Source organism: Paraburkholderia sp. IW21 (assembly GCF_041321145.1).
GTDB lineage: Bacteria > Pseudomonadota > Gammaproteobacteria > Burkholderiales > Burkholderiaceae > Paraburkholderia.
Map to the genome: position 1 here is coordinate 171,983 of NZ_JBGGWA010000010.1, position 57,671 is coordinate 229,653.

Sequence of the window (57,671 nt, forward strand, 5' to 3'; positions counted from 1 at the left end):
GCTATCAGCGGCTCACCGCTGTCACGATTGCTGTCGCGACGCTTTGCATGGCGCACGCAGCCGTCTCGCAAACGGCCGCACCGAACAAGGAGGCCACCGTGATCACGAAGCAGGAGAACGCGGAGGTCTACAAGCAACTGCCGTTCGACGACAAGCAGGACTTTGAAGACGCACAGCGCGGTTTCATCGCGACCATTCCGAACGGCGTTATCAAGACCGACGACGGCGGCATCAGCTGGAGTTTGAACAAGTACAAGTTCCTGGAAGGCCAGGCGCCGGATACGGTGAACCCGAGCCTGTGGCGCAACGCCCAGCTCAACATGTTCAACGGCCTGTTCAAGGTCACCGATCACGTCTACCAGGTGCGCGGCCTCGATCTGGCGAACATGACGATCGTCGAGGGCGAGAACGGCATCATCATCATCGACGTGCTGGTCACCAGAGAGGCGGCACGCGCCGCGCTCGACCTGTACTACCAGCATCGTCCGAAGAAGCCGGTGCTGGCCGTGATCTATACGCACAGCCACGCCGACCACTACGGCGGCGTAAAGGGTGTGGTCGACGAAGCAGACGTGAAGAGCGGCAAGGTGAAGATCATCGCGCCGGAAGGTTTCCTCGCCGAAGCCGTCAGCGAAAACGTGTTCGCCGGTAATGCGATGGGGCGTCGCACGCTTTATCAATACGGCGCCTTCCTGCCGCCCAGCCCGCGCGGCCAGATCGACGCCGGCCTCGGCAAGACCACCTCGTTCGGCACGCTCGGCCTGATCGCGCCGACCGATACGATCAGCAAGACGGGCGAGACGCGCACCATCGGCGGAGTGCAGTTCGAATTCCAGATGGCGCCGGGCACGGAAGCGCCGTCCGAAATGCTGATCTACATGCCGCAGTTCAAGGTGCTCGATACCGCCGAAGACACGACGCATACGTTGCACAACCTCTACACGTTGCGTGGCGCGCAGGTGCGCGATGCGTCGAACTGGTGGAAGGTGCTGAACGAAGCAATCGTTCGTTACGGCGACAGGACCGACGTCGTGATCTCGCAGCATCAGTGGCCGACGTGGGGGCAGGAGCGGGCGGTCAGCTATATCGCCGGGACTCGCGACATGTTCAAGTACCTCCACGATCAGTCGCTGCGCCTCGCGAACGAGGGCTACACGATGACGGAGATCGGCGAGCAGATTCAGGTGCCGGATTCCATCGGCAAGAAGTGGTACAACCGCGGCTATTACGGCTCGGTGAATCACGATTCGAAGGCGGTGTACCAGCGCTATCTCGGCTGGTACGACTCGAATCCGGCGAACCTGCATCCGTTGCCGCCGGAACAGGAGTCGAAGGAATTCGTGCGTTACATGGGCGGCGCGGATGCCGTGATGGCGAAGGCGAAGCAGGACTTCGACAAGGGCAACTACCGCTGGGTCGCCACCGCGATGAACAAGGTGGTGTTCGCCGATCCGCAGAACAAGGCAGCGCGCAATCTCGAAGCGGACGCGCTGGAACAGCTCGGCTACCAGACCGAAAACCCGACGTGGCGTAACGAATATCTGATGGGCGCCTATGAACTGCGCAACGGCGTGCCGAAGGTGCCGGGCGTGAACACCGTTACGCCGGATGCGGTGGCGGCGATGAACCCGTCGTTGCTGCTGGACTACATGGGCATTCGCCTGAACGGTCCGAAGGCGAGCGGCAAGCATACGACCATCAACTGGGAGCTCGGCAACGGCGAGAAGTACGCAATCGAGTTGCGCAATTCGGTGCTGATCTACACGCCGAACGCGACGCTGCCGAATGCTGACGCCACGCTGACCATGAGCAAGGACGCGTTTGCATCGCTGCTGATGGGCGGCCAGACGCTCGACAAGGAAACGCAGTCGGGTCGGGCCAAGGTGGCCGGTGATTCGCAGAAGGTGACTGAACTGTTCAGCATGCTGGACAGCTTCAATCCGATGTTCAACATCGTGACGCCGTAACAGTCTGCCTTGCAGAAGGTGTGGGCGGCTCGGCTTGCAGCGAGCCGCCCGTGCCGATGTTCTCGACTCGCCGATGTTTATGCTGAAGGAAACGTGTGCCATGAAGACCACGATGAAGCGATCCTTGCTGCTGCTCGCCGGCGTCTGCACGTCGCTGGCGGTGACGCTCGCCACGCCTGCGCAGGCGCTCGCCGCCGCCGCGGTGCAGCCCGCATTGCATCCCCTTCCGACCGCGTGGCCGCGCGATTTTGACAGCGCGGAGCAGCGCATCGAGCTGTATCAGCCGCAGGTGGAAGTGTGGCAGGGCAACCGGATCGAAGGCCGCGCGGCCTTCGCGGTCGGCGCGAAGAGCGCCACGCCGAACTACGGTGTCGCGCATTTCACGGCGCGCGCCGAAATCGACAAGGCCAGCTCGACGGTGCAACTGCTCGATATCGTTTTCGACCAGGTCGACATGCCGGCGACACCCGGTGCCGCCGCCGGCGTGAAAACGGCCTTGCAGGCGCGGGTACCTGAAGACGGCCTCACCACCTCGCTCGAGCAGTTGCAGGCCAGTTACGCCAGCACCCACGAAGGCGGCGAACCGGGCCTCGCGGTGCAGAACAACGTACCCAACATCATCTTTGCCGAACGGCCCACGTTGCTCGTGCTGGTGGACGGCGACGCGAACTGGCGCGCGTTCGGCGATACGCATTATCAACGCCTGATCAACACGCGCGCGATGCTGCTTAGAGACACGACCGGCACGTTGCATCTGAACGCCGCGGGCTACTGGTACGACGCGCCCGCGCTCGATGGTCCATGGCATCTGAATGCAGCGCCGCCGCGTGAGCTGGTCGCCGCGGCGAAAAACGCGCAGACGAATCTGAAGTCCGACCCGATGTTGCCCGCCGACGGCAAGAAGCCTGCACAGGCGCCGGACGTGGTGGTTGCCGCGCAGCCGGCGGAGCTGGTGGTGACGAACGGCAAGCCGGCGTTGCAACCGGTGAAGGGCGTGAATCTGCTCTCCGTCACCAACGCCGACCACGCCCTGTTTGTCGAACCGCGCGACAACCGTTACTACCTGCTGCTGTCGGGCCGCTGGTTCAGCGCGGCCGGTTTGAAAGGCCCGTGGGCCTTTGTCGACGGTAAGAACCTGCCCGCCGATTTCGCGAAGATCGCCGCCGACGATCCGCATGCGAACGCGCTCGTCTCCGTGCCCGGCACGCCGCAGGCCAAAGAGGCGGCAATTGCCGCAACCATCCCGCAGACCGCGGCCGTGTCGCGCAAGACCACCACGCTGAAGGTCGTTTATGACGGCGCGCCGAAGTTCGTCGGCATCGCGGGCACATCGCTCTCGTATGCGGTGAACACGGCGACGCCGGTGATCGAGACCGCGCCTTCGCAATTCTTCGCCGTCGCCAACGGGATCTGGTTCACCGCGAGCGCGGCGAGTGGGCCGTGGCACGTCGCCGATACCGTGCCGGCCGCGATCTATACGATTCCGGCGGCGTCGCCCGTGCATTACGTGACATACGTCCACGTCTATTCGGCGACGCCGGATACGGTGGTGGTCGGTTATACGCCGGGCTACATGGGCGTGGTCGTCAATGCGGACGGCACAGTTGTGTATGGCACCGGCTATGTGTACGCGCCGTATGTCGGCGACGTCTATTACGGCTATCCGGCCACCTATGGCTACGGCGCGGGCTTCGCGCTCGGCACTACGGTGGGCTTCGCCTTCGGCTTTGCGATCGGCGCCACGTGGGGCGCACCGTCGCCGTACTGGGGACCGTATTGGGGCGGCGGTCCGTGGAGCTGGCAATACGCGAACGTCAACCAGGCGAATATCTACGGCCGCTGGGGGCAGGGCACCGTCACTCATGCGAGCGGCTGGAACGGTTGGACCGGCAATAGCTGGGCCGGCTCGGCCGCATCGGGTTTCAATCCGTACACCGGCGGCCATTTCCAGGCGAGCCGCGGCGCGGTCGAGAATGCGTACAACGGCAACTTCGCGGCCGGCCGGCAAGGCTCGTTCAGTAATCCGTCGACGGGACGCAGCGGCGCGGCGCGCGGCGGCGTGGTAGGCAACGAAGCCACCGGCGATTACGCGGCAGGCAGACAGCGCGCCGGCTACAACGCGCAGACGGGCCGCTACGGCGCGGCCGGCGCCGGCGTGACCGGCAATGCGTATTCAGGCGACCACGAGGCGGGCACGCGCGGTGTGGTGGGCAACAAGGACACCGGGCGCGCCGTCGCGTGGAATAACGGCAACGTGTATGCGGGCAGCGACGGCAACGTCTACCGGCATCAGCAAGGCGGCGGCTGGGAGCAACACGGCGCCGACGGCTGGCAGCCGGTTCAGCCGAGCGCGAGTCAGACGCAACGGCTCGACTCGCTCAAGCAGGGACATGATCTTGGGAATGCGCGGGCAAGCGGGCAGTTTCAGGCGCAGCGGCACTTCGGCGGCGGGGGCGGGCGGTTCAGGCGGTGAGGCGCACGCCGGCTGGTCGGAGGCAGATCACCTACTCGCTGTCACGCGAGGAACTCGTTGCTCATCACCGGCGGCAGGGTGAGCTTCCCGTTGAATCACTCAGTAACGGTATTCGACGTTTAGCCGTGTGCCGACAGGCCGTACATTTTGTGCAGCGCGCGCGTGTGGCGGCCGCTTTCCAGTAGCGCGGACAGCCGCGCGAGGCGCGGCGCCGCCAGTTCACGCACCGCCGCCTCGTCCGCGAGGATCTTACGGGTCAGGTCGTGCTTGCGTAGGCGCTGCGAGTCATCGAGCGGGACGCTCGCGTCGACTGGCCGCAGGGTATCGGCCAGTGTCGAATACTGCGCCTGCAATTCGACTACGGTATCCCAATTGTCTTCGCGCGCTGCGCTTAGCATCCGTTCCACTACCTGGAGGATGCTGGCATAGCGCATAAGCAACTGATCGGCGGTGATGATCGGTTCCATATCGAATCAGGCGGTGGTGGTCAGTTGTGTCAGGCCGGTCGAGCTCCTGATCTGCGGCTTGATGCCATTCCAGCCGTCCTCGATGTTCGCGAGCAGGCCATCGACTTCATCGAGCAGCGCCGGGTCGTTCTTCAAATTAGCCTCGAGCAGGCGGCGCGTCATATAGTCGTACAGGGCATTCAGGCGCTGCGCGAGATCACCGCCCTGCTCGAGGTTGAGTCCCTGCTGCAGGCCCCCGCCGACGATCATGATGGCTTGCGAAATCAACTTGCCTTTCTCGGGGATGTTGCCGTTCTGCATGTGCACGCGGCCCATGCGGATCGCGCGGCGCGCGCCTTGGAACAGCAGCGCGACCAGTTCATACGGGCTTGCGCCGTGCACGCTGGTCTCGATGCCAACGCGTGCATAACTGTCTGCTCCAAACTTACCTGGCGAATACATGAATACTGTCCTCTTCTTGCGGGTGGGCCGGCATACGGCTTGCCTTGCGACGTGGTTCCGTTAACGGCCGGATGAGGTAGGCGGATTGAAGGTCAATTGCAGGAAGCTTGCGGTCGATTGCATCTGGACCACCATCGCGTTCAGTGCCGAGAATTGGGCCTGGTACTGCTGCTGCACTTGCGTGATGTACTTCTGCAAATTCGTTTGCTGCGTCTGCAACGATGAAATTTGCGTATTGAGCGTGTTCGTCGCATTCGTGATCGAACCGCTGGTCGAATTGGTCGCGCTCGTAACGACTGCGTTCAACAGCGAAGCAAAACCCTGCGAGTAGTTGACGGCGCCGAGTGCGCCCGTGCTGTTGCCGCTCACCAGAATCTGCAGGCCGGCCGCCGGGCCGGTGTTGCCGACGGCCAGCACCTGACCATTGCCGGTTGCCGCATAGCCGCCGATCGTGCCTTGTACATCGAGGCCGCTAGTGGACGTCGACGAGCTGCCGAAGAGCTGCGCCACACCCACGCCGGCGATCGAGACCGATGACTGCGAGCCGTAGCTCGTCGATGCCAGTTTCAGCACGCCGTTGTTCTGGGTCACGTTGACCGACACGCCGGTCTGCTGCAGCGTGGTGTTGGTGTTGAGGGTGGTCTGCAGTGCCGTTGCAAGCTGCGAAGGCGTATAGATGCCGGCCGCAAGCGTGACGTTCGTCATCGCGCCGTCCACCGTCACGGCCAGCGGCAGACCGCCGGACGCGATCGTGGTCGAGTTGTTGCTGACGCTGCCGCCGAAGAGCTGGGTCGCGCCGGTGCTGCCGCCGTCGGAAATCGAAATCGTCTGAACGCCGCCGCCCGCCGGCGTGACGCTCAGCACGCCATTGTGTTGGGTCACTGTGGCGGCGGCACCGATCGCGCTTTGCAGCATGGTGGCGGCACCGGCGGCTGTGTAGGTGCCCGCGGTCAGGCTTACGGTGGTCGGCGCCCCGCCTATCGTCAGCGAGAGCGTGGTCCCCGGCGCGATGGTGGTCGAGCTGCCGAGTGCGACGCTGCCGGTCGCGGTGTCGAATGTCGGTGCGGACGAGCCAGTGAAGGCCCCTTGGGTCGCGGCCTGCGTGATGTTGACCGCGTACGAGCCGGGCTGCGTGTTGGCGCCGCCAATCAGGTACGTGACGTTGCTGTTGGTTGCGGAGCCGGCGGTGCCGAACAGCGCGGCAAACTGGTTGGGGTTGCTTTGCAGCGCGCGGGACAGGGTCGAATTGTCGACCGACAGTGTGCCGTCGTTGTTGAGCGCGATGCCGACAGCGGACAGCGACGAATAGCCGGTGCCGGTGCCGGGCAGCGCGTTGGCGACCACGTGCTGCAACTGGTTCTCGATCTGCGTCGTGGTGGCGTCGCCGATCAGCGGGCCATTGGTGCCGCCGGGATTGTAGGCGGTGAGCGAACTGATCGTGCTCTGCAGTGTGTTGTAGGCCGAGACGAAATTGCCGATGTCGCTCTGGATCGCACTCGAATTATTTGCGACTGTGACGGTCGATGTGCCCGTCTGCTGGAGGTTCAATGTCATGCCGGACAAGGCGGTTGCGACTGTATTGGTCGAACTGGTGAGCGCCAGGCCGTTGACTGTCAGGTTGGCGTTCTGCGCTGCCACGGTCTGGGTCATTGTGCCAGCCGTACCCGGCGAGTAGGTCAGCAGCGAACTGATGCCGGCGTCGCCTTGCACCGAGATCTGCATGCTTTCGTTGGCGCCGGTTGTGTTCGACGTCAGCACGAGCCGGTACGGCGTGCTGCTGCCGTCGTTGATGATCGAGGCGGTGACGCCGAGGTTGGCGCTGTTGATTGCGTCGCGCAGACCCGCCAGCGTATCGTTGCTGCTGTTGACTGTGATGCTGCCGGTGCTTTGCGCCAGATTTGGTGTGAAGGTCGAACCGCTTTGTGTGCCGAACGTGAACGTGACGGTGGACGTGCCGTTGCCGCTCGCCAGTTGTGTGTTCAGGCTGGCCTGCCCGGCTGTCGCGAGCGACTGCGCCTGCGCCAGTTGTGTCGTGGCGACGGTGTACGTGCCCGCCTGGGCGCCGACAACCGCGCTCGCGGTGAGCGCCGACGTATTGCTGGAGGTCGCGCTGAACGTCTGGAACTCGGTTGGCTGATTCAGTTTCGTCAGCGATTGCTGAAACGTCGCGAGTGCCGAGCTGAGCTGGCCGTAAGCGGAAATCTCCGTCTGGACGCCGCTTACCTGTTTTTGCAACTGCGTGAGCGGAATGCTCTCTATCTGCATTAACCCCGTGAGCACCTGGCTGATCGGCAATGTGGTTCCAAGGCCAAGGCCGACCGACGAGATGACCGACGAGGCCGACGGCGTCGATGCGCTGCTGCTCGTACTGGTCGTGGTGCCGGTGGCGGGCGTCGCCGTGCTGCTGGTCGGAGTAATCGATGTAGCCATGCTGAGCCTTTTCCTTCTCGAGCGGTGCCATGTGCGGGCTTTGCGCTGAACGTGGCGGTGCATCTGCGTCTGCGCGGCCGCGGGGCATCCGCCAGTGGTGCGTCGGTTTTGGAGGCGGCGCGCCTGGTGTGCCGCCTCCAAAACCGGCCGGCGCCTGAGCGCCGGCCAAATACTACCTGCTTACTGCGTCATTGCCTTACTGGAGCAGCTTCAGGACCTGCTGCGGCAGCTGGTTCGCCTGCGCGACCATTGCCTGGGCGGCCTGCGACAGCACCTGGGCACGCGACAGCGCCGACGTCTCGCTGGCGTAGTTCGTGTCCTGAATCGACGACTGGGCGGATTGTGCGTTCTGGGTCAACGAACTCAGGTTCGAAATCGTCGAGGAGAAGCGGTTTTGAACTGCACCGAGTTCGCCCTGCATCGTGTTGACCTGATTCAACGCGGCATCCACGGCCTGGATGGCGTGTTGCGCGTCGGATACCGACAGCACGTCGATGCCGGCGAGCGAGCCGCTCTGGTTCACCGAGTAAGAGCTGGCAGCCTGAGTCGCAAGCGTTTCGCCGAGCTGCGTGGCCGCCTGGGTGCCGCCAATGGTGAAGGCCGAACCATCGCTGGTCGCGACCGTCAGCGTGCCACCAGCCGAAAGCGACGCCGTGAGGTTTGCATTGCCCGACGCGGCTTTGACGGCAGCTGTGAATGACGCGACAGTCGTGTACGTGCCTGCTCCGACCGAGGTGCCGTTGATCGTAAGTTGGCCGGCCGTCAGCGTGAGCGGCGACGTGAAATTGCCGGCAGCATTGGCCAGCGCGGCGTCGTTACCGGCGCCGACAACCGTTTGCGTCGCGGCAGGCGTCAATCCCGCTGCAAGCGTGCCGCCGACCTTGATCGCGATCGGTGAGTTGGCGTTAATCGCGAACGCGCCAGATGCGCCGGAGGCGGTGATGCCGAGCGCCTGGAGCTGCGTATTATTGTTGATCGCGCTTTCGAGGCCCGCGACCGTGGAGATGCCGCTGCCCGTCACGTTGATGCCGTTGATCGTGAATTGGCCGGCCGCCAGCGTGGCGGGGGCGCCGAGGGCCGCCGCCACGTTGGCATCGGTCAACGTCGTCCCGACCACATTGGTCGCGGTGGTTTGACCCAGGATGTTGTTGGCCTGAGTACCGCTGACCGTGATCGGTGTCGACGTGCCCGACAGCACCAGCTTGCCCGTGCTGCCGCTTGCGGTGATGCCGCTCGCAGCCAGCGACGAATTGCTGTTGATCGCTGCGGCAATCTGGGAGACCGTCAGGTTCGAACCCGAGGTGGCGGTGACGTTGACGCCGTTGATCGCAAAAGCGCCGGCGCCGAGGGTGGCACCCGGCGTCGCGAAGGTACCGCCGGACAGCGTCTGCGCGCCGGCAGAAAGTTGCGCGCCGCTGTTGGCTGCGTTCTGTGCCTGGATCGATGCAGCCGCGCCGCCGCTCAACGAGATCCCGCTGGCCGACTGCAGATGCACAGTGCCTTGCAGTTCGCCCGACGTGCTGGAGGCGCCAGCATACGAGGTTGCGCTCAGGCTACCGTAGGTGCCGTTGCCGACGGTGTACGCAGTGTTGTCGAGGCCGCCGGTCACGTTGGCGCCGCCGCTTTGCGACACGGTGATGTTGCTGCCATCGGCAGCGGCCAGGTTTACCGAGCCGTCGTTGTTCAGCGCGGCGGATACGCCGGTCTGGCTGGAGTACTGGTTGATCGCATTGACCAGGTTGGTCGTCGAGATCGAGCCGCCGTTGGCGCTCAAGGTCTGACCGGTGGCGCCGAAAATGTTGACGTTGTTGATCGTCAGGTTATAGGTTTCGGACGCCGTGGTGGATGCATTGCTCACCGTCGACAGGCTGAACTGCTGGGAGTTGCTTGCGCTGGCGCTCAGGCCCGAGATGTCGGCGTTGTTGATCGCCGCTGCCGCTGCGTAGGCGCTATCTGCGCTTTGGCCAGCGCCCGTACCCGCCACTGCGTTCGAGATCGTGATGGGTGCTGCGCCGCCGACTGCGAGGCTCAACGGCTGGTTTGCCAGGCCAGAAGTGCCGGCCAAGGTGAGTGACGTCGCGTAGGTCTGGCCGATCTGGCTGGTTTTCGCGCCAGCGCTCAGGTTCACGGCGATGGTTTGGCCTGCGTTTGCACCGATCTGGAAATTTTGCGTGCCGAACGAACCGTCAAGCAGCGTCTGGCCGTTGAACTGCGTCGTCGAAGCGATCGTGTTGATCTGTGCCAGGCCTTGCTGCACTTCCTGATTCAGCGCCGCGCGGTTTGCTGCCGAATTTGTCGCATTCGACGCTTGCACCGCGAGCTGACGAATCGTTTGCAGGTTGTTGGTGATTTGCGTGAGTGCGCTTTCGCCGGTTTGCGCGAGCGAAATGCCGTTATTCGCATTCTGCGTCGCAACGGTCTGGCCGTTGATCTGCGCTTGCAGTGTGGTCGCAATCGCGAGGCCAGCAGGGTTATCTGCGGCGCTGTTGATCGAGAGCCCCGACGACAGTTGGGTGATTGCGTTAGTCACCGCGGCCTGGTTGTTCTGCAAATAGTTCTGCGCAATCTGGGACGCAATGTTGGTATTGATAACCGTAGTCATTCAATTACTCCTATATTCAATGGTTTGCACATTCCGGCAAGTCCGCCGTAACGTACGGCCGTGCACTGCGATGTCCATTTGCCGTCGTTAAGTGGGTTATCGGATAGGTTCCGGAAATCTTTAGCCGGTGTACTCCGCGCGTGCCGCCACAGTTCACCTTGACGAGCGCGCCCGAGTCTTGTGCGACGCCGGTCCATTGTCCGTTTCGCCAGCCAGCGGAACGGCCTGACCGCACCCCTTCGGGCCGCACGCGGGCGATTCGACGCAGCCATGCTGCAAGTGGCGATTCCTCAAGTTAGCGGTAACTTAAGCCGCTGTTCCGACCTTTGTCTGTCGTCGACCTGATTAAGAATGACGGCATTCACTTGTCAACACCCTTGGTTACGCCTATGACGGACCCGCTTTGTCGAATGCGCGCCGGTCTGCATACCGGTCTGGAAGCCGACGCCTACGCCGAGGCGCATGCGAGCGCGCCCGCATTGCTGCGGCTCGCCGCAATCCTCGATATCCAATGCCGCCATGCGGACGCCGCCACGCTTTTAAAAGCTGCAGAGATTGCTGTGCCGGCATTGCCCGGCCTGCAGGCTCGCCTTGCGCTTTCGCTTTCGGCCGCAGGCGAACATATCGCGGCGCGTGAGCGGTTCGAAGCCGTTCTGGGGGGCGATGTGTCCGCGGATACATCAGGCGTGGACAATCCCCCGATAACGTCGCGACTCCAGCTCGCCTATTCGCGCACGCTCCTCGCGCTCGATGCACCGGAAGAAGCGTTGGCGCAAGCGGACAATGCGGTCGCGGGCAATGCCGACGACGCATGCGCCCACGCTGCGCGCGGCGACGCATGCGCCCACGCTGCGCGCGGCGACGCATTGGCGGCGTTGGGCCGGTTGCCGGACGCGCTTACCGCCTATCAGCGCGCGGCCGTGCTCGAACCGTCATTGGCTTGGGCACACTATGGTATCGGCAAGACATTCATGGAGCTCGGCCGAGCCTTGGCCGCGTTGCATGAGCTGTCGCGCGCCCTGGAGCTTTCGGAACGCGCGCAGCAGGACACCGACGCAGCGGCGCAGACTCGCACGTCGCCGTCGCCGCTCAGCTATCCGTGTTTGCCGGTCCACGCTTTACCCACATCCGCTATCTGCGAGTCGATCGGACTGGCGCTGGGCAAAGGCGGTCAACCTGCGGAAGCACTACCCTGGTTCGAACGTGCGCTGGAACTCGAGCCGAACCGCGCGACGACGCTACGTCATATGGGTAACGCGCTGGCGATGATGCGTGCCGACGACGCGGCGCTGGCGTGCCTTCAGGCGGCCCGTCGCGTGCGTCCCGACTTCGATGAGGCCTGGCTCGACGAGGCGGGCCTGCTGCTGCGTCGAGGCGACTATGCGGAAGGCTGGCGCGCATATGGCAAGCGCGAAGGACAGCGGATGCTCGAAACTCTGCCGTCGTGCTGGTCCGGCGAAGAGTCGCTCGCCGACAAGACGATTCTGCTGATTGCCGAACAGGGCCTCGGCGACACGATCCAGTTCGCGCGTTATGCGCCGCAGGTGGCGGCTCTCGCGCAGCGCGTGATCCTTGAGGTTCAAGCGCCGCTGCGGCCGTTGTTCGACGAAGTGAGCCGGGACTGGGGCGTCGAGATCGTTGCGCGCGGCGATGCGCGACCCGATGGCGACCACCAATGCCTGCTGCTCAGTCTGCCGCGCCTACTCCGGACGACGCCTGACACCACCCGTGACCCGAGCGGGTATCTTCGTGCACCCGCAAAGCGGCAAGCGCTCTGGCGCGAGCGGCTCGGGGCCCGCAGCGCGACGGGACGATTGCGGGTAGGTCTCGCCAACGCCGGCAATCCGCAGTTCAAGAACGACGCACTGCGCTCGATTCCGCTCGTTGCTTTCGAAGCCTGCTTTGACTTACCCGGCGTTGACTGGGTGATCCCGCAGCCAGAGCTCCGCGACGCGGATCGCGCGGTGTTGGAGCGGCATGCCAACGTCATCTCGTTTGGTGCCCAATTGGAAGACTTTGCCGATACGGCGGCATTGCTCGAACAACTCGACCTGGTGATCTCGGTCGACACTTCGATCGCCCATCTGGCCGGAGCACTCGCACGCCCGGTGTGGATTCTGCTGCCGCACTTTCCGGATTGGCGCTGGATGCACGATCGCGCCGACACGCCCTGGTACCCGAGTGCGCGCCTTTTTCGCCAGACGGTAATGCATGACTGGGGCGGGGTGATCACGCGAGTGCGCGAGGAGCTTTCGTTACGAGTCGCGCGGTTCACGTGAATAGGCGGCTATTTCGTCCTCTGTTCCTTCTTTGTGTTCCGTCCGGTTCCAGTAATCTGCGTTGGGGGCTCGATCTGAAGTCTCCGCGCAGTCACCCTGCATCACTTTATCGAAGCGTCCTATCCATGAATCCTGTTCAGACACGGCTCACGGCGGAGCCGGGGCACCCACCGGCTTATCAGCCGTTGGGTCTGGCCACTTTGCTCAGAGAAGCGACAGCGGGAAACGATCTCACGCCGCTAGGGGAACGCTTGCTCGCGCATAGCCAGCGTTATGGGGATCCGTACGCCCTGCTCGATTTGTCCCTGGTGCTGCAGCTCAAATATCAGAAAGCGTCCGCACTCGCCGTTCAGACACTGGCCATTCAAATGCGCAGGCACTACCGGCTAACGAGTGCGCATTCGGCCGAGGCGCCGGTAAAGGTGCTCGTGCTCAAATCCCCTGGCGATCTCATGGCGAATACGCCGTTTGAATGCCTGGTTGAGAACGCCGACCTTCAGGTCGACGTGTTGTACGTTGATGGAGATTTGCCTCAGGACGCGAGTTTGCCGGAACACGATGTCATTCTCGTCGCCGCCTGCGCGTTGGATGAAAACGCTGACCCGCTCGCTCGAATCGCAGCGCTGACCGGTCGCGCCGATTGTCGGGTGCTCAACCGGCCCGAGCGCATCTCGCACACGACGCGTGACGCCGCCTATGCGCTCTTGGGCAAGGTTCCCGGGATTTGCATGGCCCACACCGTGCGGCTGTCCCGCGAGCGGATTCTCGAAGCCGCGTCGGGCGCGTTCGATCTGTCGGATGTGCTCGACGGACAGTACCCTTTCATTGTGAGGCCGGTGGGCTCGCACGCCGGACAAGGGCTGGTGAAAGTGTCTGACGGGCTTGACCTTGCACGTTATGTGAACGGCACGGACATCCAGGAATATTACGTCGCGCCCTTTATCGACTACAGCAGCGCGGACGGCTTGTTCCGTAAGTACCGGATCGTGATGATCGAGGGCGCGCCTTTCGTGTGCCATATGGGGATTTCGCGCGAATGGATGGTCCACTACCCGTACGCCGAGATGATTGCGCACCCTGAGCGCCGGGAAGAGGAAGCGCGCCTCATGGCGAACTTCGATTCCGACTTTGCAGTGCGTCACCGCGAAGCGCTTCGCATGATTGCGGAAACGACTGATCTGGACTACGTAGGATTCGACTGCGCCGAAACGAGCGATGGCCGCCTGCTCATCTTCGAGATTGCCACCGCGATGGTCGTGCATGACATGGACGATCCAGACACGTTTCCTTATAAGGCGTCGCAAATGCGTCGAGTCTTCAATGCATTTCAGCAGATGCTGCGCCGCGCGGCTGCGGGCTCATGTTAATTCAACCGAAGGCTTGTCCACGAACCATGAAATCCAACACATTGAATTTTTCCGGTGGTCCCGGTGCGCTTCCGGAAACCGTGCTGGAGCAAACCCGTGAGGCCGTGGCGAGTCTGCCGGAGACGGGCATCTCTGTGCTCGGCATGAGCCATCGATCAGACTGGTTTCGATCGATATTGAATGAAGCAGAACAGAACCTGCGCAGCCTGCTCGGCATTTCCGATGACTACGCGGTCACATTTTTGCAGGGTGGCAGCAGTCTGCAGTTCGCGATGATTCCCATGAATTTCGCCTCCCAGGCCAGTGCGCCGCCGGAATACGTGACGTCCGGCTACTGGAGCGGCCGGGCGACCTCGGAAGCGGCCAAAGTGACCGCGCGAAAGGTCGCGTGGGATGGTCACGCGACGGGCTATCGGCAATTGCCCGACCTTCAGGCGCTGGATGTGTCGAGATCGGCCGCTTATCTGCACTACGTGTCGAACGAGACCGTGGAGGGCTTGCAATTTCCTGTTTGTGAAGACCAGATGCCGGTGCCGCTTATTGCGGATATGTCGTCCGATTTTCTGTCGAAGCCGTTCCGGCCAGATTTGTTCTCGATGATGTATGCCCATGCGCAGAAGAACCTGGGTCCTGCAGGGGTGACGGTGGCGGTCATCAAACGCTCTCTTCTCGAACGGATTCCGGACGGCTTGCCGGCCATTCTCGACTTTCGCACGCATGTGTCACATGGCTCGAACTACAACACGCCGCCGGTATTCGCGATCTATGTCATGACCTTGATTACCCGTTGGCTGCGCTTCGAGATCGGCGGTTTGCATTCGATGCAAAGAATCAACGAAAGCAAGGCGAAGCGGTTATACGAAACACTGGACGCTTTGGGCGATGCGGTGACGATCCACGCGGATCGTCCGTGGCGCTCGCAGATGAACGTGGCGTTTACGTTTGGCGATGCGCGACTCGACAATGCATTTATCGAGACCGCGCGGGAACAAAGGATCATCGGGCTGGAGGGCCATCGTTCGATTGGGGGGGTGCGGGCGTCGCTATACAACGCCGTTACGGAGGAGGCGGTCGATCTCCTGACGAATGTCCTGACGGAATTCAGTCTGCAACGCGTGTGAGCGCCAACAAAGGGGGCTGACAGTCGTGTCGCCCCCAGGCTCAGCGTACTCCGCAATTCCGGATTTCAATCGTGTACGACCTGATTAGGACGCTCGACGAGTTCGTGGCTTGACGGGAATCATGGCAGGCACGCCGCCCGGTTGCTGCGGGAACGAGCACCGCGCAGCGAAGGGCGCGCGAGCCCGGCCGGCTGCACAACTAGACGGTGCGGCGGCCGGCCGCCTGGCTTTCGCGTTGGGCTCTTCGCCGCAAAGTCGTCGGATCGTCCCGGGGTCGCGCTGCAAGGGCTAGCGAGACGGCGTATTCTCTGTTTCTCTCTGGAAAAAACCGTGGAGGAATTGTGCAAAAACGCCGGATTGGTCACTCGGAATTGCAGGTTGCGCCGCTGATGTTTGGCGGCAATGTATTTGGCTGGACCGCCGATGAGGCGACCTCGTTTGCGATCCTCGATGCGTTCGTCGACGCCGGTCTCGACTTTATCGATACCGCCGATGTTTATTCCGCGTGGGTGCCGGGCAACCAGGGTGGCGAGTCGGAAACCATCATCGGCAAGTGGTTCAAGAAGAGGGGCAAGCGCGACAAGATCGTGCTCGCCACCAAGGTCTCCAAGCATCCGCAGCGCAAGGGCTTGTCGGCCGCCAACATTCAGGCGGCGGTCGAAGATTCGCTGCGGCGCCTGCAAACTGATTACATCGACGTCTATTTTTCCCACGACGACGACGCCGAGACGCCACTCGCGGAAACGCTCGGCGCCTACCAGAAGCTGATCGCGGCCGGCAAGGTGCGGGTGATCGGGGCGTCGAACTACAGCGGCGCGCGCGTCGAGCAAGCGCTCGCGGTATCCCGCCAGCACGGCCTGCCCGAATATCAGTTGCTGCAACCGGAATACAACCTGTACGATCGCGCCGCCTACGAGCGCGATATCGAGCCCGTGGCGCTCGCCAATCAGCTCGGCGTGGTGGTGTATTACAGTCTTGCAAGCGGATTTCTGTCCGGCAAATACCGCTCGCAAGCAGATCTGGCCAACAAGGCGCGCGGCAGCCGGGTCGAGAAGTATCTAAACGAACGCGGTTTGCGGATTCTGGGCGCGCTCGACCGGGTCGCCGAGCGGCACGGCAGTACGCCGACCACCGTTGCACTGGCGTGGTTGATCGCCCGCCCGAGTGTAACGGCCCCAATTGCCAGCGCGACCTCGGTTGATCAACTCAAAAGCCTTGCCGCCGCCGTGCACTTGATGCTGACCGGCGCCGATATCCGCGAGCTGAACGAGGCGAGCGCCTGACCGCGTAACTGGCCTGGTGTAACCGCTAAACCCCTGGTAGGATGGAGAGTTTCCTGATATCATCAGGAGTGAATTGAGATCTTTGCCTGTTTCGTCAATGTTTTTTCATTGATGAAAGGTTGGCGAAATGGCAACAGACGCGGCTTTTGCATTACGTCTGTCCGCGTTCCGCGGTGAACTCCCCACCTCTCTTTTCCGGCCTCCGTGGCCGCTTTGCCTCGCGTTTCATTCGTGGTTTGGCCGGGGTTCTCCCCGCGTTTGCCTGTTACTGGCTACGAATCGAAACGACCGGAGGGCCGGCGCGTGAGCGGTCTCCCGCCACGCAATTAACCCGTATCAAGTGATTGAGTTAGGAATTACATGACGACGATTCTTCTGAAGGAAAACGAGCCGTTCGAAGTGGCGATTCGCCGCTTTCGTCGCGCAATCGAAAAGAATGGCCTGATCGCTGAACTGCGTGAGCGTCAATCGTACGAAAAGCCGACTACGGCACGTAAGCGCAAGAAGGCCGCTGCTGTGAAGCGCCTGCACAAGCGCCTGCGCAGCCAGATGCTGCCGAAAAAGCTGCACTAAGCACGCTTTTACGCACGCCGAACGGCGGTGTGAGCTTCGAAAGAAGCCACATCGCCGTTTTGCTTTTGAAGCGCCGGTTTGCCTTGGGGGTGTTGCTTTGACGGTTGCCGGTTTGCTTTTGGCGTCAGACGTGGCGTGCCATGCCGGGACATGGACGTGGACGTGGACGTGGACGTGGACGTGGCTAGCGGGCTTTCGGATAAGCAACCCAGCATGCTCCGCGCGTCAGCCAGCCTTGCGGTTGCGTCCCTTCTTGCCGAGCGCCACGCATCGCGCGCGGCACATGCAGTTCGCCTCATGGTCGTTCACCATGCCGACCGCCTGCATGAACGCATAGCAGATCGTCGAGCCGACGAACTTGCAGCCGTAACGCTTCAGCCCTTTGCTGAGCGCGTCCGAGACCTCGGTGGATGCAGGCGCCTGTTTATACGATGCCCAATCGTTCTGGATCGGCGTCTGATCGACAAACGACCAGACGAAGTTGGCCAGCGAGCCGTGTTCGGCCTGAATCTGCAGCACGGCGCGCGCGTTGGTGATGGCCGCCTCGATTTTGCCGCGGTGGCGCACGATACTTTCGTCCAACACCAGCGCATCGACATGTTTGGGCGTAAAGCGCGCCACCTTGTTGATGTCGAAATCGGCAAACGCGCGGCGATAGCCGGCCCGTTTGTTGAGAATCGTCGACCACGACAAACCGGCCTGCGCGCCTTCCAGCACAAGCAACTCGAACAAATGCTGATCGTCGCGCGAGGGCACACCCCATTCGGTGTCGTGGTAGTGTGCGAGCGCTTCGCTCGATACCCAGTTGCATCGCTGTGTCACTGTCGCGCTCCCGTATTGTCATGTCGCCCGTCAGCATAGCGGAAGCCGTGCGCGCCGCAAGCTGGCCATTCAGCCGATTGCCGGATTGAAACTGACCTGCCACGCTATGCGTTATTCACAACCGGAACTCACTCGATTCGATGAATAAAGACCTCTTTCTGATCGGCATTGACGGCGGCGGCAGCGGCACACGTGTCGTACTCGGCGACGCGCAGGGCCGCGAACTGGCGCACGCGGCGAGCGGGCCGTCGGGTTTAGGCCTTGGCATCGAACGCGCGTGGCAGGCTATCGGGGCCGGCTGCGGCGAGGCATTTGCACGCGCGGGCGTGGCGCTGGACTGGTCGCGCTGCGTACTCGGCTGCGGGTTGGCAGGGGTCAATAATCGCGACTGGCTGGCCGCGTTTCGCGCGCAGGCCCCCGCGGTCGCCGGGCTTGCCGTGGAAAGCGACGCCTACACCACTTTGCTCGGTGCGCACGGCGGCGCGCATGGCGTGGTCGTCGCACTCGGCACCGGCAGCGTCGCGGCCGCGCTCGGCGGCGACGGCGAATGCCGCATGGCCAGCGGCTATGGTTATCCGTCCGGCGACGAAGCGAGCGGCGCGTGGCTCGGGTTGCGAGCCATCGTGCACGCCCAGCAGGCGCTCGACGGGCGCGTGCCCAACGACGATCTGGCGCAAGCGTTGCTCGCCCACGCCGGTGCGCGTGACCGCGACGGCCTCGTGATCTGGCTGTGCGAGGCCAATCAGACCGCTTACGCGAGGCTTGCGCCGATCGTTATCGCACATCGCGCGCATCCATTCGCGGCGCGTTTGCTCGGCGAGGCCGGCGAGGAAGTGGGCAAGATGATTGCCGCGCTCGACCCCTCGGCGACCCTGCCGGTCGCGCTGTGTGGCGGCCTCGGTGCGCCCCTGCGCGAGTATGTGCCGCAGATCTATCAGGCTCGCTTGCGCGAGCCGTTGGCCGACTCGGCGCACGGCGGCCTGCGGTTGGCGCAGCGCGAAGCGGTTCGCATCGCCGGCTGAGAATCGGCGGCGAGCCGGGCGCGATCTCGCGGATGCGGCGCGCAACGGTAAAATGCGATCTTTGACGCTGCCCGGCTGCTCACACTATGTACAAAGTCATTGCCACGGATCTCGACGGCACGCTGCTCAACGCCGATCACCAGGTGGACCCGTTCACCATCGCCACCGTGCGCAGACTGGAAAGCGACGGGCTGCACTTCGTGATCGCGACGGGCCGCCATTACTGCGACGTCGCAGGCATTCGGAATGTGCTGGGCATCAACCCGTATCTGATCACGTCGAATGGCGCACGCATCCACGCGCCTGACAACACGGTGATCCACGCCGATGATCTGCCTCCGGCCATCGTGCAGCGCCTGGTGCAGCCGGAAATCGCCGGCGCGCATGGTCGCGTGATCGTCAACCTGTTCGCCGACCAGGCGTGGTTGATCGACCGTGATGCGCCAGACCTGCTGAAATTCCATCAGGATTCCGGCTTCACCTATGAGGTGACCGATCTGCCGAAACATGACGGCGTCGACATCGCGAAGGTTCTCTACATAGGCGAGCCCGCCGATCTTGCGCACGTGGCGGCAAACCTGGCGCGTGAATTTGGCGACGCGCTGTACGTCACGTATTCGTTGCCGGACTGTCTGGAAGTGATGACCTCGAACGTATCGAAGGGGCGTGCTTTGCAGATCGTGCTCGAGCGTCTCCGTCTCGACGCTTCACAATGCGTGGCGTTCGGCGACAACATGAACGACATCGACCTGCTGGAGACAGCCGGGCATCCGTTCATGATGAACAACGCCAATCCCGATCTCATCACGCGTCTGCCGAACGTGCCGCGTATCGGCAACAACTTCGAAGCGGGCGTTGCGCACCATTTGCGCAAGCTCTTCTCGCTCGACGACGAATTGATGTCCTGAAAGCGGACGGCCCGCATCCACTTTCGCGGATGCGGACCGGTTGTTGCGTCAGTTGCGCCATTTTTGTTCGCGGACGACTGACAGACAATTGATGCTGCGCTCAAGACCGCTTCACGGCTCACTCCTTTCGCCAACCTTGATCATTCGGCTAGACCCTGCGTAGCGGGCTGTGATCAGCCGTGCCATCCGCCGCGGCGGTCGCCGTGATCGCCGTGATCATCGTGGGCTCTGTGGCGGTCGTTGTGATCCCAGCCGCGGTTATCCCCGCGCTCGCCACGGTAGTAGTCGCCGCGGTCGTTACGACGATCCCAGCCGCCATTGCCGTAATACACCGGCTGCGGCGCTGCGTAGACGGGTGCAGGCTGGACATAAACCGGTGTGCCGAGCGACAGGCCGATATTCAGATCCGTATGCGCTTGCGCGACGCCGCATGCGCCCGCCGCGAGTCCTGCAGCAACCAGCAAGTGAGTGACGATGCGTTTCATGTTGTTCTCCTGTGAGGCGACGGATGTTTGTCGCACAGGTTCAATCTACGCATTCCGGTCGCCGCATAGTGCGACGAGATGTTACGGACTGAAAGTATCGTCGCAGGGTTTGAAAGGCGGTAAGGGCGGCATTCGACCCCATTGCGCGATTTGCGCCTTTCGGCTGAAGCCCCGTCCTATAACGCTTTGCGGCTCCTCAAAGGCCGCCCGTGCAAAGTCTTCGCCGCCTGTTGTCAAAATAAGGCGCCCGCGCCCGTAATGGCGGCTTACATCTGTATTACCCAATTACTCAGCGGAGCCAGCGGAAGCGCTCGCTGCCGCCGCGGACGGCGCGCCCGGCAGCGCCGCGCAGGGACAATCGGCGGCGCGTCCATTCAGTCCCTGGCTGTCATGCCTGAAACTGGCGCGTGCCGTGCCGTTTTGCCAGTCGAGGCGAACGATATAAATACTGTCGAAGTCGTCGCTTTGCCACTTGGGGACATCAGCGGCATTGCCCCCATGCGCGCTCATCATCTGACGCAATAGCTTCACGATCAGCTTGTGTTCCCACGCAACGACAATCAGCTTGTTCCGATTGGCCGGATTGACGAGCGCCGTGCCGAGCTGGTCGATCTGCGCGAAGCCGTACGGCGTTTGCACCGGCATCTGGAATTGGATAGCGGTCGGCTCGATGGTTGCAAGCGGCCGAATATAGTAATAAGGGTGGCCGTTGTCGTCCTTTTGCTGGCCGGGATCGGGTGCGTAGATCGCATCCGGTTTGCCGAACTTCGCTGCGATTACCGCCGGCAATGCCAGCGCGCGGTTGAGCCCCTGGCAATTGAGCTGGCCGTAGCCCTCGGCGGGCTTCTCGCCGTGGCGCACGAACACGAGCGTCTCAGTATTGCCGTCGGCCGCATGCGCGGCGGGTAACGCCAGTACGCCACTGCACAGGCCGCAAAGGGAGAGTGCGACGCCATGCAGGAATCCGCGGAAACGGGTCATCGGTAGTACCTGTGCGAGCTTGGGAAGTCGCCCGATTCTAGCAGCGGGTCGTTCGTGGGCAACTGAGGCGCGGTGTCGTTCGCACTAAAACAAAGCGGGCGCCGCAGCGCCCGCTTTGAATGCCTGGATGACTCCACTCGCCGATCAGTCGAGCGCCAGTTCCTGCGAATTACCGCGGCGGCTTTCGGCGATGGCCGGATACAGCACCCCTGCAATCACCGCGCCGATGATCGGCGCAACCCAGAACATCCACAGCTGATCCACCGCTGCGCCGCCGACGAACAACGCCGGACCAGTCGAACGCGCCGGGTTGACCGACGTATTGGTGACCGGAATCGAGATCAGGTGAATCAGCGTGAGGCACAGGCCGATGGCGATCGGCGCGAAACCGGCCGGCGCGCGCTTGTCAGTCGCGCCGAGGATGACGAACAGGAAGAAGCCGGTCATCACCACTTCGCAAATGAAGGCGGCGGCGAGCGAATAATGGCCCGGCGAGCGTTCGCCATAGCCGTTGCTGGCGAAGCCGCTGGCGACGAGGTCGAAACCCGGCTTGCCCGACGCGATCAGCGACAGCACCAGTGCACCGAGCACCGCGCCGATCACTTGTGCGACGATGTACGGCAGCAGGTCACGAGCCGGAAAGCGGCCGGCCACGGTCAGGCCGACGCTCACCGCCGGATTCAGGTGACAGCCGGAAATGTGGCCGATCGCATAGGCCATTGTCAGGACGGTCAGGCCGAACGCGAGCGAGACGCCCACGAAGCCGATGCCCAGACCATGGACCGGGCCTGCGAAGTTAGCGGCGAGGACTGCGCTGCCGCAGCCCCCGAGCACGAGCCAGAAAGTGCCGAACAGCTCGGCAGCGAGACGCTTTGATAACTGCATGATTGGTAATCCTAAAAATGTTTGCCGCTCTAAGTGGCATGAATGACTGAACGCAATGCGTGACTTGAGCGCGTAATTCTAGGCAAAAGCAGCCAATTCAGGTGTCAAGAATTGTCAATGTGTAGTCGGATTCACTGATTATTTCGCGATAATGAGCCGGTTTTACAATTCATCGACGCTTAATAATTATCAGATGATATCTTCCTGAATTGGTATTAGTGTCCATTGCGGATTTTTATAATTACAGCTAGTCTGCGAGCGAATGAGTTCTAAAAAGGGAGAACCGAAATGTCTCAATATGCAGACCTCAAGGCGCAGATCGCCAAATTGCAGGCACAAGCAGAAGAAGCCCGGCGCACCGAAGTCGACAATGTGGTCGCTGACATCCGCCAAAAGATCGCTGAATATGGTCTAACCGCACAAGACCTCGGCTTTGCGGTCGCCGCCAAGCGCGGCCGGCCGCCCAAGAAGGCGCCCCTGCCGGCCAAGTACCAGGATCCGAAATCGGGCAATACGTGGAGCGGGCGCGGCAAACCGCCAAAGTGGATTGTCGGCAAGAATCGCGAACGCTTCCTGCTTGGCGCGGCGTGAATGCATTGCGCGTTCGGACGAAAGCCAATTGAAGGTTTTCCGCGAACTCATTTGTTTATTGGCTTCCGGGCTAATTCATTTCATGATGGAAGCGCATCCACGTCTGTATTAAAAAAGCCGCCCTGAAGGGGCGGCTTTTTCGTGGCAAAAGCGTGCTAACTCTGGCTAACCGTTCGCGCAAACGATTCACAAGGTAAATTTTCTCCCGATTCGCGTGCGAATCGGAAAAGCGGCGCAGCGGCAAAGGCAGCACTTAAGCGGCTGAGTGTATAAAGACATCAGCCGCATAAGCCGCCGCTCAACCTACCGCGACCTGGCGCAACACCGGACGGCGCGTCGCTTCGATCAGTGCCGAATACCCGTCAACGTAATTCCGCGCCATTGTTTTCGAGCTGAAACGGCGTTCGAACTGCGCGCGAATCTCAGCACGGGACAACTCGTCCAGACGCTGCAGCGCGGCCACCGCACCTTGAACGTCCTCGACGATATAGCCGGTCACCCCATGATCGATCACCTCCGGCACCGAGCCGCGGTTGAACGCGATGACGGGTGTGCCGCAAGCCATCGATTCGATCATCACGAGGCCAAACGGCTCCGACCAGTCGATCGGGAACAGCAGTGCCTTGGCACCCGACAGAAACTCGGGCTTCTGCGCCTCGTTGATCTCACCGACGAACTCCACGTGCGCCATCGACAGCAGCGGTTCGATTTCCTTCTTGAAGTATTCCTGGTCGGCTTTGTCCACCTTGGCGGCGATCTTCAGCGGCAAACCGCTTTGTGCAGCGATCTTGATAGCTGTATCGACGCGCTTCTCGGGACAGATACGGCCGAGGAACGCCAGGTATTCCGGCTTCTTGTGCGCCTGCGGCGTCAGCAGCTGTTCCGGCAGGCCGTGATAAATCGTGCTTAGCCAGTTCGCCTGCGGCAGCGGCGCGCGTTGCGAATCCGAAATCGACACCACCGGCACGTGCGAAAAGGCGTCGAACACCGGTTGCAGTTCCGGCAGATCGAGACGGCCGTGCAGCGTCGTCACGAACGGCGTGTCCATGGTGGTGAAAAGGGGAAACGGCATGTAGTCGAGGTGGAAGTGCAGCACGTCGAACTCGTGCGCGACCTTGCGCACCTTTTCCATCATCAGGACATGGGGAGCCAACGCGTCGCGGATCGTCGGATCGAGGCGCAGCGCACGCGGCCAGCAGGCGTCGAGGTTCGCCGAGGTGACCGAGTCGCCGCTCGCAAACAGCGTGACGTCGTGACCGAGGTCAACCAGCGCTTCGGTCAGATACGACACGACACGTTCGGTGCCACCGTAAAGTTTCGGCGGGACGGCTTCATATAGCGGCGCAATTTGTGCGATTCGCATGCGTTTCTCCTGTTCTAAACGGCTTCGCACAACGGCGCTCGAGTAGAGCGAGGAGCGAATGCCTGACGGACGGTTGGGCGCGGTTAGCCGCCGCCCGGGGGGTGATCCGAACCTGCATCGGGTAATCCCTTAGCCTCATTATCGGGATCCGCCGCGCTAATTCGAGTTATCTTTCAAACGCTTAATGTTGTTACAGCGCGAAACATGCTGCGTTACAGGTCGGGATGAGGGCTGTCCCGATCGCTGAGAAGCAAACCGGCTTGGCATGTCAACGCGCCAAGATGTAGCAAGAGACGGTCCCGGCGGCTGGAAAGCGGCCCCTACAAGGGGCGCGTTACGTAGAAGTGAAAACGTCTTATAATTCTTTCTCACCGCTATACGGTGCGGTTCGGGAGCCATTCAGGGCTCACCCTTGGTTCGCATCGCTACCGAAGAATAGCCAGCGCGTTACAAGTCCGAGGCTGCGCGCCGCTTCGCATCCATCAGCCTTCTTTCTGACCCCATCTGTGTAGGAAAAATTCCTACAAAAATGACGGCTTAATCCGTCAGACAAATTGGGTGTCTGTCCGATTTTCGTCTGCTTCCCCTTTAGACACAATGTTCGCAAGACCAGAAGCGAGCCGATTCGTGCGGTTTAAGTGCGCGCGTTCGAGCAAACGTTTCCGTAACGGCCTGACCAGCCAGATACACCCCGGGGGAATCATGAGCGCGACAAGCGAAATGCTCACTGAGATCAGAGAAGTCAACCTGTCTTATCTCCTGCTCGCGCAGCGTCTGCTGCGGGAAGACAAGCCGATGGGCATGTTTCGCATGGGGATTTCGGCGCAATTGGCGGATGTGCTCGCCAGTTTGTCGCTGGCGCAGACCGTCAAGCTGGCGGCGTCCAATCAGGTGTTGTGCCGTTTCCGTTTCGATGACCATGCCGTGCTGTCCGCTCTTGCGGACAAAGGCAAATTCAGCGCCGTAGCCGAGGCGCATTCCGCGATTCTGATGGCCAGCCAGCCAGTCGAGCAACTCGGCTGAGGGCGGCTTGTAACTCAAATAAGGCGATCAGGACGACGGAAACGCAAAGGGTCGGCCTATAAAAGTGTTGTGCTCGCCCACGGACATGTTGCCGTTTTCGACCGACTGGTGACGGTTCATGACCTGGCAGCCAAACTTTCACTCATCGCTGTTCTACACCCTCTACCGTTTCATGGCCGCCCGGGGCCGCGAAAGCCTCGCTGCGCTCGAGCTTTGAGCCGCCGGGGCGGCATCAGCCCACGCCTCGCCATCCGGTCCACACGCCTGCAACCGCCATTCGGCGGCCCTTCCAGCTCAACCGGCCGGTGCCGGGCCGCGCCGAACCGGTTGGACACGCCTCTGGTTTACACCGGAGCGACAAGCCGCTTTTCCGTCAAAGTTTTCTGCTCCGTTGCCGTAAACCAGATTAACGACGGTCACCGTCGCTTCTTTGTGAGGGCTCGGCAGTGCTGATTTTCGTGGGAACACTCGTGACGCTCTTGTCCGTTTTCGGCGGTTATGCGCTCGAAGGCGGCCATCTCGGCGCGCTGCTGCAGCCCGTTGAAGTGCTGATGATCGTCGGCGCGGGCGTCGGCGCGTTCATTCTCGGCAACGGGATGAAGACGATCAAGGCGACGCTGCGCGTTATCCCGACCCTGTTCAAGGGCACAAAGTACAACAAGGACGTCTACATGGAGCTGATGGCGCTCCTCTATGTCCTGCTGGCCAAGGCGCGAAAGGAAGGCACGTTGACGCTGGAAGCCGACATCGACGATCCGGCGAAGAGTCCGATCTTCACCCAGTATCCGAAGATCCTCGCCGACAGGCACATCATCGAGTTCCTGACCGACTACCTGCGTCTGATGGTGGGCGGCAACATGAATGCGTTCGAGATCGAAAGCCTGATGGACGAGGAAATCGAGACGCATCACCAGGAAGGCGAAGGGCCCGCGCACGCCTTGAACAAGGTCGGCGACGCGATGCCGGCGTTCGGGATCGTGGCCGCGGTGATGGGCGTGGTGCACACCATGGCTTCGGCCGACAAGCCGCCCGCGGTGCTCGGCGAGATGATCGCCCAGGCGCTGGTCGGCACTTTCCTCGGGATTCTGCTTTCGTACGGGTTGGTCGGGCCGCTCGCGAGCGTCGCCGAACAGCGTGTGACCGAATCGACCAAGATGTTCCAGTGCATCAAGGTGACGATTCTCGCCAGCTTGAACGGTTACGCACCGGCCATCGCCGTCGAATTCGGCCGCAAAGTGCTCTTCTCGACCGAACGCCCGTCGTTCGCCGAGCTGGAAGAGCACGTGCGCCGCGTCAAAGCCAAGTAACGGGCGCCGGGAACCGGATCGATGAGCAAGGATAAAGACCGCGCCATTGTCGTCAAGCGTGCCGCGCCGAGAAAGGCCGGCCACCACGGCGGCGCATGGAAGCTCGCGTATGCGGACTTCATGACCGCGATGATGGCGTTCTTCCTGCTGATGTGGCTGCTGAGTTCGGCCTCCACGGTGCAGTTGAAGGGCGTTGCGGACTATTTCAACCAGCCGTTGAAGCTCACGCTGTGGGGCGGCGATCGCAGCGCCGTGGATTCGAGCATTCTGAAGGGCGGCGGCCGCGATATTTCAACGGACACACCGGGCGTGATGCACTCAACCGACGGTACGAACAGCCGCGCCGAGCACACCGCCGCGCATCACGACGAAGATTCGGAGGCGCAGTCGCAGGGCGAGCTGGAACGCCGCGAACAGGTCCGTTTGCACGATCTGCAGGTCAAGCTGATGGCCGCGATCGAAGCGAATCCGGTGCTGCGCCAGTTCAAGCAGCAGATCCGCATCGATTCGACGTTGACCGGCTTGCGCATCGAAATCGTCGACTCGCAGAAGCGGCCGATGTTCGCGACCGCGCGAGACGTCGTTGAACCGTACATGCGCGACATCCTGCGCGAAATCGGTCACACGCTGAACGATGTGCCGAACCGCATCATCGTCCAGGGTCACACCGACGCCGTGCAGTACGCGGGCGGCGACAAGGGCTACAGCAACTGGGAACTGTCCGCGGACCGCGCCAATGCATCGCGCCGCGAACTGGTAGCCGGCGGCATGGACGAGGCGAAGGTGATGCGCGTACTCGGTCTCGCGTCGACGCAGAACCTGAACAAGGCGGACCCGATGGATCCGGAAAACCGCCGCATCAGCATCATCGTGCTGAACAGGAAGTCGGAGGAGGCGCTGAACCATGACGACTCCACCACGACCACCTTGTCGGACGACGCAGCCGGCTCCAAGCCGCTGCTGCCACGACTTGCGCAACCGGTGACGGTTGCACCGAAGGTGCCGGCGGTAGCGCCGGCGGCCCAGTAACAGACAGCGGATCGGCTGGCCGGTCCATGCGCCCAGGTGGCGCGGACGGCCCGGCGATCCATAGCGTAAGTGCAGCGAGGTTTTCATGATCAGGCATATCCTGGCAATCGACGATTCGGCATCGATGCGGCAGATTCTCGCCGCGACCCTGACGACGGCCGGCTATGAAGTGACGCTCGCGGCGGACGGCGAGGAAGGGCTCGAGAACGCGCTCGCCATGTCGTTCGACCTCGTGCTGACGGATCAGCATATGCCGGGCAAAACCGGCCTCGATCTGATTTCAGCGCTGCGCGGCAACCCGGCCTATCAGGCGACGCCCATCCTCGTCCTCACGACGGAATCGGGCGAGCCTTTCAAGGCGGCGGCGCGGGCCGCGGGGGCGACGGGCTGGATCGAAAAGCCGCTCGACCCCGACATGCTGACCGAACTGGTGGCGGCGTTAGCCGAACCGGATCAGGCATGAGCGCCCGATCAGCACCACCTTTACACAAGTTATAGAAGCGCTCGACGCGGCGGCACGGCAGCCCAAGCCTAGACAGGAACTTTCGCGGTGACCCAGGCATGACACTCGACATCACTCAGTTCTATCAGACGTTCTTCGACGAAGCGGACGAACTGCTCGCGCAGATGGAGCAGTTGCTGCTCAATCTGGATATCGCACACCCGGACCCCGAAGACCTCGCGGCGATTTTCCGCGCGGCGCATTCGATCAAGGGCGGCGCGGCGACGTTCGGCTTTACCGCGCTGACGGAAACGACCCACATTCTCGAATCGCTGCTCGACCGCGCGCGCAATAACGAACTCGTGCTGCGCAAGGACATGATCGACACCTTCCTTGAAACGAAGGACGTGTTGTCGGGCCAGCTCGCCGACTACCGTGCGAGCGCCGAGCCGGATGCGGCCGTCGCCCGCGCGATCTGCGCGAAGCTCGAACAGCTCCATCATGAAAGCAGCTCCGGCGAAACGCAGGCGGCAGCGGCCGCCGAGCCGGCCATGGCGAGTCAAACAGCAGAACAGGCAGTAGACGAGGGACCCCCGCCCGCGCACGTCGTCGAACAGGCGGTGCAGGTGGCGGGCGAGGAATGGAATGGCGGCGAACCGGCACAGACCGGGCAAGCCGCGGGCGCCGGTGAGGAAGCCGGCCCCCATCTGAAAATTACGCTACGGGGCGTAGGTGAGAAGGACCAGGCACTGCTGGCCGAAGAGCTCGGCAACCTGGGCAGTATCGTCGGGCAGGTCAAGAGCGGCGGCGATCTGACGCTGTGGCTCCAGACCGATGTGACCACCGACGACATCATCGCCGTGTGCTGTTTCGTGATCGACGAAAGTCAGATCTCGATCGGCCGCGGCACCGCACCGGCGGACGAGACGCAGCAAGGCGAACCTGGAACGCCCGACGCCGCCGACTCGACCCCGGCGCAAGCAGCACGGACGGCACAGGCAATACAGGCGGAGCAGGCAGCATCGTCGGCACCGGCGGCCAACACCGCTGCACCCGCTCAAGCCGCCGCCACACAAGAACTGTTCGATGCGCCGGCGTCGCAAGCGGCTAACCCGGCGCCCGCCGCGGCTGCAGGCGCGGCAGCGAGCGCGTCGGAGGCAAGCGCGACGGCACCCGTCGAACAGGACCGCAAGGCGGCGCGTTCGGCCGCCGCAGCAGGCGGCGCGGAAGGTAGCTCGATTCGCGTCGGCGTCGAGAAGGTCGATCAGTTGATCAACCTGGTCGGCGAACTGGTGATCACGCAGGCCATGCTGGCGGAGACCACCAGCACGTTCGATCCGGCCTTGCACGACCGCCTCTTCAACGGCATGGCGCAGCTCGAGCGCAATGCGCGCGATCTGCAGGAAGCGGTGATGTCGATCCGCATGATGCCGATGGATTACGTGTTCAGCCGCTTCCCGCGTCTGGTGCGCGATCTGGCGGCGAAACTCGGCAAGGAAGTGGAGCTCGTCACCTTCGGTCAGGCGACCGAACTCGACAAGAGCCTCATCGAACGCATCATCGATCCGCTGACTCACCTCGTGCGCAACAGCCTCGACCACGGTATCGAAACCATGGAAACGCGGCGCGCGGCGGGCAAGGATTCGACCGGTCAGCTGGTGCTGTCGGCCGCGCATCACGGCGGCAACATCGTCATCGAAGTGAGCGACGACGGCGCCGGTTTGCGCCGCGACAAGATTCTCGCGAAGGCGGCCAAGCAGGGCATGCAGGTCAGCGAGTCGATGTCCGACGAAGAAGTCTGGAACCTGATCTTCCTGCCGGGTTTCTCGACGGCGGAACAGGTCACGGACGTCTCCGGCCGTGGCGTCGGCATGGACGTGGTGAAACGGAACATCCAGTCGATGGGTGGTCACGTGGAAATCACCTCGCATGCGGGCAAGGGCAGCACCACGCGAATTGTCCTGCCGCTCACCCTGGCGATTCTCGACGGCATGTCGGTCAAGGTCGGCCACGAGATTTTCATTTTGCCGCTGAACTTCGTGATGGAGTCGTTGCAACCGCGTGCCGAGGATATCTATACGGTGACCAACGGCGAACGCGTGGTGCGCGTGCGTGGTGAATATCTGCCGCTCGTCGCATTGCACGAAGTGTTCAACGTCGACGGCGCGAAGCAGGAGCCGACGCAGGGTATCGTCACCATCATGCAAACCGAGGGGCGTCGCTTCGCGATGCTGATCGACGAACTGGTGGGGCAACAGCAGGTGGTCGTGAAGAACCTCGAAACGAATTACCGCAAGGTGCACGGCATTTCAGCCGCGACCATTCTCGGCGACGGAAGTGTCGCGCTGATCGTGGACGTGGCGGCGCTGAATCGCGAAACGCGCCACGCACACGGCGCGATGAGCCTCGCATGACAGTCCTGACGCACGCAGTTTTTGCAACACTCACTCAATTCATTTCATCCCAACCGTTTGGGGGCTAACGTGGCAGAAGTCCAATCCATCAATTCGAACGTCGCGAACGCGAGCGGTACGAATGCCCGTCGCGGCGCGCAGCTGGCCGACGCCGGCGGTCAGGAATTTCTCGTCTTCACGCTCGGCGCCGAAGAGTACGGCATCGACATTCTCAAGGTGCAGGAAATCCGCGGCTACGACAACGTCACGCGGATCGCCAATGCGCCTGAGTTCATCAAAGGCGTGATCAATCTGCGCGGCATCATCGTGCCGATCGTCGACATGCGCATCAAGTTCCATCTGGGCCGCGTCGAGTACGACCATCAGACCGTCGTGATCATTCTGAACGTCGCGCATCGCGTGGTCGGGATGGTGGTGGACGGCGTGTCCGACGTGCTGACGCTCGCCGCCGATCAGATCATGCCGGCGCCGGAATTCGGCGCGACGCTGACCACCGAGTACCTCACGGGTCTTGGCACCGTCGACGGCCGCATGCTGATCCTGATGGACATCGAAAAGCTGATGACCAGCCGCGAAATGGCATTGATCGAAAAACTCAGCGCGTAAGCCGCTAGTACGAAAGAACGTTTGAGAAAGGGAGCATCGAAATGCTGAGCAGGTGGTCGATTCGCACGTCGCTCACGATGGTGGGGATCATGCTGGTGGCGCTGACCGTAGTGGTCGGCGCGCTCGGGTTAACCGCGCTGAAGAGCGCGAGCCAGTCGCTCGAGCGCATTGCACGCGGCGATCTGGTGGCGATTCATGCGCTCGACGATGCCTCGTCGTATCTCTTGCGCTCGCGGGTGTCGCTGGACCGCTTCAATGCGTTGAGCGCGGCGGGCGACACCGAGCTGGCGAAGAAGGTCCTCGATCGTGCGCAAGAGTTATACGGCAAGGGCAACCAAAGCTGGCAGGCCTACCTCGACGCGCCCAAGAACGGCGTCGAGCAGCCGCAACTGGACGAACTGGCGGCGCGTCGCGCGACCCTGATGCGCGACGGCCTGGAGCCGGAGCTCGCCGCGTTGCGCGCGAACGACCTCGCGGCGTATCACGCGATCGCCGATACCAGGATCAGCCCGTGGTTCGTTGCCTACGAGAACGCCGCGGCTGTCGTCATCAAGGCGCTGGAGCAACAGGCGGCGGCACAGCAAGCAAGCGCGCAATCGGACATCTCGCTGATGACGACGCTGATCATTGCCGTCACCGCGCTGGCCTTGCTGATGGTGGTGGGCTTTCGCTTCGCGCTGCGCGGCCTGATCGTGCGCCCGCTCAACGACGCGACCGCCTGCTTCGAACGGATCGCTTCGGGCGACCTGTCCGAACCGATCGAAGTGTTCAGCCGCAACGAAATCGGCCGACTCTTCGCCGGCATCAAACGGATGCAGGAAAGCCTGGCGACAATGGTGAAGGCGGTTCACAGCAGCACCGAATCGATCGACACCGGCGCGCGTGAAATCGCGATGGGCAACACCGATCTCTCGCAACGGACCGAGCAACAGGCCGCTTCGCTGCAGGAAACCGCGTCGAGCATGGAGCAACTGACCGGCACCGTGCGGCAGAACGCCGAGAACGCGCGTCAGGCGAGCCAGTTGGCCGTCAATGCGTCGGATATCGCGACGCGCGGCGGCGACGTGGTGAGCCAGGTCGTCACGACGATGCAGGGCATCGCGACCAGTTCGAACAAGGTCGTCGACATCATCGGCGTGATCGAGGGCATTGCGTTCCAGACCAATATTCTCGCGCTGAACGCGGCGGTCGAAGCTGCCCGGGCAGGCGAACAGGGCCGAGGCTTCGCGGTGGTCGCAGGCGAAGTGCGCAGCCTCGCGCAGCGCAGCGCCAGCGCCGCGAAGGAAATCAAGGAACTGATCGGCGACTCGGTCGACAAGGTGCAAAGCGGCTCGGCGCTGGTCGGCCGCGCGGGCACGACGATGGACGAGATCGTGCAGGCCGTGCGCCGCGTGACCGACATCATGGGCGAGATCAGCGCGGCTTCCGAAGAGCAGTCGGGCGGTATCGAACAGGTGAATCGCGCGGTCGTGCAGATGGACGAAGTCACGCAGCAGAACGCCGCGCTGGTTGAACAGGCCGCGGCAGCCGCGGCGTCGCTCGAAGAGCAGACGCGTCAGTTGCAAGCGGTGGTGAACGGTTGGAAAGTGGCCGGCGGCCAGACGCGCAGCAACGCGGCCGCGGCTCATCCGCAAGCTGCGGCACGCCTGAACGGCGGCAAACAAGGCAGCCTGAACGGCAGCCAGCGCGCGCAGCCCGCAAAGGTAGCCCCGCAAGCGCCCGCTCACACCGCGGCGCGTCCGGCAGCAAGCACGGCAACACATGAAACACATGCCACACCGGCTTCGGCCAGCCAAGATGCAGACGCCGCACGCGTCGAACCGGCGCTCAAACCGAAGACGGCCCGCGCCGCATCCGAATCCGCCGCACGCCCCGCCGCCGCAAGCGCGGCGGCGGCAGCCCCGGACTCGGACTGGGAAACGTTCTAGGAAGTGGCACACAGACATGCGGTCATTCGGCATCTCGCTCCATGACGGGCGAATCATCGAAACACGCTTACAAAGCGTGTCGCGGGCCGACTGCGTGTTGGCCGAACTCGCGGGCAGGCGCGACCCCGCGAACACAAACCCTTCCGCCAAAGGACACCCCTTCGGCGGCAAGCGGAATGGCTCGTATTGCAGGCAGGAACTCTCATGATGGCAACGCGCGCACAGCAACGGCCGGAACCGGCACGTCCCGAACCGGCACGTCCCGAACCGGCACGTCCCGAACGGGCACGTCCCGAACGGGCACGTCCCGAACGGGCGGAGCCGGCTAGATCCGGCGACCAGGGACGGGATTTCGAATTCACCTCGGCGGATTTCGCTCGCATTCGGGAACTGATTCATCGCAACGCGGGCATTTCGCTGTCGGATCACAAGCGCGACATGGCATACAGCCGTCTCGCACGCCGGTTGCGCGCGCGCAGCCTCGACACTTTCAAACAGTATCTCGATCTGCTCGAAGCGGAAAACGATCCGGCCGAGTGGGAAGCGTTCACCAACGCGTTGACCACCAATCTGACCGCGTTTTTCCGCGAAGCGCATCACTTTCCCATCCTCGCCGAATTCGTGCCGCGCCGCGCGCAGCCGGTTTCGGTATGGTGCTCGGCGGCCTCGACCGGTGAGGAACCCTATTCGATCGCGATGACGCTGATCGAAGCGCTCGGCGACAGCGGCGCGCGCCAGGCGAGCGTGCTCGCCACCGACATCGACACACAAGTGCTGGCGAAAGCCGAAGCCGGCATGTACCAGTTCGATCAGGTCAAGCACCTGTCGCCCGAGCGGCTCAAGCGCTTCTTCCTGAAAGGGACCGGCGCGCATGCCGGGATGGTGAAGGTGCGCCCGGAAGTGCGGGCGATTGTGCGCTTCGAACAACTGAACCTGACCGACCGCGATTACCAGTTGCGCTCGCAGTTCGACGCAATCTTCTGCCGCAATGTGATGATCTATTTCGACAAGCCGACGCAAGCGCAGGTGCTCGCGCGCTTCGAGCCGGTGATGAAATCGGGTGGCCTGCTGTTTGCCGGCCATTCGGAAAACTTCACGTATGTGACGCAGGCGTTCAAGCTGCGCGGCCAGACCGTCTACGAACTGACGCGCGACGCGGGTCCCGCCCGCGCGCCGGCGCGCGCCGCGAGCCATGCCGGCAGTGCCACGAATAGCGGGGTGCCAGCATGAGCAGCGCCCTGCCCATCGCCACCAATCTGTATTTCGACAACCACTTCAAACGCCCCGGCGTGAAGCTGTTGCCGAACGAGTTTTATACGACCCACGAAGACATGGTGCTCGTCACCGTGCTCGGCTCGTGCGTTGCGGCCTGCATCCAGGATCGCACGGCGGGCATCGGCGGCATGAATCACTTCATGCTCCCGGACGACGGCGCGGATGTCGCTCAAGCCGCATCGGATTCGATGCGCTACGGCGCGTACGCGATGGAAGTGCTGATCAACGAACTCATCAAGGCCGGTGGCAGGCGCGAGCGCTTCGAAGCCAAGGTATTCGGCGGCGGCGCCGTGCTGGCGGGCATGACGACGATGAACATCGGCGACCGCAATTCGGAATTCGTGCGCCGATATCTGGCGCTCGAAAAGATCCGCATCGTCGCTGAGGATTTGCAGGGCAACCATCCGCGTAAGGTCGCCTTCATGCCGCGCACCGGGCAGGTGATGGTGAAGAAATTGCGCTTGCAGCAGGAAGCGGGCGTGGCCGAACGCGAACAGGCGCTCGTGCGGCAAAGTGCCGAGGCGCGAGCCGAGCGGCTCGCGGCGGCGCGCAAACGGGTCGAGTTGTTCTCGACGCCGGCTGCCGCCAGGCCGAAGGTCGAACTGTTCGGCTCGAATGCAGGCGGCGCGGCAGGCGCGGCGAAGCCGCGCATCGAACTGTTCGGCGCGAGTCCGCGCCCCAATGATTCAAACAACGCCAGAACCACAGAGGAGGCGTGAGCGCTGTGCAAAAGATCAAAGTACTGTGCGTCGACGATTCGGCGCTGATTCGCAGCCTGATGACGGAAATCATCAATGGCCAGCCCGATATGACTGTCGTGGCGACCGCACCCGACCCGCTGGTCGCACGCGATCTCATCAAGCAGCACAACCCCGACGTGTTGACGCTCGACGTCGAAATGCCACGCATGGACGGCCTCGACTTCCTTGAGAAGCTGATGCGTCTGCGGCCAATGCCGGTCGTGATGGTGTCGTCGCTGACCGAGCGCGGCAACGAAATCACGCTGCGCGCGCTCGAACTGGGCGCGGTCGACTTCGTCACCAAGCCGAAGGTCGGCATTCGCGACGGCATGCTCGACTACTCGGAAAAGCTCGCCGACAAGATTCGCGCCGCTGCCCGCGCGCGGGTGCGTCAGGCCGCGTCGGCACAGCACACGGCGGCACAGGCCGCGCACGCGCCGGCCGCTGCCGCGCCGCTCTTCAACAACCCGCTGCTCAGTACCGAGAAGCTGATCATCGTCGGCGCCTCGACGGGCGGCACCGAAGCGATCCGCGAAGTGCTGGTGCCGCTGCCGCCGGATGCGCCCGCAGTGCTGATCGCGCAGCACATGCCGCCGGGGTTCACAAAATCTTTTGCGCAACGCCTTAATGGTTTGTGCCGGATTACCGTTAAAGAGGCAGAGCATGGCGAACGCGTGCTGCCGGGACATGCGTATATCGCGCCCGGGCACGCTCACCTGTTGCTGGCCCGCAGCGGCGCGAACTATATCGCCCATCTGTCGGACGAGCCGCCGGTGAACCGGCATCGTCCCTCGGTGGACGTGCTGTTCCGTTCGGCCGCGCAGCATGCGGGTAAAAATGCGGTCGGCGTGATTCTGACCGGCATGGGGCGCGACGGCGCCGCCGGACTGTTGGAGATGAAAAAAGCGGGGGCGTATACCCTCGCGCAGGACGAAGCGAGCTGCATCGTGTTCGGCATGCCGCGCGAAGCGATTGCGCTCGGCGCCGCGGACGAGATAGCGTCGCTGCCGGAAATGAGCCGGCGCGTGATGGCGCGTCTGTCATCGATGGGCGATCGCGTGCAGCGGGTATGATGCGCGCCGTGTGGATTGAACTGGCGCTCATGCGCCGCATCATGGATCAAGCAAAGGGAATGAAATGGATAAGGGAATGAAGATTCTGGTTGTTGACGACTTTCCGACGATGCGCCGGATCGTTCGCAACCTGCTCAAGGAACTCGGCTACTCGAACGTCGACGAGGCGGAAGACGGTCAAGCCGGCCTCGCGCGTTTGCGCAGCGGCACCTACGAGTTCGTGATTTCCGACTGGAACATGCCGAATCTCGACGGTCTGGCCATGCTCAAGGCAATCCGCGCCGACGCCACCCTCACGCATCTGCCGGTGCTGATGGTGACGGCCGAGTCGAAGAAGGAAAACATCATCGCGGCGGCTCAGGCCGGTGCGAGCGGTTATGTCGTCAAGCCGTTCACGGCTGCGACGCTCGACGAGAAGCTCAACAAGATTCTCGAGAAGATGGCCAAAGCCGGGAGCTGATGTGAATTTGCCGATTAACGCGCACAGTGCCGAAACGGTCATCGAGAGCGGCGACTTCGCGTCCGACCGTATCCTCGCCCGCATTGGACACCTGACGCGCACGCTGCGCGACTCGATGCGTGAGCTGGGGATCGACAAGCATGTCGAGCGCGCGGCGGAAGCCGTACCCGATGCTCGCGACCGTCTGAAGTACATCGCGACCATGACCGAGCAGGCCGCCGAGCGCGTGCTGTCCTCGATCGACATCGCCAAGCCGATCCAGACGCAGTTGCAGCAGGATGCGGGCGAGCTCGATGCGCGCTGGGAAAAGTGGTACGAGGCGCCGATCGAGCGCGAGGAAGTGCGCGCGTTGATGAACGACACGCGGACCTTTTTGCGCGGCGTGCCCGAGGCGACCAGCGCGACCAACGCGCAGCTGATGGAGATCATGCTGGCGCAGGACTTCCAGGATCTGACCGGGCAGGTCATCAAGAAGATCACGGATGTCGTATACCTGATCGAGCAGCAGTTGCTCGGCGTGCTGGTCGAGAACATCGCGCTCGAGCGGCGCGAGCAGTTCGCGGCGAACGCGGCAGCGCTGGCGGCCGAACCTGCGTCGACCGGCAGCCCCGAACATCTGTTGAATGGCCCGCAGATCAATCCGGAAGGCAAAGCGGACGTGATGCAGGACCAGTCGCAAGTCGACGATCTGCTGGCGAGTCTCGGTTTCTGACGTATCTGGCAGCCGCAACGGCGCCAGGCGGAATCGGTCTGTGCAGCAAGCCACGCTCTCGCGTGCGCTTGCTGCGTGCCGACATAAACCACAGGCATACTACGAGCTCAAGCAGCGGCACGGCGTTCCGGTGAGAAACGCTCACCGGTCGGTGGCACCGTGAGGCATGCCTCCAGAGTGCAACCGCAGCCATGCCGTATGATCTGCATACATGCCGCCGGTTCGCACGCGTTGCGAACCGAGCAGCAGCAGCTCGGGAGGAGCCTCGTTATGTTGAGTCGTGTATGCCGCGCCAGGTTTGTCATGGCGCTTGCCTTGCCCTGTTCGTTGTTTGCCGTGCAGTCCGCGTATGCGGGACTGGGCGGCGCCCCAATGACTCCACCCACGGATGCATCGGTTTCTTCTCGCACCATGCAGCCCGGCGCCCACCCGGCAACGGCTGCTCAGGGCGTGATGCGGTCTGCGTCCAGCGCCGCATCCTCCACTTCGGCTTCCGCGTCCTACACCGTGCGTGAAACCACGCTCGGCAACGGCACGGTGGTGCGCGAATACCTGGCCGCCGACGGTTCGGTATTCGGCATCGCGTGGCGTGGTCCGCAAATGCCGGATCTGAACGATCTGCTCGGCAGCTATTTCCCGCAGTACACCGCCGGCGTGACGGCGGCGCGCGCGGCGCGCGGAGGCGGTCATGGCCCCGTCGCGGTCGATCAGAGCGGCCTCGTGGTCCATTCCGGCGGCCACATGGGGGCGTTCAACGGTCAGGCCTGGTTGCCGCCGGCGCTGCCCGCCGGCGTCAGCGGTTCAGACATCCAGTAAGGGCGAGGACGAACGATGCGAACCATGCAGAGTGGTGTGAAGCTCAAGGGCTGGGTGAAGGGCGTTGTGGTCGTGGCGTTGGTGTCGCTGGTGGCGGCATGCGGCGGCGGTGGCGGCGACAGTTCCAGTAACAATTCGTCGGCGGCGCCAAACAGCGGCTCGCTGCCGGCCAGTCCGACCCAGCAGCCCATCGCGGCGACCGCGGCGAACACCGTGCCGATCACGGTCGGCCGGGGCGTGAAGGGCGTGATCAATATTCCGACGGTGAGCGTGAAGGTATGCGCGCCGGGCTCGACTACCAATTGTCAGATCATTGACAACATCCAGGTCGATACCGGTTCGTTCGGGCTGCGCGTGGTCGGCTCGGTGCTGAACCCCGCGTTGCTTGGCGCGTTGCCTAACGTGACAAGTGGCACGCAACTCGCCGAGTGCGCGACCTTCGCCGACGGCTACACGTGGGGCACGGTGCGCACCGCGACGGTGGCGATCGGCGGGGAAACGACGACGGCCGGCATCCCGGTGCAGATCATCGGCGATTTGGCGGCGACTTCGGTGCCGAAAGGCTGTGGCAGTGGCGTGGCGGAAAACACCGCCAACGATCTCGGGGCCAATGGGATTCTCGGCATCGGCACGGCGCCCAACGATTGCGGCGCAACCTGCGTGACCACCGTCCACAACAACTATTTCGCGTGCTCTGGCGGCACCTCCTGCGGCCCTACTGCGGTGCCGCTCAACCAGCAGGTCGCCAATCCGGTCGCCAGTTTCCCGGTCGACAAAAACGGCGTGATCGTGCAGATGCCGCCGTTGCCGGATACCGGCGCGCCATCGGCCACCGGCACGCTGGTGTTCGGCATCGGCACGCAGTCGAACAATGCGCTCCCGACGACTGTGCAGACCTTCACCACCGATACCTACGGCGATCTGAACAACAGCGTCTACAACGGCACGACGGTGCAGGCGTTCCTGGATTCGGGTTCGAACGCCTACTTCTTCGGCGACAGCTCGCTGACGCAGTGCGGCAGTAATTACGCGAACTTCTATTGCCCGTCGTCGGCGCAAACCCGGTCGATCAATCTGGTCGGCCTGAACAAGGCGAGTACGACCGCCAGCATCGGCATCTTGAGCGCGGCCACGCTGTTCGGCAACAGCAGCAACTATGCGTTCAACGATCTGGCCGGGCAGATCGGCGGCAATAGCAGCTTCGATCTCGGTTTGCCGTTCTTCTATGGCCGTCACATTTACTACGGTCTTGATCAGACGGCGAACGGCGGCCAAGCGCCTTACGTCGCCTTTTGAACCGCATGGCGAAAGCGTAAGAATCGGTCGGACACCCGCACGAAGCCTCGCGGGTGTCCGGTTGGCCGTAGCCGGCATCCCTGGCAAACCACGCGTGGCCAACTGGCTCTCAGTCAGCCGCCCGTAGTCCGCGCCACATCGCCTCGGGCGGGGGAGCCGCCAGCCCTGCCGGCGAGCCCCACCGGGCCGCCGGCTCGCTGTTCCATCCCTCGAAATACCCCCCTTTCTCCGCCCTTATCCGCCGATCGTCGCTGCTATCGAGCGGGAATAATCGCTTTCACTGGAAAGAGGCGCCGTGCCTCGCCCGCTTGGAGAGCGTTTGTGGCAGAGGACAGCGACCTCGAAAAAACCGAATCAGCCACCCCCCGGCGCTTGGAAAAGGCGCGCGAGGAAGGGCAGATCGTGCGATCGCGGGAGCTGTCGACGTTTGCGCTGCTGGCAGCGGGATTCTTCGGCGTGTGGGGCATGTCCGGCAGTATCGGCGAGCATTTGCAGCGCATGCTGCGCTCGGCCTTCACGTTCGATCACGCCGGGGCGTTCGAAACCCACCGCATGCTGATCGGCGCGGGCGCCGCGAGCCGCGAGGGCCTGTACGCGCTGCTGCCCATTCTCGCCTTCACCGGCGCTGCCGCCTTGCTCGCGCCGATGGCGCTGGGCGGCTGGCAGTTGTCCGCGAAAGGCCTTGAACCCAAGTTCAGCCGGCTCAATCCGATCGAAGGGCTCGGCAAGATGTTCTCGATCAACGGGCCGATCCAGCTCGGCATGTCGATCGCGAAGACGCTCGTGGTGGGCGGCATCGGCGGCTCGGCGATCTGGAATCGCCGAGAGGAGATTCTCGCGCTGGCGACCCAGCCGGTGCAGCTTGCGCTTGCTAACGCCGTGCATCTGATCGCGGTGTGCTGCGGCATGACGGTGGCGGGCATGTTCGCCGTGGCGGCGCTCGATGTGCCGTACCAACTCTGGCAGTTCCACAAGAAACTGCGCATGACGAAGGAAGAAGTGAAGCGCGAACACCGCGAAAGCGAAGGCGATCCGCACGTCAAAGGCCGGATTCGCCAGCAGCAACGCGCCATTGCCCGCCGCCGCATGATGACCCACGTGCCGAAGGCCGATGTGGTGGTGACCAACCCGACGCACTTCGCGGTCGCGCTGCAATACACCGACGGTGAGATGCGCGCGCCGAAGGTCGTCGCCAAGGGGGTGAACCTGGTGGCCGCGCGGATTCGCGAAATCGCTGCGGAAAACAACGTGCCGCTGCTGGAAGCGCCGCCGCTCGCACGGGCGCTGTATCACAACGTCGAACTGAACCGTGAAATTCCGGGCCCGCTCTATGGCGCGGTCGCCGAAGTGCTCGCGTGGGTGTATCAGTTGCGGCGCTTTAACACCGAAGGCGGCGTCGCGCCGGTTGCACCGACCGAGTTCGACGTGCCCGCGGAACTCGACAAGGGCGGCGTATCGGACGACGAAGCCGAGCAGGAAGCCGCCGACACGCTCAACCCCGCTAACGACAACGCTTCAGGAGCCTCCGCATGAACGCTCGCGCCGGATTCCTGTCCCGACGGCCGGATGCCTTGAGCAGCACCAATTTGCGCGCCCTCGCCGGGCCGGTGCTGATCTGCATGATCCTCGGCATGATGATTTTGCCGTTGCCGCCGTTTTTGCTGGATCTGCTGTTCACCTTCAACATCGCGCTTTCCGTGATGGTGCTGCTCGTCAGCATGTACACGATGAAGCCGCTCGACTTCGCCGCTTTCCCAAGCGTGCTGCTGTTCTCGACCTTGCTGCGCCTGTCGCTGAACGTGGCGTCCACGCGCGTCGTGCTGCTCGAAGGCCACACCGGCCCGGACGCGGCCGGCCAGGTGATCGAGTCGTTTGGCCACTTCCTCGTGGGCGGCAATTTCGCGGTCGGTATCGTCGTCTTTATCATCTTGATGGTCATCAACTTCATGGTGATCACCAAGGGCGCGGGGCGCATCGCGGAAGTGTCCGCGCGCTTCACGCTCGATGCGATGCCGGGCAAGCAGATGGCGATCGACGCCGATCTGAACGCCGGCCTCATCAACGAAGAACAGGCCCGCAAGCGGCGTCTGGAAGTCTCGCAGGAAGCCGAGTTCTACGGCTCGATGGACGGCGCGAGCAAGTTCGTGCGCGGCGATGCGATCGCCGGTTTGCTGATCATGGTGATCAACATCATCGGCGGCCTGATCGTCGGGATGGTTCAACACAACATGGACTTCGCGTCCGCAGGCAAGAACTACACCCTGCTGACGATCGGTGACGGCCTCGTCGCGCAGATTCCGTCGCTGGTGATTTCGACGGCCGCCGGTGTGATCGTCTCGCGCGTCGCCACCAACGAAGACATCGGCACGCAGTTGACCGGCCAGCTCTTCACGAACCCGCGCGTGCTGGCGATCACCGGCTGCATTCTCGTGCTGATGGGCATGATTCCGGGCATGCCGCACTTCGCGTTTCTGCTTCTCGGCGGCGGCCTGATTCAACTCGGCCGCACGATGAAAAAGCGCAGCGAGGAACGCGAGAGCAGCGCGACGCTGGTCGATGTCGCACCGGCCGCAACGGCCCCGGCGGAAAACACCGAAGCCAGCTGGGACGACGTGACGATGATCGACACGCTCGGCCTCGAAGTCGGCTACCGGCTGATTCCGCTCGTCGACCAGAACTCGGACGGCGAACTGCTTAAGCGGATCAAGAGCATTCGCAAGAAGTTCGCGCAGGAAATCGGCTTCCTGCCACCGGTGATCCATATCCGCGACAACCTCGAATTACGGCCGAACGGCTACCGGATCGCGCTCAAGGGCGTCGAAGTGGGCGTCGGCGAAGCGTATCCGGGGCAGTGGCTGGCGATCAATCCAGGCCAGGTGTCCGCCGCGCTGCCGGGCACGCCGACGCAAGACCCGGCGTTCGGCCTGCCGGCGATCTGGATCGATACGAATCTGCGCGAACAGGCGCAGGTGTATGGCTATACGGTGGTCGATTCAAGCACCGTGGTGGCCACGCACCTGAATCATCTGGTGGTCACGCATGCGTCCGAACTGCTCGGCCGCCGCGAAGTGCAGGCGCTGCTGGAGCGGATGCAGAAGGACACGCCGTCGCTGGTCGACGATCTGGTGCCGAAGTCGCTGCCGCTCACCACGTTGCAAAAGGTGCTGCAAAACCTGCTGGAAGAGGGCGTGCCGATCCGCGACCTGCGCACGATCCTCGAAGCGCTGTCCGAACACACGCCGAAGATCACCGACGCGCACGATCTCACCGCCGCCGTGCGCCTTTCGCTGGGCCGCGCAATCACGCAGCAGTGGTTCCCGGGCGTGGGCGACATGCAGGTGATGGGCCTCGATTCGAATCTGGAACGGGTGTTGTCGCAGGCACTTTCTACGGGCGCTAATCCGGGCCTCGAACCTGGCCTCGCGCACACGCTGCTCACTGAGACGCAAAAGGCGATGACACGTCAGCAGAATCTCGGGCTGTCTCCCGTGCTGCTGGTGCAGCACGCGCTGCGGCCGATGCTCGCGCGTTTCCTGCGCCGCAGCCTGCCGCAGTTGAAGGTGTTGTCTTATGCGGAAGTGCCGGATACGCGCAATATCAAGGTGGTGAACCTGATCGGCGCGCACGGTTAAACCAGATCGCTCACCGCAGCCGATCCAGGTCGATGCATATCCCGGCGCTACTCCAGCGCCGGTTTTCATTTCGGCGCCTGACTTTTCATGCTGCACGCGAACTCTGCGGTACATGCCCGTCCCGCGAAAGCCCGTCGGGGGAGCGCCTGGAGTCCGTTTAAAACCGCCGTGGGCGTGAGTTGCGGCATGTTTCCATCGCCCGAATTGCCCGTCTTTACCCGTGCTTATCCACCGATCGTCACTCGACGGGTTTCGCAATAATGGTCTCAATGGGAAGCGGTATGGTGCCGGTCCGTTAGTGCGTTAGTCCGTATACCTCATCGGGGGTCCAGCTTGAACATTCGTAAATTTGTCGGTGCTACCAGTCGCGATGCTCTGCGTCTCGTGCGCGAAGCCTTGGGCCCGGATGCCGTCGTTTTGTCCAATCGCACGATGGAAGACGGCAGCGTCGAGATCGTCGCACTGGCCGACAGCGACCTCGCCGCCATCACGCCGAAGACGCCGCGCGGCAGCGCAGGCGCGGCGCTGGCCGCACCGATGAATGCAACTGCCGGACAACCCGCGCTCACCGCACCGCGCGCCAATCCGATGATGCAAGCGAATCCCTACGCGAGCGGCATGCCGGACGTGTTCTCGTCGGTGTTCGGCGCAAGCCCGGAAGCGGGTGCCGAGAACATGACGTCGAATGCCGCGAGCGTCGCGTCGAGCGATGCGCCGCTTGCGGCCGCGAAGCCCGCCGTCCCCGCCGCGCCGAAGGCCGCGTTGGCCAAGGCCCCCAAAGCAGCGCCCAAAGCAGCCCCCGCCGCAGCGTCGCCGTCGCAGCCGATCAGCATCGAGCAACCCAGCGCGCGCGCCGCGGCGACGCGTCTGTCCGAAGACATCCGTGCCGATCTGCTCAAAGGCGCCGGCGTGCTAGCCGCGCCCGCTGCGTCTGTTGCGTCAGCAGCCGAAGCTCAAGCGCCGCGCACGATGGCCGAATCGAACCCCTGGCTGATCGACCACGCTCGCCGCATCGCCGCCGACCAGCCGCAGCAAGGCCCGTACAGCGCACGCCCCGCCGCGATGTCCCCGGCCGCCGCAACGGCCAAGGGCCTCGGCGCCGCAGTCGAGCCGGCCGCGCAAAAGATCGCCCGGCCGGCCGCCCAACCGGTGGCGCCGCACGTCGCCGAGACGCCCGAATGGGCTCGCGAAGCCGCGCAACTCGCCGCGCGCCGCGCCGCTCAGAAGGCCGCCCCGGCGTTGCCCGTCGGCGACGACGCCCGCACCCCCGCCTCGGTCGCCGAAGCGATCAAGGCGCGCATGGAGCAGGTCGTCAACGACACCGTGATGAGCGAACTGTCGTCGATGCGCGGAATGATGGAAGAACACTTCGCCGGCCTGATGTGGGGCGACCGCCAGCGCCGCAGCCCGGCGCGCGCAGCGCTGACCAAGCATCTGTTCGCCGCCGGTTTCTCCGCGCAGCTCGTGCAGATGATGGTCGACAACCTGCCCGACGAGGTCGACAACATGGAAGGCGGCATGGACTGGGTGCGCTCGGTACTCGGGTCGAACCTGCCGGTGATGGAAGACGAAGACGCGCTGATGGAGCGCGGCGGGGTGTTCGCGCTGATGGGCCCGACCGGCGTCGGCAAGACGACGACCACCGCCAAGCTCGCCGCGCGCTGCGTGATGCGCTTCGGCGCCAGCAAGGTCGCGCTGCTCACCACGGACAGCTACCGGATCGGCGGTCACGAACAACTGCGCATCTTCGGCAAGATTCTCGGCGTGTCGGTTCACGCGGTGAAAGACGGCGCCGATCTGCAACTCGCCCTCTCCGAATTGCGCAACAAGCACATCGTGCTGATCGACACCATCGGCATGAGCCAGCGCGACCGCCTGGTATCGGATCAGATCGCGATGCTGTGCCGCGCCGGTCAGCCGGTGCAGCGTCTGTTGCTGCTCAACGCGACGAGCCATGGCGACACCCTCAACGAAGTCGTGCAGGCCTATCAGCGTTCGCCGGACCAGCAGCCGCTCGCCGGCTGCATCCTGACCAAGCTCGACGAAGCCACCAACCTGGGCGGTGTGCTCGACACGGTCATCCGCTACAAGCTGCCGGTGCACTACGTGTCGACCGGCCAGAGGGTGCCGGAAAACCTGTATGTCGCGACGAAGAAATTCCTGATCAAGAGCGCGTTCTGCATTCCGCGCGACAACTCCCCGTTCGTGCCGCACGACGACGATATTCCGGCGTTGCTGTCCGCGCTGTCCGCGCGTTCGACGGCCGAACTGCACGAGGTCCGCTTTGGATAAGTTCGTCTCCGATCAGGCAGAAGGACTGCGGCGGCTGTTGGCTCGTAGCGGCTCGCGCGTGATTGCGGTGACGGGCGGCTCGGCCGGCATCGGCTGCACGACGACGGTGGTGAACCTCGCCGCGGCGCTCGCGCAGCAGGGCAAGGACGTGCTGGTGATCGACGAATGCCCCGGCGGGAAATCGGTGAGCGCGATGCTCGGCGGCATGCGCGGCGCTGGCAATTTTGCCGCCGTGATGCGTGGCGAGATGACCCTCGACGATGCCGCCGCGCGCCACCCACTCGGCTTCTCGGTGCTGGCCGCCGCGCGCAACAGTCGCGAAGGCCACACGGCCGCGCAATTCGAGGTCGTATTGCGCGGTTCCGCCGACATCGTGCTGATCGACGCGCAGTTCGACCAGCAGGGGCACCTGTCGCCGCTTGCGATGCGGGCGCACGACCTGATGATTGTCACGCGCGTAGCGGCGCAGGCGATCACCGACGCGTACGCATGCATGAAGCGTTTGCACTACGCGCATGCCACTGCCCAGTTTCGCGTGCTGGTGAACCACGTGCAAAGCGTCGACGACGCGCATACCGCGTTTGCAAACCTGGCCGGCGTGGCCGCACGTTACCTGACGGTGGCGCTGGAAGACGCCGGTTACATTGCCGCCGATGTGCGGATGGCGCGCGCCCTGGAGTTGTCGCGATGTGTCGTCGATGCGTTTCCATCGACCCCGGCTGCGCGCGGCTTCCGGCACCTTGCCGCCGAATTGCAGCACTGGCCGATGCGGCCAGCGATGTCGCCGCAGACGCCCTGGATGGCGCCTGCGGCAGTTACAGCGGCGCAACACGCCGACCAACCGTCTGCGCAGCACGCCTGAGAGGCGGCACAAGGACAAGGGGAGCACGATGTATAACGCTCAGGGAAAGATTTCCCAAGCCGAAGTTCTGACGAAGTACGCGCCCCTGGTGCGTCGCCTCGGCTTGCAGCTCGTTGCCAAGATGCCGGCGAGTGTCGATCTCGACGACCTGATCCAGGCCGGCATGATCGGACTGCTGGACGCCGCGAGCCGCTACAAGGAAGACCAGGGCGCGCAGTTCGAAACTTACGCCAGTCAGCGCATTCGCGGAGCGATGCTTGACGAGTTGCGCAGCAACGACTGGTTGCCGCGCAGCTTGCGGCGCACTTCGCGCGAGGTCGAAACGGCTGTGCACAAGGTCGAACAGAACCTGGGCCGCTCGGCGAGCGAAACGGAGATAGCCGAGCATCTGAAAATGCCGCTCGACGAGTATCAGTCGATGCTGCAAGACCTGCACGGCAGCCAGCTGATCTATTACGAAGACTTTGACCGTTCCGCGGACGACGAGCCGTTTCTCGACCGCTACTGTGTCGATCATTCGGATCCGCTGTCGGCGTTGCTGGACGACAGCCTGCGCTCGGCGCTGGTGGAGGCGATCGACCGCCTGCCCGAACGCGAGAAGCTGCTGATGTCGCTCTACTACGAGCGCGGCATGAACCTGCGGGAAATCGGCGCGGTCATGGAAGTGAGCGAATCGCGCGTGTGCCAGCTGCACAGCCAGGCGGTGGCGCGCTTGCGCACGCGCCTGCGCGAGATGGCCTGGGCGAATGCCGAGGCGACTTGAGGGGTTCGGTTACCGTTTTGAGTGTTTGAGCGGCGGTCCTAACCCTCCGCGTTCTCACGCATCCGCCATCTCGTGCTCCGCGGCCAGCGCGAGAAACGCCGAGCGTGACATGCCACGCGCCTGGGCATAAGCGTCGATATCGTGAACCAGCGCCTCGGGCAGCGAGATGTTGATGCGCACCGCTTTCTTCAACGCCGGAATATTCCGCGTTGTCACGAAACCCCACGTAAAGCCTGCGTAGTCCGGATTGCGCCGATGCTCATCCAGCGTCAGTCTTTCGGGAATCGGCAAACCCTCGTCGAGCAGCGTATCCAGATGCGCCTCGATCGCTTCCTTCGCGTTCGCATAGGCTTCTTCCAGCGTATCGCCTGCTGAATGACAGCCGGGAATGTCCGGCACCACCACGCCGAACGCATGGTGCGTGTCACCAGGCTCGATCGCGATCGGGAAAATCAGGTTCTTCATTTCAGGCCTGCCTGTTTGAGAATGCTGTTCAATGTGCCGGGCGGAAGATCTTTCTTTGGATGCGGGACGGTCACGAGACCGGCCCTTACCGCGTGCCGAAAGTGATGGTGGCTGCCCGATATTCGGATCAGCCGCCAGCCATCCGCTTGAATCAATTTGACGACCTCGGCACTGTTCATATTGCACTCCTCGAATCATACACACGATTACACAACCTCGCTAGTGGGTAACGCTCCGCTGGGCCCGCGCAAGACAGCGTCGGACAGCTGCGCGGGAAAGCGGAGAACCTCAGTGGGGGAACCCATGATTTCAGCGCAGCGGAGGAATGTGCGCCACCTGGCCGGATGGCTAACGCGGTTGGAAGGCGTGTATGGATGCGTTTCGCGGGACGGTGAAATGCAAAAGGGCTCGCCAAAGACGAGCCCTTTTCCCTGCAATCTACGCAATTGCGGCGGCGCGGGAAACGCGCTGACTCCGCGAAAAATTCAAGCCGCAGGACTTGCCGGAATCCGGCCATCGGGCCCGTAGAAACCGACCTTCTGCGGCGCCGCCACCTGCAGCGCAGCCAGTGCCCGCTGGTTGTAGTCCATCCGCACGCGGATCAGTTCACCGTTGCTGGTATTGAAGCGTCGCGCGCGGTCGGCGGCTTTTTGCAGGAGCGCCCATTGCTCAGCGAGCCGCGCGTCCGCGCTGGCTGCCAGTTCCATGCCGGGCCAGCCGCCCGGAAAGCCCAGTTCCGCGAGGAGCGCATCGCGCGTGGTTTCGAGCTGGGCGAGCACGCCGATCAGTTCGGTCTTCTTCTCGACGATCGGCGGCAGCATTTCCAGCGGCGACAAGGCCGTCAGTGCCTGGGTCTCGAGCGCCAGAATCGAAGCGAACGCCTCGACGGCCGAATATTCTTCGATGAGGGTAGCAAGCAGGGCGTCTTTCATCTCAACAACTCGCTGAACACGACGGCTCGCGCAGGATTCGCGAGCCGGGTTTGTCGAATGCCGCCCGGCAATTCACCGTACTTCGATGCGTCGATCAGTTGCCGGTCGACGAGGGTGTGCTTTGCAACAGTTCGCGCGCGGTTTTCAGCACGCCGTCGGCGATCTTGCTGGAATCGATCTTCAGCGAGCCGTCCTTGATGGCCGCCTTGATCGACTCGACGTGCCCCGTGTCGATATCGGCCGAACCGGACGCCGCGAGGCTGCGCAGTTGCTGCGGCAGACCCGACAGATTGACGCTGGCGTCGCCCGAACCGCTGGTGGTGGTCTGCGAGGTCGTGCCCGCACTCTGCGCGTTGCTGTTCGCGGTCGTCGCGTCGCCTTGCTGCGAGCGGGACAAGGCGTCTTTCAACGTCGACAGATTCGAATTGGTTGTGGAATCGACTTTCACGATTGGCTTCCTGAACGATTTGATCCTGATAACGGCAACCAGTGATCAAAACTTTAGCGCGATCGCTCCAGGTTTTGCCTTGTCTGTCAAGACGATCCCGCCCCGCAGCGGGTGTAGCGCCTGCCGCACCTGGCATACCCGCCGGCGCCGCCGTCGCGGCTGAATCCGCACCGGTGCGCAGGCCGCCAAGCCGGTTCACAACTGAATCTCCACCGTCGAACCGTCCTTCACAATGCCGGAGATGATCTGGCCATTGGCCGTCTTCACCCGCACCTGCTGGCCTGGCGAGGCGTTGTTCATCGCGCTGCCTTCGGCCGAAATCGCGAAACCAACGCCCGCCGCGACGACCCGCACCGTTTGCCCGATCGACACCGCCAATGCGCTTTTCAGCATGTCGCGGCGCAACGGCATGCCGCCGGCGATGCGCACGAGCGACACCGAGCCGATCGCCTGCGTCGGATCCGTGACGATCGCCTGCGGCAAGCCGGTCAGGTCGCCGTCGCGCGCGACGAGGTCGGCGGCCGTGAGCACTTCGCCCGGCGCCATGGCGCGGGCGGCCAGATAGTAGGTGGCGCGCAGCGAGATGCGCGCTTGCAGATAAATGGTCCACGGCCGCTCGCCGGCGCAGCGTACGCCGACGGTCATCCGGCCCCACAGGCGCGCGCCGCTCGGCATGAAGGGTTCGAGCGTCGTGCACGCCGCGAGCCCGCGGGGAAACGCCGGCGCCACGGTGATTTCGACTTTGCCGGGCAAGCCCGCCGATTGCTGCTGCAAGAAGGCGAGCGCGGCGCTGCGAATCGCTTCCGAGTCTTGCAGGCCGGCAGGCGGTACGGGTTGTGCCACGGCTGCGGGTCGCAGATTCTGTTGCGCGACAGCCGGCGCCACCTGCCGCATCGACGGCGTGCGGGCGATGACGGGCAGCGTCGGCATCGGCGTGGGGAGCTGCGCCGGTTTCGCTGCAGCCATGGTGGTCACGAACGGTTTGCCGTTCGCGCCCAGTTGCGGCGGCTCGCCACGCGAGGCAAGGCTGTCGAAGCCAGCGGCGGCGGACGCATTGTTCGTGACGCTGGCGACGCCGTTGCCGGGGGCATTGCTGCTTGCCGGCGCGGGAATCGTCACGACCCCGTTCGCGTCGGGCCTGAAGCTGGTGCGAATCATTGCCGGCGCGGCAGACGGTTCGCCCACGCCCGGAATCACGATCGAGCCACTCGCGTTGGCGGCGCGCATGAATGGATCGGCATCGCGCCCGACCGGCCTTGGTGTCAACGACTGCGCGGTAGCGGCCGCGAGCGTCGCGGCGGACCCTGCACGTTTCGCCGGCGCTGCCTGCAAGTGCTCGGCCAGATCGGCGAGCGCAGCCGGATTTTTTTCGCCCGGGCCGGGAATCACGATCGGGCCACCGGCGTCCTGAGCCTGCGCGGCAGCCGGCAACAGCACGATGCCGCCGGCAACCCATAGTGCCAGGCTCACGACGAGGTGCGTCAGGAGACGGGACGCGCCCCGCAAAGCCAGTCGCACAGCGCTCGCACCCACGCGATGCACCGTCGCCGCGCGGCTTGCGCGGTGCGTCAGATCGAAGGTGGGTCGGTCCATCGTGTTTCTCCATCGAATGCATCGGTACGCCTTGCATTCTAGTGAGCGCCCCCATTGCGCAAACGTTGAATAGAAGCCCCCTTTCCCGGTTATTCGTCCGATTGCCGCTTGCGTTCGACCCATAAGATGCACTTCATGCAAAAAGGTCTTCCCGCCTGACGCAAGCCTCTCGCGAGGCCTGCACGGGAAGCCTCGGGAACGTACTCCGGAGATTTCCATGCTGGACAAACTCGATGCCGAATTCGCCTTTGGCCGCCAGGCGCTGGATGTACGCGCTTACCGGCAGGAGTTGCTCTCGTCGAATATCGCCAACGCCGATACCCCCGGGTACAAGGCGCGCGACGTCGACTTCGCTTCGTCGCTGGCCGGCGCGCTGAAGAAGACCGGCGGCGGTGCGGGCGTGGGCGCGTCGAACAACGCGACGCTCGCCATGACGCAGCCCGCAGGGGTGACGAGTGGCATGTCGATGGCGTCGACCGAGCCGGGCCACATGTCCGGCAAGGCGATGCTGACGCCGACCGGCGGCACGCCTGACGACTACGGCAATTTGCAATACCGCATTCCGACGCAACCCGCGCTCGATGGCAACACGGTCGACATCGATACCGAACGGGTGCAGTTCGCGGACAACACGCTTCACTTCGAATCGGGCATGACGGTGCTGTCGAGTCAGATCAAAACGATGCTCGCGGCGATCACGTCGGGTTCGTAAGTAAATAGCGGTCGACAGTTGAGGTGAGGAAACATGCCATCTTTGATGAATATTTTTGGTATTGCAGGCTCGGCGATGTCCGCGCAGTCGCAGCGGCTCAACGTGACGGCGTCCAATCTCGCCAACGCGGACAGCACGACTGGCCCTGACGGTCAGCCGTACAAGGCCAAGCAGGTCGTGTTCGCGGTGAACCCGATTGGCGGCGCTCACTCGGGCTCCGGTCAACAGGTCGGCGGCGTGGAGGTCACGGGCGTGGTCGACGACCCGACGCCGATGAAGACCGCCTACGACCCCGGCAATCCGGCGGCCAATCCGGACGGTTACGTCACGCTGCCCAACGTCGACCCGGTGCAGGAAATGGTCAACATGATTTCGGCCTCGCGCTCGTACCAGGCCAACGTCGAGACCCTGAACACCGCCAAAACACTGATGCTGAAAACGCTCACGATCGGCACCTGAGGAGAATTCCTTGACCACCAATACCACCATCGGCAGCAACGGCACGAACGTGTCGCAAGCGCTGCTCGATACGATGAACGGCACGAGCAGCACCAGGAGCGCGACCAGCGCCGCGAGCTCGACCGGCAGCACCTCAGGCACCTCGGCGACCGATCTGCAGAACACCTTCCTGCAACTGCTCGTGGCGCAGTTGAAGAACCAGGATCCGACCAATCCGATGGACAGCTCGCAGATGACCTCGCAGCTGGCGCAGATCAACACGGTGTCGGGCATCAGCCAGCTGAACACGACGCTCAGTTCGCTCGCCACGCAGATGTCGGCAGGCCAGCAGTCGCAAGCCGCGCTGCTGATCGGCTCGACCGTGCTCGCGCCGGGCAGCTCGGTGACGGTCGCGAGCGGCAAGGCCACCTCGTTCGGCGTGCAGCTCGCCAACCCGGTGGGCGATCTGCAGGTGGTGGTGAAGAACTCGGCAGGCACGATCGTCAACACGATCGACCTCGGCAAGCAGTCGGCCGGCACGATTCCGGTGGGCTGGACGCCGACCGACTCGGCCGGCAACGCGCTGCCCAACGGCAACTACACGATCAGCGCGGTCGGCACGATCAACGGCCAGCAGGCTACGGCCACGACGCTCGCGGGCGCGACGGTGCAAAGCGTCGTCTTGCAGAGCAACGGTACGCCGGGTCTCGTGCTGTCGAACGGCACGACCGTGGGGCTGACCGGCGTCGCCGCCATTCTCTGATTCAGATTCAGTCAGTTACGACTTTCCAGATACGGAGACCGTCATGGGTTACCAACAAGGTTTGAGTGGTTTGTCGGCATCGTCGAGCGATCTCGACGTGATCGGCAACAACATCGCCAATGCCAATACGGTTGGCTTCAAGAGTGGCGCGGCACAATTCGCCGACATGTACGCCAATTCGGTGGCGACGGCGGTGGGCAATCAGGTCGGCATCGGCACGAAGCTCTCCGAAGTGCAGCAGCAATTCTCGCAAGGCACGATCACCGGCACCAACCAGGCGCTCGACGTCGCGATCAACGGCAACGGTTTCTTCCAGATGTCGAACAACGGTTCGCTGGTGTATTCGCGCAACGGCGTGTTCCAGCTCGACAAGAACGGCATCATCACCAACGCGCAAGGCCTGCAATTGATGGGCTACGCCGCGAACAGCGCGGGCGTCATCAACACCGCGCAAACCGTGCCGCTCGGCGTGCCGACCACGAACATCGCGCCGAAAGCGACCACCAGGATCCTTGCCGGCCTGAACCTGAACGCGCAGGACCCGCTGATGCTCGGCACGCCGACCGTGACGCCGACTCTTGTCGCGGGCAGCACGCTCACGACCCCTGGCGCCACGATTACGAACACCGCGTCGGGCACGAACAACGACAACTACACCGTCAACTTCACGAGCCCGACGACCTACACGGTCACCGACACCACGCTCGGCACGACAGGCGCGGCGGCTCCGTACACGGCCGGCACGGCGGTCTCGCTCGGTAACGGCCAGACCATCACGTTCAACGGCGTGCCGGCTACCGGCGACAGCGTCGCCATCGCGCCGACGCCCCTGGCGTTCAACCAGAACAGCGCGTCGACCTATAACTACTCGACCAGCACGACCGTCTACGATTCGCTCGGCGGCTCGCAGACGGTGAACATGTATTTCGCCAAGACCTCGGCGGGCACGTGGAACGTGTACGCGGGCACCTCGACCGGCGCTGCGAACCTGGTTGGCCACGCGAACTTCAATTCGTCGGGCACGCTGCTCAGCACGACCACTGCGGCTGGTGCGGCCACCGCCACGCCGTTCGTCTTCAACTTCGGCATTCCGACCACCGACGGGTCGGCAACGCCGCAGAACCTGACGCTGAACATTGCCGGCACGACGCAGTACGGCGGCAAGGACGGCGTGAACTCCCTGCAGCCCGACGGCTACGCAGCCGGCACGTTGACGAGCTTCACGATCGGCGCCGACGGCACGCTGACCGGCAACTATTCGAACCAGCAAACCGCGGCGCTCGGCCAGATCGTGCTCGCGAACTTCTCGAACCAGAACGGTCTCGTGAGCCTCGGAAACAACGAGTTCCAGCAGACCTCGCAATCGGGTGTCGCGCAGATCTCCGCGCCGGGCGCGACCAACCACGGCGTGCTGCAAGGCGGCGCGGTGGAAAACTCGAACGTCGACCTGACGAGCGAACTGGTGAATCTGATCACCGCGCAACGCAACTATCAAGCGAACGCGCAGACGATCAAGACCCAGCAGAGCGTCGACCAGACCCTGATCAACCTGTAAGCGACCGGGACTCACCCATCATGGATCGGCTGATCTACACCGCGATGTCGGGCAGCACACAAGCGCTCGAACAGCAGGCTATCGTTGCCAACAACCTGGCGAACGCCTCGACCACCGGCTTTCGCGCGCAGCTCGCGAGTTTCCGCGCCGTGCCGATGGCGTTCGGCGACGGCAGTTCGATCAACGACAACACCACGCGCACCTTCGTGTTGTCGTCGACGCCGGGCGCCGACTATACGCCGGGGCCGATCCAGCAGACGGGCAACCCGCTCGACGTGGCGATTCAGGGTCCGGGCTGGCTGGCGGTGCAAACCGCCGACGGCAACGAGGCTTACACGCGCGCCGGCAATCTGCACGTTGACGAGAACGGCCAGCTGGTGAACGCCATGAACCAGACGGTGCTCGGCAACGGCGGTCCGGTATCGGTGCCGCCGGGCGCGCAAATCACCATCGGCAAGGACGGCACGGTGTCCGCGCTGACGCCAGGCGATCCGCCGACCGCGGTGGTGACCGTCGATCAGCTGAAGCTGGTGAATCCGGATCCTCAAACCCTGACGCGTGGCGACGACGGCCTCTTTCGCACCGCCGACGGCAACCCCGCCGACGCCGATCCGGCCGTCACGCTGGCGCCGGCTTCGCTCGAAGGCAGCAACGTGAATCCGGTGAGCGCGATGGTTTCGATGATCACCAATGCGCGCCAGTTCCAGATGCAGACCAAGCTGCTGGAAAACGCGGATAAGAACGACCAGTCCGCCAATCAGCTGCTCAGCTTTAGCTAATAGGGTGCCCCGGGGTTGTCTCGGGGGGTGTCCCGGCATAGCAATTAATTGCATGGGACTGGAGTAAGCGCTAAAGCGCTAACTCCAGTCGACCGCGTTGCATGGGACTGGAGTAAGCGCTAAAGCGCTAACTCCGGTCGACCGCGTTGCATGGGACTGGAGTAAGCGCTAAAGCGCTAACTCCAGTCGACACAGGAGAAGAATTGTGAATCGCTCGCTCTACATCGCCGCTACCGGCATGAATGCGCAACAGTCGCAGATGGACGTGATTTCGAACAACCTCGCGAACGTCAGCACCAACGGCTTCAAGGGCTCGCGCGCGGTGTTCGAGGATCTGCTGTATCAGACCATCCGTCAGCCGGGTGCGAACTCGACGCAAAACACCGAACTGCCGTCCGGCATCCAGCTCGGCACGGGTGTGCAGCAGGTCGCGACCGAACGTCTGTACACGCAGGGCAACCTGCAGCAAACCGGCAACTCGAAAGACGTCGCCATCAACGGCCAGGGCTTTTTTCAGGTGCAGATGCCCGACGGCACCACCGCCTACACGCGTGACGGTTCGTTCCAGACCAACGCGCAGGGTCAGCTCGTGACCTCGAGCGGCTATCAGGTGATTCCGGCGATCACGATTCCGAACAACGCGACCTCGATGACCATCGGCAGCGACGGCGTGGTGTCGATCACCGTCGCCGGTTCGACCGCCAGCCAGCAGCTCGGCTCGATGCAGATCGCCACGTTCATCAACCCGGCCGGTCTGGATGCAAAGGGCGAAAACCTGTTCTCGGAAACCGCTTCGTCGGGCGCGCCGAACGTCGCGCAACCGGGCCTGAACGGCGCCGGCACGCTGAATCAGGGTTATGTGGAAGCATCGAACGTGAATGTGGTGCAGGAACTGGTGAACATGATCCAGACGCAGCGCGCTTACGAAATCAACAGCAAGGCCGTGACGACCTCCGACCAGATGCTGCAGACCCTGAGCCAGATGCAGGTTTGAGGGACAGGGAATTAACAGGCGGTAACCAAGATGTCGCATTTCTCTCGTAGTCCGATTCATTCGCGCACCGCTCAGGCGCTCGTGCAGCTCACGCTGCTCGCGACGCTGGGCGGCTGCGGCCTCGTGCCGAAGCAGCCGATCACGCAGCAGCCGATGACGGCACTCCCGCCGATGCCGCCGCAGGCGCAAGCGCCGGGCTCGATCTACAACCCGGGTTACGCGGGCCGGCCGTTGTTCGAAGATCAGCGGCCCCGCAATGTGGGCGATATCCTGACGATCGTGATTCAGGAAAACGTCAACGCGACGAAGTCCTCGGGTGCGGGCGTCAACCGCAACGGCACCACCAGTTTCGACGTACCGACCGCCGGCTTTCTCGGCGGCCTGTTCGGCAAGACCAACCTGAGCGCGAACGGCGCCAACAAGTTTACGGCGACCGGCGGCGCGAACGCGTCGAACACGTTCAACGGCACGATCACCGTGACGGTGACCGGTGTGCTGCCCAACGGCAACCTGATGGTGAGCGGCGAAAAGCAGATGCTGATCAATCAGGGCAACGAATTCGTGCGCTTTTCCGGGGTGGTGAATCCGAACACGATCTCCAACCTGAACGCCGTGTACTCGACCCAGGTGGCTGACGCGAAGATCGAATATTCCGCGAAGGGCTATGTGGACGAAGCCGAGAATATGGGCTGGCTACAGCGCTTCTTCCTCAACGTGTCGCCGTGGTGATCATGCGTACCGTCTTCTCCCGCACCCGCCGCGTCGCGCAATTCGCCAGCCTTGCTCGCGTGGCCCGAGTGGCCCGGGGTGCACGTGGTGCCCGTATTGCCCATTTGAGCCGTGCGCTCGCCTTCGTCGCGCTCGCCTGCGCGGCGCTGCCGGTAGCGACGCCCGCCTATGCCGAACGTCTGAAGGACCTCGTGCAGATCCAGGGCGTGCGCGACAATCCGCTGATCGGCTACGGCCTCGTCGTCGGGCTCGACGGCACGGGCGACCAGACCACGCAGACGCCGTTCACCACGCAGACGCTCGCCAACATGCTGGCGAACCTCGGCATCTCGATCAACAACCAGGCAGCGGGTTCGAGCAACTCGCAGTCGTCGCTGTCGAACATCCAGTTGAAGAACGTCGCCGCGGTGATGGTGACGGCGGTGCTGCCGCCGTTCGCGCGTACCGGCGAAGCGATCGACGTGACGGTGTCGTCGCTCGGCAATGCGAAGAGCCTGCGCGGCGGGACGCTGCTGCTCACTCCGCTCAAGGGCGCTGACGGTCAGGTGTATGCGCTCGGCCAGGGCAACCTCGCGGTCGGCGGCGCCGGCGCCAGTGCGAACGGCAGCAAGGTGCAGGTGAATACGCTGGCTGCGGGGCGCATCGCCGGCGGCGCGATCGTCGAACGCACGGTGCCGACCACGGTGTCGCAGGCCGGCACGATGCAGCTCGACCTGAACGACATGGACTACGACACCACGCAGCGCGTGGTGGCAGCGGTGAACAACGCGTTCGGCAGCGGGACGGCCATGGCGCTCGACGGCCGCACGATTCAACTGCACGCGCCCACCGATCCGGCGCAGCAGGTCGCCTTCATGGCGCAATTGCAGAACCTCGACGTCAAGCCGGCGCAAGCCGCCGCGAAGGTGATCCTGAACGCGCGCACCGGCTCGATCGTGATGAACCAGATGGTCACGCTGCAAAACTGCGCGGTGGCGCACGGCAATCTGTCGGTGGTGATCAATACCCAGCCGGTGGTGAGCCAGCCGGGCGCGTTCTCGAATGGCCAGACGGTGGTGGCCAAACAGTCGCAGATTCAGATGAAGCAGGACAACGGCGCCCTGAAACTGGTGACCGCCGGCGCGAACCTCGCTGAAGTGGTGAAGGCGCTCAACGCGCTGGGTGCGACGCCCGCGGATCTGATGTCGATCCTGCAGGCCATGAAGGCGGCGGGCGCTCTGCGCGCCGACCTGGAAATCATCTAAGGAAGACGCAAGATGAATTCGGATACGACCAATTCCGCCAATGCGGCGAACGACCTGACCCAGCGCTTCGCGCTCGACGTGCAGGGCTTCGGCAAGCTGAGCGCGCAGGCCAAGGCTTCGCCGCAAGCCGGCATGAAGATGGCCGCGCAGCAGTTCGACGCGGTGTTCACGCAGATGATGCTCAAAAGCATGCGCGAGGCGACGCCGCAGGACGGCCCGTTCGATTCGCACGACAGCGCCACCTTCACGTCGATGATGGATCAGCAGTTGTCGCAGCAGCTGTCGCAGA

Annotated in this window: 53 protein-coding genes and 1 pseudogene (2 of these 54 running past the window's edge); 40 read left to right on the forward strand and 14 right to left on the reverse strand. The window is 63.4% G+C overall.

The features are described from left to right. A protein-coding gene (locus ACAX43_RS23230) for an alkyl/aryl-sulfatase (protein ID WP_370710751.1) crosses the window boundary here: on the forward strand, positions 1–1,967 show its 3' portion. 16 nt of this gene lie to the left of the window's left edge; 1,967 of the gene's 1,983 nt are visible here — the last part of the coding sequence; the start codon falls outside the window, past its left edge; the stop codon is at positions 1,965–1,967. A 100-nt stretch (positions 1,968–2,067) separates the two neighbouring features. Beyond that, positions 2,068–4,440 (forward strand): carbohydrate-binding family V/XII, encoded by a 2,373-nt coding sequence (locus tag ACAX43_RS23235; RefSeq protein WP_370710752.1) that lies wholly within the window; start codon positions 2,068–2,070, stop codon positions 4,438–4,440. Positions 4,441–4,559: 119 nt separating this feature from the next. On the opposite strand, the gene ACAX43_RS23240 is transcribed toward ACAX43_RS23235, so the two are convergent. Genes ACAX43_RS23240 through fliD form a run of 3 tightly spaced genes read right to left on the reverse strand, consistent with a single transcriptional unit; the run spans position 4,560 to position 7,613 of the window. Then, the gene (locus ACAX43_RS23240; RefSeq protein ID WP_370710753.1) at positions 4,560–4,907 is read right to left on the reverse strand and encodes a flagellar protein FliT; all 348 of its coding nucleotides are present in this window, start codon (positions 4,905–4,907) and stop codon (positions 4,560–4,562) included. A 6-nt stretch (positions 4,908–4,913) separates the two neighbouring features. Next, positions 4,914–5,348 carry a flagellar export chaperone FliS gene (fliS, locus tag ACAX43_RS23245; protein WP_370710754.1) on the reverse strand — a complete coding sequence of 145 codons (435 nt, stop codon included), beginning with the start codon at positions 5,346–5,348 and terminating at the stop codon, positions 4,914–4,916. Positions 5,349–5,408: 60 nt separating this feature from the next. Next, positions 5,409–7,613: a flagellar filament capping protein FliD gene (fliD, locus tag ACAX43_RS23250; protein ID WP_370710755.1), complete on the reverse strand. Its 2,205-nt coding sequence runs from the start codon at positions 7,611–7,613 to the stop codon at positions 5,409–5,411. Between the two features lie 7 nt (positions 7,614–7,620). On the opposite strand from fliD, the gene ACAX43_RS23255 reads away from it, so the two are divergent. Next, complete coding sequence (locus ACAX43_RS23255; protein ID WP_370710756.1) at positions 7,621–7,827, forward strand: hypothetical protein; 207 nt, start codon at positions 7,621–7,623, stop codon at positions 7,825–7,827. Positions 7,828–7,974: 147 nt separating this feature from the next. On the opposite strand, the gene ACAX43_RS23260 is transcribed toward ACAX43_RS23255, so the two are convergent. Further along, positions 7,975–10,380 carry a flagellin gene (locus ACAX43_RS23260; RefSeq protein ID WP_370710757.1) on the reverse strand — a complete coding sequence of 802 codons (2,406 nt, stop codon included), beginning with the start codon at positions 10,378–10,380 and terminating at the stop codon, positions 7,975–7,977. A gap of 389 nt (positions 10,381–10,769) precedes the next feature. Here ACAX43_RS23260 and ACAX43_RS23265 point away from each other — a divergent pair, with 389 nt between their 5' ends. The 5 genes from ACAX43_RS23265 (at position 10,770) to rpsU (ending at position 17,003) form a co-directional block, all read left to right on the forward strand. Further along, the gene (locus ACAX43_RS23265; protein ID WP_370710758.1) at positions 10,770–12,659 is read left to right on the forward strand and encodes a tetratricopeptide repeat protein; all 1,890 of its coding nucleotides are present in this window, start codon (positions 10,770–10,772) and stop codon (positions 12,657–12,659) included. A gap of 125 nt (positions 12,660–12,784) precedes the next feature. Beyond that, positions 12,785–14,026: a RimK family alpha-L-glutamate ligase gene (locus ACAX43_RS23270; protein WP_370710759.1), complete on the forward strand. Its 1,242-nt coding sequence runs from the start codon at positions 12,785–12,787 to the stop codon at positions 14,024–14,026. A gap of 26 nt (positions 14,027–14,052) precedes the next feature. Next, a complete protein-coding gene (locus ACAX43_RS23275; RefSeq protein WP_370710760.1) occupies positions 14,053–15,147 on the forward strand; it encodes a phosphoserine transaminase in 1,095 nt (364 codons plus the stop codon). Positions 15,148–15,488: 341 nt separating this feature from the next. After that, positions 15,489–16,430, forward strand: a complete 942-nt coding sequence (locus ACAX43_RS23280) for an aldo/keto reductase (protein WP_370710761.1) — start codon at positions 15,489–15,491, stop codon at positions 16,428–16,430. A gap of 360 nt (positions 16,431–16,790) precedes the next feature. After that, positions 16,791–17,003, forward strand: coding sequence for a 30S ribosomal protein S21 (gene rpsU, locus ACAX43_RS23285; protein ID WP_006050883.1), 213 nt, complete (start codon positions 16,791–16,793; stop codon positions 17,001–17,003). 225 nt (positions 17,004–17,228) lie between these two features. Here the strand turns inward: rpsU and ACAX43_RS23290 are convergent, their stop codons facing one another. Further along, positions 17,229–17,825, reverse strand: a complete 597-nt coding sequence (locus tag ACAX43_RS23290) for a DNA-3-methyladenine glycosylase I (protein ID WP_370710762.1) — start codon at positions 17,823–17,825, stop codon at positions 17,229–17,231. A gap of 140 nt (positions 17,826–17,965) precedes the next feature. Here ACAX43_RS23290 and ACAX43_RS23295 point away from each other — a divergent pair, with 140 nt between their 5' ends. Both ACAX43_RS23295 and ACAX43_RS23300 read left to right on the forward strand, forming a co-directional pair. After that, positions 17,966–18,847 (forward strand): BadF/BadG/BcrA/BcrD ATPase family protein, encoded by an 882-nt coding sequence (locus ACAX43_RS23295; protein WP_370710763.1) that lies wholly within the window; start codon positions 17,966–17,968, stop codon positions 18,845–18,847. Between the two features lie 86 nt (positions 18,848–18,933). Beyond that, positions 18,934–19,755 (forward strand): Cof-type HAD-IIB family hydrolase, encoded by an 822-nt coding sequence (locus tag ACAX43_RS23300; RefSeq protein WP_370710764.1) that lies wholly within the window; start codon positions 18,934–18,936, stop codon positions 19,753–19,755. 173 nt (positions 19,756–19,928) lie between these two features. Here the strand turns inward: ACAX43_RS23300 and ACAX43_RS23305 are convergent, their stop codons facing one another. From ACAX43_RS23305 to aqpZ, 3 genes are all read right to left on the reverse strand, one after another. Next, complete coding sequence (locus ACAX43_RS23305; protein WP_370710765.1) at positions 19,929–20,240, reverse strand: PXPV repeat protein; 312 nt, start codon at positions 20,238–20,240, stop codon at positions 19,929–19,931. Positions 20,241–20,525: 285 nt separating this feature from the next. Next, positions 20,526–21,221, reverse strand: a complete 696-nt coding sequence (locus tag ACAX43_RS23310) for a histidine phosphatase family protein (protein ID WP_370710766.1) — start codon at positions 21,219–21,221, stop codon at positions 20,526–20,528. A 144-nt stretch (positions 21,222–21,365) separates the two neighbouring features. Beyond that, positions 21,366–22,106 (reverse strand): aquaporin Z, encoded by a 741-nt coding sequence (gene aqpZ, locus ACAX43_RS23315; RefSeq protein ID WP_370710767.1) that lies wholly within the window; start codon positions 22,104–22,106, stop codon positions 21,366–21,368. Between the two features lie 288 nt (positions 22,107–22,394). Here aqpZ and ACAX43_RS23320 point away from each other — a divergent pair, with 288 nt between their 5' ends. Beyond that, positions 22,395–22,697: an H-NS histone family protein gene (locus ACAX43_RS23320; protein ID WP_370710768.1), complete on the forward strand. Its 303-nt coding sequence runs from the start codon at positions 22,395–22,397 to the stop codon at positions 22,695–22,697. 298 nt (positions 22,698–22,995) lie between these two features. Here ACAX43_RS23320 and ACAX43_RS23325 read toward each other — a convergent pair whose 3' ends face one another. Next, positions 22,996–24,060: a glycosyltransferase family 4 protein gene (locus ACAX43_RS23325; RefSeq protein ID WP_370710769.1), complete on the reverse strand. Its 1,065-nt coding sequence runs from the start codon at positions 24,058–24,060 to the stop codon at positions 22,996–22,998. Positions 24,061–24,762: 702 nt separating this feature from the next. Here ACAX43_RS23325 and flhD point away from each other — a divergent pair. The 20 genes and pseudogenes from flhD to ACAX43_RS23425 all read left to right on the forward strand — a co-directional run bounded on the left by flhD (position 24,763) and on the right by ACAX43_RS23425 (position 46,730). After that, positions 24,763–25,083, forward strand: a complete 321-nt coding sequence (gene flhD / locus ACAX43_RS23330; protein ID WP_370710770.1) for a flagellar transcriptional regulator FlhD — start codon at positions 24,763–24,765, stop codon at positions 25,081–25,083. A gap of 76 nt (positions 25,084–25,159) precedes the next feature. Beyond that, positions 25,160–25,270: pseudogene (locus ACAX43_RS23335) on the forward strand (FlhC family transcriptional regulator); the annotation flags it as partial. Between the two features lie 259 nt (positions 25,271–25,529). Continuing rightward, entirely contained in the window at positions 25,530–26,390 is an 861-nt protein-coding gene (gene motA / locus ACAX43_RS23340) for a flagellar motor stator protein MotA (RefSeq protein ID WP_370710771.1), read from the forward strand. Positions 26,391–26,411: 21 nt separating this feature from the next. Continuing rightward, complete coding sequence (motB, locus tag ACAX43_RS23345; protein WP_370710772.1) at positions 26,412–27,419, forward strand: flagellar motor protein MotB; 1,008 nt, start codon at positions 26,412–26,414, stop codon at positions 27,417–27,419. A gap of 85 nt (positions 27,420–27,504) precedes the next feature. Further along, the gene (locus tag ACAX43_RS23350; RefSeq protein ID WP_370710773.1) at positions 27,505–27,882 is read left to right on the forward strand and encodes a response regulator; all 378 of its coding nucleotides are present in this window, start codon (positions 27,505–27,507) and stop codon (positions 27,880–27,882) included. A 98-nt stretch (positions 27,883–27,980) separates the two neighbouring features. Beyond that, a complete protein-coding gene (cheA, locus tag ACAX43_RS23355) occupies positions 27,981–30,275 on the forward strand; it encodes a chemotaxis protein CheA (protein WP_370710774.1) in 2,295 nt (764 codons plus the stop codon). Between the two features lie 69 nt (positions 30,276–30,344). Next, positions 30,345–30,881: a chemotaxis protein CheW gene (gene cheW / locus ACAX43_RS23360; protein WP_370710775.1), complete on the forward strand. Its 537-nt coding sequence runs from the start codon at positions 30,345–30,347 to the stop codon at positions 30,879–30,881. Between the two features lie 41 nt (positions 30,882–30,922). Further along, complete coding sequence (locus tag ACAX43_RS23365; RefSeq protein ID WP_370710776.1) at positions 30,923–32,809, forward strand: methyl-accepting chemotaxis protein; 1,887 nt, start codon at positions 30,923–30,925, stop codon at positions 32,807–32,809. 204 nt (positions 32,810–33,013) lie between these two features. After that, positions 33,014–34,039, forward strand: a complete 1,026-nt coding sequence (locus ACAX43_RS23370) for a CheR family methyltransferase (protein ID WP_370710777.1) — start codon at positions 33,014–33,016, stop codon at positions 34,037–34,039. Beyond that, positions 34,036–34,803, forward strand: a complete 768-nt coding sequence (gene cheD / locus ACAX43_RS23375) for a chemoreceptor glutamine deamidase CheD (RefSeq protein WP_370710778.1) — start codon at positions 34,036–34,038, stop codon at positions 34,801–34,803. The genes ACAX43_RS23370 and cheD overlap by 4 nt, the downstream gene beginning before the upstream one ends. A 5-nt stretch (positions 34,804–34,808) precedes the next feature. Continuing rightward, a complete protein-coding gene (locus ACAX43_RS23380) occupies positions 34,809–35,897 on the forward strand; it encodes a chemotaxis response regulator protein-glutamate methylesterase (protein WP_370710779.1) in 1,089 nt (362 codons plus the stop codon). A 64-nt stretch (positions 35,898–35,961) separates the two neighbouring features. After that, positions 35,962–36,357: a chemotaxis response regulator CheY gene (gene cheY, locus ACAX43_RS23385; protein ID WP_370710780.1), complete on the forward strand. Its 396-nt coding sequence runs from the start codon at positions 35,962–35,964 to the stop codon at positions 36,355–36,357. A gap of 1 nt (position 36,358) precedes the next feature. Then, entirely contained in the window at positions 36,359–37,069 is a 711-nt protein-coding gene (gene cheZ / locus ACAX43_RS23390; RefSeq protein ID WP_370710781.1) for a protein phosphatase CheZ, read from the forward strand. Between the two features lie 270 nt (positions 37,070–37,339). Next, complete coding sequence (locus ACAX43_RS23395) at positions 37,340–37,885, forward strand: DUF2844 domain-containing protein (protein ID WP_370710782.1); 546 nt, start codon at positions 37,340–37,342, stop codon at positions 37,883–37,885. A 15-nt stretch (positions 37,886–37,900) separates the two neighbouring features. Further along, the gene (locus tag ACAX43_RS23400) at positions 37,901–39,181 is read left to right on the forward strand and encodes a DUF3443 domain-containing protein (RefSeq protein WP_370710783.1); all 1,281 of its coding nucleotides are present in this window, start codon (positions 37,901–37,903) and stop codon (positions 39,179–39,181) included. A 321-nt stretch (positions 39,182–39,502) separates the two neighbouring features. Then, the gene (gene flhB, locus ACAX43_RS23405) at positions 39,503–40,714 is read left to right on the forward strand and encodes a flagellar biosynthesis protein FlhB (protein ID WP_370710784.1); all 1,212 of its coding nucleotides are present in this window, start codon (positions 39,503–39,505) and stop codon (positions 40,712–40,714) included. Further along, positions 40,711–42,813: a flagellar biosynthesis protein FlhA gene (gene flhA, locus ACAX43_RS23410; RefSeq protein WP_370710785.1), complete on the forward strand. Its 2,103-nt coding sequence runs from the start codon at positions 40,711–40,713 to the stop codon at positions 42,811–42,813. Before flhB ends, flhA begins: the two co-directional genes overlap by 4 nt. Positions 42,814–43,146: 333 nt before the next feature. Next, entirely contained in the window at positions 43,147–45,105 is a 1,959-nt protein-coding gene (gene flhF, locus ACAX43_RS23415) for a flagellar biosynthesis protein FlhF (RefSeq protein ID WP_370710786.1), read from the forward strand. Next, complete coding sequence (locus ACAX43_RS23420) at positions 45,098–45,967, forward strand: AAA family ATPase (RefSeq protein ID WP_370710787.1); 870 nt, start codon at positions 45,098–45,100, stop codon at positions 45,965–45,967. Before flhF ends, ACAX43_RS23420 begins: the two co-directional genes overlap by 8 nt. 28 nt (positions 45,968–45,995) lie before the next feature. Then, positions 45,996–46,730 (forward strand): RNA polymerase sigma factor FliA, encoded by a 735-nt coding sequence (locus tag ACAX43_RS23425; RefSeq protein WP_370710788.1) that lies wholly within the window; start codon positions 45,996–45,998, stop codon positions 46,728–46,730. A 54-nt stretch (positions 46,731–46,784) separates the two neighbouring features. On the opposite strand, the gene ACAX43_RS23430 is transcribed toward ACAX43_RS23425, so the two are convergent. The 5 genes from ACAX43_RS23430 to flgA all read right to left on the reverse strand — a co-directional run bounded on the left by ACAX43_RS23430 (position 46,785) and on the right by flgA (position 50,168). Further along, positions 46,785–47,195, reverse strand: coding sequence for a type II toxin-antitoxin system HicB family antitoxin (locus ACAX43_RS23430; RefSeq protein WP_370710789.1), 411 nt, complete (start codon positions 47,193–47,195; stop codon positions 46,785–46,787). Then, positions 47,192–47,374, reverse strand: coding sequence for a type II toxin-antitoxin system HicA family toxin (locus ACAX43_RS23435; protein WP_370710790.1), 183 nt, complete (start codon positions 47,372–47,374; stop codon positions 47,192–47,194). Before ACAX43_RS23435 ends, ACAX43_RS23430 begins: the two co-directional genes overlap by 4 nt. Positions 47,375–47,680: 306 nt before the next feature. Beyond that, on the reverse strand, positions 47,681–48,127 hold the full coding sequence (locus ACAX43_RS23440; RefSeq protein ID WP_370710791.1) for a flagella synthesis protein FlgN: 447 nt from the start codon (positions 48,125–48,127) through the stop codon (positions 47,681–47,683). A gap of 94 nt (positions 48,128–48,221) precedes the next feature. Next, positions 48,222–48,575: a flagellar biosynthesis anti-sigma factor FlgM gene (gene flgM / locus ACAX43_RS23445; RefSeq protein WP_370710792.1), complete on the reverse strand. Its 354-nt coding sequence runs from the start codon at positions 48,573–48,575 to the stop codon at positions 48,222–48,224. A gap of 195 nt (positions 48,576–48,770) precedes the next feature. Continuing rightward, positions 48,771–50,168, reverse strand: coding sequence for a flagellar basal body P-ring formation chaperone FlgA (gene flgA / locus ACAX43_RS23450; RefSeq protein WP_370710793.1), 1,398 nt, complete (start codon positions 50,166–50,168; stop codon positions 48,771–48,773). A gap of 217 nt (positions 50,169–50,385) precedes the next feature. On the opposite strand from flgA, the gene flgB reads away from it, so the two are divergent. The 9 genes from flgB to flgJ form a co-directional block, all read left to right on the forward strand. Next, positions 50,386–50,880: a flagellar basal body rod protein FlgB gene (flgB, locus tag ACAX43_RS23455; RefSeq protein ID WP_370710794.1), complete on the forward strand. Its 495-nt coding sequence runs from the start codon at positions 50,386–50,388 to the stop codon at positions 50,878–50,880. Between the two features lie 33 nt (positions 50,881–50,913). Continuing rightward, positions 50,914–51,339, forward strand: coding sequence for a flagellar basal body rod protein FlgC (gene flgC, locus ACAX43_RS23460; RefSeq protein ID WP_370710795.1), 426 nt, complete (start codon positions 50,914–50,916; stop codon positions 51,337–51,339). 10 nt (positions 51,340–51,349) lie between these two features. Beyond that, positions 51,350–52,081, forward strand: a complete 732-nt coding sequence (locus ACAX43_RS23465; protein ID WP_370710796.1) for a flagellar hook assembly protein FlgD — start codon at positions 51,350–51,352, stop codon at positions 52,079–52,081. A gap of 43 nt (positions 52,082–52,124) precedes the next feature. Then, positions 52,125–53,636 (forward strand): flagellar hook-basal body complex protein, encoded by a 1,512-nt coding sequence (locus ACAX43_RS23470; RefSeq protein ID WP_370710797.1) that lies wholly within the window; start codon positions 52,125–52,127, stop codon positions 53,634–53,636. 20 nt (positions 53,637–53,656) lie between these two features. Continuing rightward, positions 53,657–54,415 carry a flagellar basal-body rod protein FlgF gene (flgF, locus tag ACAX43_RS23475; protein WP_370710798.1) on the forward strand — a complete coding sequence of 253 codons (759 nt, stop codon included), beginning with the start codon at positions 53,657–53,659 and terminating at the stop codon, positions 54,413–54,415. A 205-nt stretch (positions 54,416–54,620) separates the two neighbouring features. Further along, a complete protein-coding gene (flgG, locus tag ACAX43_RS23480; protein ID WP_370710799.1) occupies positions 54,621–55,409 on the forward strand; it encodes a flagellar basal-body rod protein FlgG in 789 nt (262 codons plus the stop codon). A 30-nt stretch (positions 55,410–55,439) separates the two neighbouring features. Further along, a complete protein-coding gene (gene flgH, locus ACAX43_RS23485) occupies positions 55,440–56,138 on the forward strand; it encodes a flagellar basal body L-ring protein FlgH (protein ID WP_370710800.1) in 699 nt (232 codons plus the stop codon). Positions 56,139–56,140: 2 nt separating this feature from the next. Further along, on the forward strand, positions 56,141–57,382 hold the full coding sequence (locus tag ACAX43_RS23490; RefSeq protein WP_370710801.1) for a flagellar basal body P-ring protein FlgI: 1,242 nt from the start codon (positions 56,141–56,143) through the stop codon (positions 57,380–57,382). A gap of 12 nt (positions 57,383–57,394) precedes the next feature. Further along, positions 57,395–57,671: the 5' end (the start) of a flagellar assembly peptidoglycan hydrolase FlgJ gene (gene flgJ / locus ACAX43_RS23495; RefSeq protein ID WP_370710802.1), read on the forward strand. It continues 728 nt past the right edge of the window; the window shows 277 of its 1,005 coding nt (coding positions 1–277); the start codon lies at positions 57,395–57,397; its stop codon lies beyond the right edge, outside the window.

Bases quoted from the DNA above. Each gene is read 5' to 3' on its own strand.
- ACAX43_RS23430 (WP_370710789.1), bottom strand. From the start codon at position 47,195: ATGAAGAACCTGATTTTCCCGATCGCGATCGAGCCTGGTGACACGCAC.
- fliD (WP_370710755.1), bottom strand. From the start codon at position 7,613: ATGCAGATAGAGAGCATTCCGCTCACGCAGTTGCAAAAACAGGTAAGC.
- ACAX43_RS23490 (WP_370710801.1), top strand. From the start codon at position 56,141: ATGCGTACCGTCTTCTCCCGCACCCGCCGCGTCGCGCAATTCGCCAGC.
- ACAX43_RS23235 (WP_370710752.1), top strand. From the start codon at position 2,068: ATGAAGACCACGATGAAGCGATCCTTGCTGCTGCTCGCCGGCGTCTGC.
- cheY (WP_370710780.1), top strand. From the start codon at position 35,962: ATGGATAAGGGAATGAAGATTCTGGTTGTTGACGACTTTCCGACGATG.
- flgC (WP_370710795.1), top strand. From the start codon at position 50,914: ATGCCATCTTTGATGAATATTTTTGGTATTGCAGGCTCGGCGATGTCC.
- ACAX43_RS23395 (WP_370710782.1), top strand. From the start codon at position 37,340: ATGTTGAGTCGTGTATGCCGCGCCAGGTTTGTCATGGCGCTTGCCTTG.
- ACAX43_RS23325 (WP_370710769.1), bottom strand. From the start codon at position 24,060: ATGCGAATCGCACAAATTGCGCCGCTATATGAAGCCGTCCCGCCGAAA.
- cheA (WP_370710774.1), top strand. From the start codon at position 27,981: ATGACACTCGACATCACTCAGTTCTATCAGACGTTCTTCGACGAAGCG.
- ACAX43_RS23440 (WP_370710791.1), bottom strand. From the start codon at position 48,127: ATGAAAGACGCCCTGCTTGCTACCCTCATCGAAGAATATTCGGCCGTC.
- ACAX43_RS23305 (WP_370710765.1), bottom strand. From the start codon at position 20,240: ATGAAACGCATCGTCACTCACTTGCTGGTTGCTGCAGGACTCGCGGCG.
- ACAX43_RS23265 (WP_370710758.1), top strand. From the start codon at position 10,770: ATGACGGACCCGCTTTGTCGAATGCGCGCCGGTCTGCATACCGGTCTG.
- aqpZ (WP_370710767.1), bottom strand. From the start codon at position 22,106: ATGCAGTTATCAAAGCGTCTCGCTGCCGAGCTGTTCGGCACTTTCTGG.
- ACAX43_RS23300 (WP_370710764.1), top strand. From the start codon at position 18,934: ATGTACAAAGTCATTGCCACGGATCTCGACGGCACGCTGCTCAACGCC.
- ACAX43_RS23470 (WP_370710797.1), top strand. From the start codon at position 52,125: ATGGGTTACCAACAAGGTTTGAGTGGTTTGTCGGCATCGTCGAGCGAT.
- flhA (WP_370710785.1), top strand. From the start codon at position 40,711: ATGAACGCTCGCGCCGGATTCCTGTCCCGACGGCCGGATGCCTTGAGC.
- ACAX43_RS23310 (WP_370710766.1), bottom strand. From the start codon at position 21,221: ATGACCCGTTTCCGCGGATTCCTGCATGGCGTCGCACTCTCCCTTTGC.
- ACAX43_RS23260 (WP_370710757.1), bottom strand. From the start codon at position 10,380: ATGACTACGGTTATCAATACCAACATTGCGTCCCAGATTGCGCAGAAC.
- ACAX43_RS23270 (WP_370710759.1), top strand. From the start codon at position 12,785: ATGAATCCTGTTCAGACACGGCTCACGGCGGAGCCGGGGCACCCACCG.
- ACAX43_RS23370 (WP_370710777.1), top strand. From the start codon at position 33,014: ATGATGGCAACGCGCGCACAGCAACGGCCGGAACCGGCACGTCCCGAA.
- ACAX43_RS23400 (WP_370710783.1), top strand. From the start codon at position 37,901: ATGCGAACCATGCAGAGTGGTGTGAAGCTCAAGGGCTGGGTGAAGGGC.
- flgH (WP_370710800.1), top strand. From the start codon at position 55,440: ATGTCGCATTTCTCTCGTAGTCCGATTCATTCGCGCACCGCTCAGGCG.
- ACAX43_RS23365 (WP_370710776.1), top strand. From the start codon at position 30,923: ATGCTGAGCAGGTGGTCGATTCGCACGTCGCTCACGATGGTGGGGATC.
- ACAX43_RS23295 (WP_370710763.1), top strand. From the start codon at position 17,966: ATGAATAAAGACCTCTTTCTGATCGGCATTGACGGCGGCGGCAGCGGC.
- rpsU (WP_006050883.1), top strand. From the start codon at position 16,791: ATGACGACGATTCTTCTGAAGGAAAACGAGCCGTTCGAAGTGGCGATT.
- ACAX43_RS23350 (WP_370710773.1), top strand. From the start codon at position 27,505: ATGATCAGGCATATCCTGGCAATCGACGATTCGGCATCGATGCGGCAG.
- flgF (WP_370710798.1), top strand. From the start codon at position 53,657: ATGGATCGGCTGATCTACACCGCGATGTCGGGCAGCACACAAGCGCTC.
- motB (WP_370710772.1), top strand. From the start codon at position 26,412: ATGAGCAAGGATAAAGACCGCGCCATTGTCGTCAAGCGTGCCGCGCCG.
- flgB (WP_370710794.1), top strand. From the start codon at position 50,386: ATGCTGGACAAACTCGATGCCGAATTCGCCTTTGGCCGCCAGGCGCTG.
- flhD (WP_370710770.1), top strand. From the start codon at position 24,763: ATGAGCGCGACAAGCGAAATGCTCACTGAGATCAGAGAAGTCAACCTG.
- ACAX43_RS23275 (WP_370710760.1), top strand. From the start codon at position 14,053: ATGAAATCCAACACATTGAATTTTTCCGGTGGTCCCGGTGCGCTTCCG.
- ACAX43_RS23435 (WP_370710790.1), bottom strand. From the start codon at position 47,374: ATGAACAGTGCCGAGGTCGTCAAATTGATTCAAGCGGATGGCTGGCGG.
- flgA (WP_370710793.1), bottom strand. From the start codon at position 50,168: ATGGACCGACCCACCTTCGATCTGACGCACCGCGCAAGCCGCGCGGCG.
- ACAX43_RS23240 (WP_370710753.1), bottom strand. From the start codon at position 4,907: ATGGAACCGATCATCACCGCCGATCAGTTGCTTATGCGCTATGCCAGC.
- ACAX43_RS23425 (WP_370710788.1), top strand. From the start codon at position 45,996: ATGTATAACGCTCAGGGAAAGATTTCCCAAGCCGAAGTTCTGACGAAG.
- ACAX43_RS23320 (WP_370710768.1), top strand. From the start codon at position 22,395: ATGTCTCAATATGCAGACCTCAAGGCGCAGATCGCCAAATTGCAGGCA.
- cheD (WP_370710778.1), top strand. From the start codon at position 34,036: ATGAGCAGCGCCCTGCCCATCGCCACCAATCTGTATTTCGACAACCAC.
- fliS (WP_370710754.1), bottom strand. From the start codon at position 5,348: ATGTATTCGCCAGGTAAGTTTGGAGCAGACAGTTATGCACGCGTTGGC.